Annotated in this window: 46 protein-coding genes and 2 pseudogenes (1 of these 48 running past the window's edge); 24 read left to right on the top strand and 24 right to left on the bottom strand. The window is 67.7% G+C overall.

Features of this window, described 5'->3' with window-relative positions; genetic code table 11:
• Nucleotides 1-10,625, bottom strand: the start of a protein-coding gene (locus Amac_RS31270) for a non-ribosomal peptide synthase/polyketide synthase (protein ID WP_155358017.1). Its footprint begins 12,073 nt before the window's first position; only the first 10,625 of its 22,698 coding nucleotides appear in the window; the start codon lies at nt 10,623-10,625; its stop codon lies off the left edge, out of view.
• Between the two features lie 162 nt (nt 10,626-10,787).
• On the opposite strand from Amac_RS31270, the gene Amac_RS31265 reads away from it, so the two are divergent.
• From Amac_RS31265 to Amac_RS31250, 4 genes are all read left to right on the top strand, one after another.
• On the top strand, nt 10,788-11,828 hold the full coding sequence (locus tag Amac_RS31265) for a FecCD family ABC transporter permease (RefSeq protein WP_155358016.1): 1,041 nt from the start codon (nt 10,788-10,790) through the stop codon (nt 11,826-11,828).
• Nucleotides 11,829-12,097: 269 nt separating this feature from the next.
• Complete coding sequence (locus tag Amac_RS31260) at nt 12,098-13,093, top strand: FecCD family ABC transporter permease (RefSeq protein ID WP_218041403.1); 996 nt, start codon at nt 12,098-12,100, stop codon at nt 13,091-13,093.
• Nucleotides 13,094-13,098: 5 nt separating this feature from the next.
• Nucleotides 13,099-13,932, top strand: coding sequence for an ABC transporter ATP-binding protein (locus tag Amac_RS31255; RefSeq protein WP_155358014.1), 834 nt, complete (start codon nt 13,099-13,101; stop codon nt 13,930-13,932).
• Between the two features lie 133 nt (nt 13,933-14,065).
• Nucleotides 14,066-14,665 (top strand): RICIN domain-containing protein, encoded by a 600-nt coding sequence (locus tag Amac_RS31250; RefSeq protein ID WP_155358013.1) that lies wholly within the window; start codon nt 14,066-14,068, stop codon nt 14,663-14,665.
• Between the two features lies 1 nt (nt 14,666).
• Here Amac_RS31250 and Amac_RS31245 read toward each other — a convergent pair whose 3' ends face one another.
• The gene (locus Amac_RS31245) at nt 14,667-15,131 is read right to left on the bottom strand and encodes a nuclear transport factor 2 family protein (protein ID WP_155358012.1); all 465 of its coding nucleotides are present in this window, start codon (nt 15,129-15,131) and stop codon (nt 14,667-14,669) included.
• Nucleotides 15,132-15,274: 143 nt separating this feature from the next.
• On the opposite strand from Amac_RS31245, the gene Amac_RS31240 reads away from it, so the two are divergent.
• Nucleotides 15,275-15,697: a VOC family protein gene (locus Amac_RS31240; RefSeq protein ID WP_155358011.1), complete on the top strand. Its 423-nt coding sequence runs from the start codon at nt 15,275-15,277 to the stop codon at nt 15,695-15,697.
• On the opposite strand, the gene Amac_RS31235 is transcribed toward Amac_RS31240, so the two are convergent.
• Nucleotides 15,660-16,601, bottom strand: coding sequence for a methionyl-tRNA formyltransferase (locus tag Amac_RS31235; RefSeq protein ID WP_155358010.1), 942 nt, complete (start codon nt 16,599-16,601; stop codon nt 15,660-15,662). The two genes, Amac_RS31240 and Amac_RS31235, sit on opposite strands and share 38 nt — an antisense overlap.
• An 86-nt stretch (nt 16,602-16,687) precedes the next feature.
• Here Amac_RS31235 and Amac_RS31230 point away from each other — a divergent pair, with 86 nt between their 5' ends.
• The 7 genes from Amac_RS31230 (at nt 16,688) to Amac_RS31200 (ending at nt 25,751) form a co-directional block, all read left to right on the top strand.
• A complete protein-coding gene (locus tag Amac_RS31230) occupies nt 16,688-18,001 on the top strand; it encodes a lysine N(6)-hydroxylase/L-ornithine N(5)-oxygenase family protein (RefSeq protein ID WP_155358009.1) in 1,314 nt (437 codons plus the stop codon).
• A 247-nt stretch (nt 18,002-18,248) separates the two neighbouring features.
• On the top strand, nt 18,249-19,031 hold the full coding sequence (locus Amac_RS31225) for an IclR family transcriptional regulator (RefSeq protein ID WP_155358008.1): 783 nt from the start codon (nt 18,249-18,251) through the stop codon (nt 19,029-19,031).
• A 17-nt stretch (nt 19,032-19,048) separates the two neighbouring features.
• Complete coding sequence (locus Amac_RS31220) at nt 19,049-20,437, top strand: aldehyde dehydrogenase family protein (protein ID WP_155358007.1); 1,389 nt, start codon at nt 19,049-19,051, stop codon at nt 20,435-20,437.
• Nucleotides 20,434-21,903, top strand: coding sequence for a sugar ABC transporter ATP-binding protein (locus tag Amac_RS31215; protein WP_155358006.1), 1,470 nt, complete (start codon nt 20,434-20,436; stop codon nt 21,901-21,903). Before Amac_RS31220 ends, Amac_RS31215 begins: the two co-directional genes overlap by 4 nt.
• Nucleotides 21,900-22,868: an ABC transporter permease gene (locus tag Amac_RS31210; protein WP_155358005.1), complete on the top strand. Its 969-nt coding sequence runs from the start codon at nt 21,900-21,902 to the stop codon at nt 22,866-22,868. The genes Amac_RS31215 and Amac_RS31210 overlap by 4 nt, the downstream gene beginning before the upstream one ends.
• 19 nt (nt 22,869-22,887) lie before the next feature.
• Nucleotides 22,888-23,874: a substrate-binding domain-containing protein gene (locus tag Amac_RS31205; protein WP_155358004.1), complete on the top strand. Its 987-nt coding sequence runs from the start codon at nt 22,888-22,890 to the stop codon at nt 23,872-23,874.
• Between the two features lie 62 nt (nt 23,875-23,936).
• The gene (locus tag Amac_RS31200; protein WP_155358003.1) at nt 23,937-25,751 is read left to right on the top strand and encodes a discoidin domain-containing protein; all 1,815 of its coding nucleotides are present in this window, start codon (nt 23,937-23,939) and stop codon (nt 25,749-25,751) included.
• A gap of 156 nt (nt 25,752-25,907) precedes the next feature.
• On the opposite strand, the gene Amac_RS31195 is transcribed toward Amac_RS31200, so the two are convergent.
• Both Amac_RS31195 and Amac_RS31190 read right to left on the bottom strand, forming a co-directional pair.
• Complete coding sequence (locus tag Amac_RS31195) at nt 25,908-26,219, bottom strand: SCO4225 family membrane protein (protein ID WP_373869909.1); 312 nt, start codon at nt 26,217-26,219, stop codon at nt 25,908-25,910.
• A gap of 876 nt (nt 26,220-27,095) precedes the next feature.
• The gene (locus Amac_RS31190; protein ID WP_155358001.1) at nt 27,096-28,334 is read right to left on the bottom strand and encodes a DUF4241 domain-containing protein; all 1,239 of its coding nucleotides are present in this window, start codon (nt 28,332-28,334) and stop codon (nt 27,096-27,098) included.
• A 172-nt stretch (nt 28,335-28,506) separates the two neighbouring features.
• Between Amac_RS31190 and Amac_RS31185 the strand changes: the two genes are divergently transcribed.
• Nucleotides 28,507-28,869 (top strand): hypothetical protein, encoded by a 363-nt coding sequence (locus tag Amac_RS31185; RefSeq protein ID WP_155358000.1) that lies wholly within the window; start codon nt 28,507-28,509, stop codon nt 28,867-28,869.
• A 213-nt stretch (nt 28,870-29,082) separates the two neighbouring features.
• Nucleotides 29,083-29,730, top strand: a complete 648-nt coding sequence (locus Amac_RS31180) for a hypothetical protein (protein WP_155357999.1) — start codon at nt 29,083-29,085, stop codon at nt 29,728-29,730.
• A gap of 71 nt (nt 29,731-29,801) precedes the next feature.
• Here Amac_RS31180 and Amac_RS31175 read toward each other — a convergent pair.
• The 4 genes and pseudogenes from Amac_RS31175 to Amac_RS31160 all read right to left on the bottom strand — a co-directional run.
• A pseudogene (locus Amac_RS31175) lies at nt 29,802-29,986 on the bottom strand (transposase); the annotation flags it as partial.
• A gap of 184 nt (nt 29,987-30,170) precedes the next feature.
• Nucleotides 30,171-30,860 (bottom strand): hypothetical protein, encoded by a 690-nt coding sequence (locus Amac_RS31170; RefSeq protein WP_155357998.1) that lies wholly within the window; start codon nt 30,858-30,860, stop codon nt 30,171-30,173.
• 293 nt (nt 30,861-31,153) lie between these two features.
• A complete protein-coding gene (locus Amac_RS58105; RefSeq protein WP_155357997.1) occupies nt 31,154-31,315 on the bottom strand; it encodes a hypothetical protein in 162 nt (53 codons plus the stop codon).
• Nucleotides 31,316-31,622: 307 nt separating this feature from the next.
• Nucleotides 31,623-32,039: a hypothetical protein gene (locus Amac_RS31160; protein ID WP_155357996.1), complete on the bottom strand. Its 417-nt coding sequence runs from the start codon at nt 32,037-32,039 to the stop codon at nt 31,623-31,625.
• Between the two features lie 224 nt (nt 32,040-32,263).
• Between Amac_RS31160 and Amac_RS31155 the strand changes: the two genes are divergently transcribed.
• The gene (locus Amac_RS31155) at nt 32,264-32,665 is read left to right on the top strand and encodes a transposase (RefSeq protein WP_155357995.1); all 402 of its coding nucleotides are present in this window, start codon (nt 32,264-32,266) and stop codon (nt 32,663-32,665) included.
• 92 nt (nt 32,666-32,757) lie between these two features.
• Here Amac_RS31155 and Amac_RS31150 read toward each other — a convergent pair whose 3' ends face one another.
• Nucleotides 32,758-33,231: a hypothetical protein gene (locus Amac_RS31150; protein WP_155357994.1), complete on the bottom strand. Its 474-nt coding sequence runs from the start codon at nt 33,229-33,231 to the stop codon at nt 32,758-32,760.
• A gap of 47 nt (nt 33,232-33,278) precedes the next feature.
• Between Amac_RS31150 and Amac_RS31145 the strand changes: the two are divergent.
• A pseudogene (locus Amac_RS31145) lies at nt 33,279-34,106 on the top strand (IS701 family transposase); the annotation flags it as partial.
• A gap of 302 nt (nt 34,107-34,408) precedes the next feature.
• Here Amac_RS31145 and Amac_RS31140 read toward each other — a convergent pair.
• Both Amac_RS31140 and Amac_RS31135 read right to left on the bottom strand, forming a co-directional pair.
• The gene (locus Amac_RS31140; RefSeq protein ID WP_246268827.1) at nt 34,409-35,599 is read right to left on the bottom strand and encodes a cytochrome P450 family protein; all 1,191 of its coding nucleotides are present in this window, start codon (nt 35,597-35,599) and stop codon (nt 34,409-34,411) included.
• A gap of 321 nt (nt 35,600-35,920) precedes the next feature.
• Nucleotides 35,921-36,739, bottom strand: a complete 819-nt coding sequence (locus Amac_RS31135; RefSeq protein ID WP_246268825.1) for an SAM-dependent methyltransferase — start codon at nt 36,737-36,739, stop codon at nt 35,921-35,923.
• A gap of 471 nt (nt 36,740-37,210) precedes the next feature.
• Between Amac_RS31135 and Amac_RS31130 the strand changes: the two genes are divergently transcribed.
• The 3 genes from Amac_RS31130 to Amac_RS31120 all read left to right on the top strand — a co-directional run bounded on the left by Amac_RS31130 (nt 37,211) and on the right by Amac_RS31120 (nt 41,640).
• Nucleotides 37,211-39,334 carry an alpha-L-fucosidase gene (locus Amac_RS31130; protein WP_155357991.1) on the top strand — a complete coding sequence of 708 codons (2,124 nt, stop codon included), beginning with the start codon at nt 37,211-37,213 and terminating at the stop codon, nt 39,332-39,334.
• Nucleotides 39,335-39,644: 310 nt separating this feature from the next.
• Nucleotides 39,645-40,847 (top strand): hypothetical protein, encoded by a 1,203-nt coding sequence (locus Amac_RS31125; protein ID WP_155357990.1) that lies wholly within the window; start codon nt 39,645-39,647, stop codon nt 40,845-40,847.
• Nucleotides 40,848-40,950: 103 nt separating this feature from the next.
• The gene (locus Amac_RS31120) at nt 40,951-41,640 is read left to right on the top strand and encodes a hypothetical protein (protein ID WP_170322760.1); all 690 of its coding nucleotides are present in this window, start codon (nt 40,951-40,953) and stop codon (nt 41,638-41,640) included.
• On the opposite strand, the gene Amac_RS31115 is transcribed toward Amac_RS31120, so the two are convergent.
• From Amac_RS31115 to Amac_RS31085, 7 genes are all read right to left on the bottom strand, one after another.
• Nucleotides 41,618-42,220, bottom strand: a complete 603-nt coding sequence (locus tag Amac_RS31115) for a GTP-binding protein (protein ID WP_155357988.1) — start codon at nt 42,218-42,220, stop codon at nt 41,618-41,620. The genes Amac_RS31120 and Amac_RS31115 overlap by 23 nt on opposite strands.
• A complete protein-coding gene (locus Amac_RS31110) occupies nt 42,201-42,551 on the bottom strand; it encodes a DUF742 domain-containing protein (protein ID WP_218041402.1) in 351 nt (116 codons plus the stop codon). The genes Amac_RS31115 and Amac_RS31110 overlap by 20 nt, the downstream gene beginning before the upstream one ends.
• Nucleotides 42,548-42,973 carry a roadblock/LC7 domain-containing protein gene (locus Amac_RS31105; RefSeq protein ID WP_155357987.1) on the bottom strand — a complete coding sequence of 142 codons (426 nt, stop codon included), beginning with the start codon at nt 42,971-42,973 and terminating at the stop codon, nt 42,548-42,550. The genes Amac_RS31110 and Amac_RS31105 overlap by 4 nt, the downstream gene beginning before the upstream one ends.
• The gene (locus Amac_RS31100; protein WP_155357986.1) at nt 42,954-45,155 is read right to left on the bottom strand and encodes a sensor histidine kinase; all 2,202 of its coding nucleotides are present in this window, start codon (nt 45,153-45,155) and stop codon (nt 42,954-42,956) included. Before Amac_RS31100 ends, Amac_RS31105 begins: the two co-directional genes overlap by 20 nt.
• 370 nt (nt 45,156-45,525) lie before the next feature.
• Nucleotides 45,526-47,019 (bottom strand): hypothetical protein, encoded by a 1,494-nt coding sequence (locus tag Amac_RS31095; RefSeq protein ID WP_155357985.1) that lies wholly within the window; start codon nt 47,017-47,019, stop codon nt 45,526-45,528.
• A 40-nt stretch (nt 47,020-47,059) separates the two neighbouring features.
• Nucleotides 47,060-47,644, bottom strand: a complete 585-nt coding sequence (locus Amac_RS31090) for a GNAT family N-acetyltransferase (protein WP_155357984.1) — start codon at nt 47,642-47,644, stop codon at nt 47,060-47,062.
• A 320-nt stretch (nt 47,645-47,964) separates the two neighbouring features.
• Nucleotides 47,965-48,819 carry an SDR family NAD(P)-dependent oxidoreductase gene (locus tag Amac_RS31085; protein WP_155357983.1) on the bottom strand — a complete coding sequence of 285 codons (855 nt, stop codon included), beginning with the start codon at nt 48,817-48,819 and terminating at the stop codon, nt 47,965-47,967.
• A gap of 233 nt (nt 48,820-49,052) precedes the next feature.
• Between Amac_RS31085 and Amac_RS31080 the strand changes: the two genes are divergently transcribed.
• Complete coding sequence (locus tag Amac_RS31080; protein WP_155357982.1) at nt 49,053-49,517, top strand: MarR family winged helix-turn-helix transcriptional regulator; 465 nt, start codon at nt 49,053-49,055, stop codon at nt 49,515-49,517.
• A gap of 84 nt (nt 49,518-49,601) precedes the next feature.
• Here Amac_RS31080 and Amac_RS31075 read toward each other — a convergent pair whose 3' ends face one another.
• Together Amac_RS31075 and Amac_RS31070 are read right to left on the bottom strand one after the other, a co-directional pair.
• Nucleotides 49,602-50,597, bottom strand: a complete 996-nt coding sequence (locus Amac_RS31075) for a helix-turn-helix domain-containing protein (RefSeq protein ID WP_218041401.1) — start codon at nt 50,595-50,597, stop codon at nt 49,602-49,604.
• Between the two features lie 29 nt (nt 50,598-50,626).
• Nucleotides 50,627-51,589, bottom strand: coding sequence for an alpha/beta hydrolase (locus tag Amac_RS31070; protein ID WP_155357981.1), 963 nt, complete (start codon nt 51,587-51,589; stop codon nt 50,627-50,629).
• A gap of 216 nt (nt 51,590-51,805) precedes the next feature.
• On the opposite strand from Amac_RS31070, the gene Amac_RS53925 reads away from it, so the two are divergent.
• Entirely contained in the window at nt 51,806-51,943 is a 138-nt protein-coding gene (locus Amac_RS53925; RefSeq protein WP_170322759.1) for a hypothetical protein, read from the top strand.
• Nucleotides 51,936-52,646: a peptidoglycan-binding protein gene (locus Amac_RS31065; protein ID WP_170322758.1), complete on the top strand. Its 711-nt coding sequence runs from the start codon at nt 51,936-51,938 to the stop codon at nt 52,644-52,646. The genes Amac_RS53925 and Amac_RS31065 overlap by 8 nt, the downstream gene beginning before the upstream one ends.
• A 133-nt stretch (nt 52,647-52,779) precedes the next feature.
• On the opposite strand, the gene Amac_RS31060 is transcribed toward Amac_RS31065, so the two are convergent.
• Nucleotides 52,780-53,355: a hypothetical protein gene (locus Amac_RS31060; protein ID WP_155357979.1), complete on the bottom strand. Its 576-nt coding sequence runs from the start codon at nt 53,353-53,355 to the stop codon at nt 52,780-52,782.
• A 1,008-nt stretch (nt 53,356-54,363) separates the two neighbouring features.
• On the bottom strand, nt 54,364-55,389 hold the full coding sequence (locus Amac_RS31055) for a sulfite oxidase (RefSeq protein ID WP_170322757.1): 1,026 nt from the start codon (nt 55,387-55,389) through the stop codon (nt 54,364-54,366).
• Between the two features lie 277 nt (nt 55,390-55,666).
• Here Amac_RS31055 and Amac_RS31050 point away from each other — a divergent pair, with 277 nt between their 5' ends.
• Both Amac_RS31050 and Amac_RS31045 read left to right on the top strand, forming a co-directional pair.
• Nucleotides 55,667-56,518, top strand: a complete 852-nt coding sequence (locus Amac_RS31050) for a hypothetical protein (protein WP_246268824.1) — start codon at nt 55,667-55,669, stop codon at nt 56,516-56,518.
• Nucleotides 56,515-57,069 (top strand): HAD domain-containing protein, encoded by a 555-nt coding sequence (locus Amac_RS31045; protein WP_170322756.1) that lies wholly within the window; start codon nt 56,515-56,517, stop codon nt 57,067-57,069. Before Amac_RS31050 ends, Amac_RS31045 begins: the two co-directional genes overlap by 4 nt.
• A gap of 284 nt (nt 57,070-57,353) precedes the next feature.
• On the opposite strand, the gene Amac_RS53920 is transcribed toward Amac_RS31045, so the two are convergent.
• A partial coding sequence (locus Amac_RS53920; RefSeq protein ID WP_218041400.1) for a hypothetical protein occupies nt 57,354-57,671 on the bottom strand: 318 nt, incomplete at its 5' end.

The following is a 57,671-nucleotide window of genomic DNA, read 5'->3' as shown; positions in this document are numbered from 1 at the left end:
ATTTCCCGCAGCTCCTGGGGCTCAATCCCCGAAATGGTGACACCACGCTCGGTACCAATCCGCCCATCCGGGACGCCGGTCAGGCGCAGCGCGTTTTTGTCGGTGGCGGCGTGCACGATGTCCGCGTGTTCAACCAGCTCAGGCCGCCAGGCCCGCAGAAGCGCCGCCAGCTGATCCTGCCACTGTGGTGGCCGCTGGCCGTCTTCTTCGGTCGCCGGCGCCGATTCGTGGAGTTCGAGGAGGGTCTGCCAGTCGAGGGTGGGTTCGTCCCCCAGGCGGAGGTCGGGCGTGTCGTCGTAGAGGACGACGTCGTAGCGGTAGCGGGTGAGCTCGTTGTGGTGACGGCCGCCCTTGGTGCGCAGGTCCACGGCGTGGCAGAGGGTGGTGAAGTAGTCGGGGTCGACCAGGAGTTCCTTCTCCAGGGCGAGACCGCGGTCGGCGGCCCGGCTGACCTGGTCCGGGGAGGTGTCCGGCGTCGCGCGGGTGAGCTGGATGGCCGTGTGGAAGGTGCGGGCCGAGCGCAGGTCGCGGACGTCGCCGATGAACAGGGCGCCGCCCCGGGCGAGCAGGGGCATCACGCCGGAGATGACCTCGGTCAGGTGGTCGATGCTGGGGAAATACTGGATGACCGAGTTGATGATGATCGTGTCGAAATAGCCGACCGGCAGGCCGTCGGTGGCGTTGGCGGGCTGGCAGCGCAGCGTGACCTTGGCGGCCAGGCCGGGGTCGCGGCGCAGGTCTTCGCCGATCTTGCGGATCACCGGCGCGGCCAGGTCGGTCGCCCAGTACGTCTCCGCGTCCGGTGCCAGCTGGGACAGGAGAAGGCCGGAGCCGACGCCGATCTCCAGGATGCGGCGGGGGCGCAACGCCCTGATGCGGGCGACGGTCTGGGCCCGCCATTCCCGCATGTGCTCGAGCGGGATCGGGGTTCCGTCGTAGCTGCTGTCCCAGCCCGCGAAGTCCTCGGTGAAGACGGCGGTGCCGATCTGCTCGTACTCGTCGGAGTAGATCTCCTGCCATTCGCCGATCTGGGCGAGTTCGGCGGATTCCCGCTCGTCACCGGTGAGCTCGGCGGGCACCAGGTAGGCGACCAGCCGCTGGCCGCCCGCCGGGTCGTCGCGGGCGATGACGGCGGCCTGGGCGACCCCCGGCCTGCGGGTGAGCACGGTCTCGATCTCGCCGGGCTCGACCCGGTGGCCGCGGATCTTGACCTGGTCGTCGGTGCGGCCCAGGAAGTCGAGGTTGCCGTCCGGGCGGCGGCGGACCAGGTCGCCGGTGCGGTAGAGGCGTTCGCCGGGCTCGCCGTACGGGTCGGCGACGAAACGTTCGGCGGTCAGGGCCGGGCGGCCGAGGTAGCCGCGGGCCAGGCCGATGCCCGCGATGTACAGCTCGCCGGGGACGCCGTCGGGGACCGGGCGCAGCCAGCCGTCCAGGATGTGCGCGCGGGTGCCGCGGATCGGCCGGCCGACGGTGGAGGTGGCGCTGTCCTGGGTGCCGCCGCCGAGTGTGTTGATCGTGTATTCGGTGGGGCCGTACAGGTTGTAGCCGTAGGTGCCTTCGGTGTCGCGGAGCCTGGTCCACACGGTTTCCGGCACGGCCTCGCCGCCGAGCAGCACGAGCGGGGGCCGGTGGCCCTCCAGCAGCCCTTCCTCGATGAGCAGGTGGGCGTAGGTCGGGGTGACGTTGACGACGTCCACCCGGTGCGCCTCGCAGTAGGCGACCAGGGCTTGCGCGTCGCGGCGGAGCTCCTCGTCGCACACGTGCACCTCATGGCCCTCGACCAGCCAGAGCAGCTCTTCCCACGACATGTCGAACGCGAACGACACGGTGTGCGCGATCCGCAGCCGCCGCCCGCCCGCCGACGCGACCGCCGGATCGAAGATCTCCCTCTGATGGTTGAGCTGCATGTTCGTCAGCCCGCGGTACGGCGTGACGACGCCCTTCGGCCGCCCCGTGGAACCGGAGGTGTAGATCACGTACGCCGGGTGTTCCAGGCTGAACGCCGGACGGTCGGCCTCGGTGATCGGCCCGGCGGGCAGCGCGGCCAGCTCGGCTTCGATCTCGTCGAGCAGGACCCTGGGCATGTCTCCGGCCAGCCGTGCCGACACCGCGCCGGTCGACAGCAGGAACTGAGGTCGCGCGTCGGCCAGCATCGCGGCCAGCCGGTCGTCGGGATAGTCCAGCTCCAGCGGCAGGTAGGCGGCTCCGGTGCGGAGCACGGCGAACAGCGCCGCAACCATGTCGATGGATCGCGCCAGCCCGAGCGCGACGATCCGCTCCGGGCCGGCGCCACGGGCCAGCATCAGCCGGGCCAGGCGGTTGATCCTCGCGTCCAGTTCGGCGTAGGTGACCGTGCGGTCGCCGAAGACGAGCGCGAGAGCGCCGGGGGTGCGGGTGGCCTGGACGGCGAGCAGGTCGGCGATGGTCTCCTCGGGGACGGGCACGCGGCTGGGCGCCCATTCGAGCTCCAGCGCGGTCCGCTCGGCGGGGAGCAGGGGGTCGAGGCTGCCGACGGGGGCGTCCAGATCGCCGGCCAGCCGCTCCAGGAGGAGGGCGAACCGGTCGAGCAGCGCTTGTGCCCGGGCGTGGTCGATCAGGTCGGGGCGGTGGGTGAGGGTCACCCTGATCCGGTGGCCGGGGGTCACGATCAGGTTGATCGGGTAGTGGGTGGCGTCCACGTTGGCGACGGCGGTCGCGCCGTACCGGTCGTGGAGGTCGGTGAGGCGGTCCTCGGTGTCGCCGTCGCGCAGCACGAAGAGGGAGTCGAACAGCCGCCGATGGCCGGTCTCGGCCTGCAGCACGCCCAGCCCGAGGTATTCGTACGGCATGAGGGCGAGGCGTTCGCCCTGGATCCGGCGCAGCAGCGCGAGCACCGATTCGGCCGGATCGAAGGCGACGCGGGCCGGGACGGTGTTGAGGAACATGCCGATGACGTTCTCGACCTCGGGCACCTCGCTCGGGCGGCCCGCGACCGTGGTGCCGAACACCACGTCGGTGCGGCCGGTCGCGCTCGCGAGCACCAACCCCCAGGCGGCGTTGAGCAGCGTGTTGAGGGTCAGGCCGTTGCCCCGGGTCGCCGCGCGCAGCCGGTCGGCGAGCTCGGCGGGCAGTTCGGTGTCGAGGCTCTCCGGGATGACGGGTTCCTTGCCCGCGTCGGCGAGCAATGTGGGTTCAGCGAGGCCGTCGAGGGCGGCTCGCCAGGCCTGGGTGGCGACGGTCGTGTCCTGGGCCGCCAACCAGGTGAGGTAGTCGCGGTAGCTGCCCGGCGGGGGGAGAGCGCGGTCGTCGCCGGTGGCGTAGAGGGCGAGGAGTTGGCCGAAGAAGAGCCAGGCCGACCAGCCGTCCCACAGCAGCAGGTGCCGGCCGACGACCAGCCTGTCGCCGCGGCCGTCACCCAGCCGGATCAGGAGGAGCCGGAACAGCAGCGGCCGGGACAGGTCGAACCGGCGGGTGCGCTCTTCGGCGATCACCTCGGCCATCCGGGCGTCCCGCTCCTCCGGGGGCAGGCCGGACAGGTCGACGACGTCCAGGGGGATCTCCGGGTCGGCGACGATGAACTGCACCGGCTGGCGCAGGCCTTCGCTGGTGAATCCGGCGCGCAGGCTGGGGTTGCGGTCGAGCAGCAGCCGGACGGCGCGGCGCAGGCGGCCGGCGTCGAGCGGGGTGGCGAAGTCGAAGGACTCGTGGACGGTGTAGACGTCCAGGGCGCTGTCGTCGTAGGTGGCGTGGAAGAACAAGCCCTCCTGGAGGGGCGCCAGCGGCCAGATGTCGTCCACGGCGCCGAGCCGGTGCACGCGCTCGGTTTCCTCAGCCGTGAGGGCGAAAGTGTCGGCGGTGGGCGCGACCTCCGTCACGATGAGGGCGGTGGCCGCGAGGGCGGCCGGGGTGCGGTGTTCGAAGACGTCGCGGGGGCTCAGATCGAGTCCGGCGCGGCGGGCACGGCTGGAAACGCCGATCGAGGTGATGCTGTCGCCGCCGAGCAGGAAGAAGTCGTCATCGGCGCCGACCTCGGGCAGTTTCAGCACGGCGGCGAAGATCTCGGTGAGCAGGTGTTCGCGTGCGCCGCTCGGAGCCCGGCTCCCGGCCTTGACGGCTCGGGGCGCGGGCAGGGCGTCCCGGTCGAGCTTTCCGCTGGGGCTCAGCGGCAGGTCGTCGAGCCACACATACGCGGTGGGGACCATGGCGGGGGGCAGCGCGGCTTCCAGGGCCTCCCGCAGGGCGGCCTCATCCGGTTGTTCGCCGGTGGCCGGAAGCAGGTATTCACCAGCGGCCGGAACCAAGTAGGCGACGAGGGACGAACCGTGCACGGTCACTGCGGCGCGAGCGACCTCGGGCAACCGGACCAGGGCGGCTTCGATCTCGCCGAGTTCGATCCGGTTCCCGCGCAGCTTGATCTGCCGGTCGGTGCGTCCCAGGTAGTCGATGGTGCCGTCATCCCGGCGGTTGACCAGGTCGCCGGTCCGGTACATGCGGCTGCCCGGTTCGCCGTAGGGGTCGGCGACGAAACGTTCCGCCGTCAGGCCCGGGCGAGCGTGGTAGCCACGAGCGAGCTGTACGCCGCTGAGGTAGAGCTCGCCCGGAACTCCGGCGGGGACAGGACGCAAGCACAGATCCAGGACCCGAAGCCCGGTGTTCCAGACCGGGCGCCCGATCGGGACCACCGCACGCCCGATCGGGACCACCGCGCCTTGCGGGTCCGTCGATGCCTCGCATGGGTGATAGGTCACGTCCACGGCTGCTTCGGTCGGGCCATACAGGTTGTGCAGGGGGGTGCCCGTGAGCGTCAGCCAGCGCGTGGCGGCGGAGTCGAGCAGCGCCTCACCGCTGCTGAACACGCGGCGGAGGCTCGTGGCCCAGCTGGGATCGGCGGTGATCTCTTCGGCCGCCAGGAACGCCTCCAGCATCGACGGCACGAAGTGCATCGTGGTGACGTTCTGCTCGCGGATGAGCCCGGCGAGGTATGCGGGATCCTGATGCCCGCCCGGCTTGGCGAACACCACGGCCGCGCCTTCGCACAACGCCCAGAAGAACTCCCAGACGCTCACGTCGAACCCGGCCGGAGTCTTCTGAAGAACGCGATCGTCGGCGGCGAGCTGATACTCGTTCTGCATCCACGCCAGCCGATTGACGATCGCCCGATGCGTGACGACAACGCCCTTCGGCCGCCCAGTCGATCCCGAGGTGTAGATCAGATAGGCGGGATGGTCCGGCTTAGCCACCTCGGCCTCGAATACGCGAGTTTTCGAATCTGCGGCTTCCGCTTCGGCGGTCCCGCCGTCAGTCTCGGCGCTGATCTGGCCGCGGCAGTCGGGGACTTCTGGGGTGACGGATTCGAGGAGGTCGGGGGTGTCGATGACCAGGCGGGTGAGGCCGGTGGTCGCGGGGAGGCGGGGGATCGCGGCCGAAGTCGTCAAGATGGTGTGGGCGCCGGAGTCGGTGAGCATGTAGGCGACCCGGTCGGCGGGGTAGTCGAGGTCGAGGGGAAGGTAGGCCGCGCCGGATTTCAGGACCGCGAGGAGGGCGATCATCAGGTCCACAGATCTGGGGACGGCTACCGCGACGACTTGTTCGGGGCGGGTCCCGGTGCGTCGCAAGTGGTCGGCGAGGGTCTCGGCGCGGGTGTCGAGGTCGGCGTAGGTGAGGTGCTCGCCTTCGTAGATCACGGCGGTGGCGTGGGGGGTTCTGGCCGCCTGGGATTCGAACGCGGCTGCCAGCGTGGTTTCGGGAATGTCCACGCGCGTTCCGGCCGGATGTGCGGTGGCCAGTTCGTCGGTGGAGAGCAGGTCGAGGGTGGCCACCGTTTGGGCCGGATCTGTGGCGAGTGCGCGGAGGATGCGTACCAGGCGGTCGGCGATGCCGTGGACCGTGGCGGGAGCGAGTCGCTGGGCGTGGTACTTGAGGACCAGGTCGAGGCGGCGGCCCGGCTTCACGATGAGAGCCAGCGGATAGTGCACGGTGTCGTGGAAGGCGTGGCCGGTGATCCGGACGGTTCCCGACGGGTCGGTGAGGTCGGCTTCGGCCGGATAGTTCTCGAAGACCACGAGGCTGTCGAACAGGTCGCCGCCGCCGGTGTGCCCGGCGAGCCGGTGGAGTTCGGCGAGGCCGAGGTGCTGGTGGTCGAGCAGGGCGGCCTGCTCCTCCTGGAGGTGTTCGAGCAGTTCGCCCAAGGTCGAGGCGGGACGCCAGCGGAAACGCGTGGGCAGCGTGTTGATGAACAGGCCGACCATGGATTCGACGCCTTCGACTTCGGCGTCGCGCCCGGAGACCGTGGTGCCGAACACCACGTCCTCCCGTCCCGCCGACCGGCCGACCAGCAACCCCCAGGCCGCCTGGACCACGGTGCCGAGCGTGACCCCGTGTTCCCTCGCCTGGCCCGTAAGGCGGGCGGTGACGTCCTCGCCCAGCTCCACATGTACCTGACCGGGCACCGGGGCTCCAGCGACGATCGGACTCGTGACCAGACGCGTCGGCTCATCGATCCCGGCGAGGGCACCCTTCCAGACCTCCCGGGCGGCATCCTTGTCCCGCTCCCCCAGCCGCCGCAGATAGGCCTTGTAGGGCGTGACCTCGGGCAACTCCGCGGAGGTCCCGTAGAGCGCCATCAGTTCCCGGTGCAGGACCGGCAACGACCAGCCGTCCGCGACGATGTGGTGGAAGGTCAGCACGAGTCGGCTCCGGCCGGGGCCGACCCGCACCAGCGCGAATCGGACGAGTGGCGGGCGACCGAGATCGAAAGGCGCCGCCCGCTCCTCCGCCACCACCGCCTCCACCGGAGCTTCCGAGACTTCACGCCAGGGAAGTTCCAGTCCAGCGGCGATGATCTGCACCGGCAGCCCATCGGGGCGCAGCCGGAAACACGCACGCAGCGGAGCATGCCGTTCCAGCAGTCTCTGGGCGGCGCGCCGCAGCGTCGGCCCGTCCACCGCGCCAGCCAGCTCGATGACCTGTTGCACGACGTAGGCGTCCGCGTCCGCCCCGTCGACCAGCGAGTGGAAGAAGAAGCCCTCCTGGAGGGGACTCAGCGGCAGAAGCTCCTCCACCGTCACCGGATGATCGCCCTGTATGCGCGCGAGTTCCTCGTCCGGCAGCTCCACCAGTGGCTCGACGGCCTCTTCGACATCGATCCGGTCCACCGCGACCGAGGCCAGCGCGGCCACCGTTCGGTGCCGGAACACGTCCCGGGAGGTCAGCCGAAGCCCGGCCTCGCGAGCCCCGACCAGCAGCCGGATGGCGGTGATGCTGTCCCCGCCAAGGGCGAAGAAGTCGTCGTCGATCGTGGCCGCGTCCACGCCGAGCACCTGCGCGTACAACCGGCAGAGCAGTTCCTCACGCGGATCACGCGCGGCACGACCGGAACTCAGCGCCCCATAGTCGGGAACCGGAAGCGACGACGCGTCGATCTTGCCGCTCGACGTGACCGGAATGCGATCGATCGGAACGAACGCCGCAGGAACCATATAGTCCGGCAGCCATTCCGCAGCGTGTGCCCGCAGTGCCCGCATCAAGGCGGAGACATCACGGAACGGCGCGGGAGCGTTGGCCAGCCGCACGGCACCATTCAGCCGATAGGGAGCAAACCCGGCCGCCGAATCCTGAGCGGGCGCCTTCGGACCCTGAGCGGCTTCCTCCGAACTCTGAGCGGGTTCCTCCGAATCCTGAAGGGGCACCTTCAAATCCTGAGAGGGCTTCTTGGTGAAGACCGCGTCGAGGCTGCCGTCGTCGGCGTGGCCGGTCCAGGTGAGGATCAGCCGATAGCCGAGCCGGTCGGCGAGGGTGTGCAGGGCTTCGGGGTCCGCGCCGGGTATGGCCGTCGCCGATCGGCTGTCGTCCTGGATGGAGGCGAGAGCCGCCAGGTCGTCGGTCAGCCGGACGTTGGGGATGCCGGTGATCCGCAGGGAGTAGGAAGGGTCGGTCGTGAGGCGGGGTTCGAGGGCGGAGAGGCCGCCCAGGGTGGTCCAGGTGATTTCGGAGGCGTAGCCAGAGATGGCGTAGCCGGATGGTCCGGCCTGCGCGCTGGGGGTGAGCCCGGAGGGGGCGGCGTGGAGGACCACGTCGTAGCGGTAGCGGGTGAGTTCGTTGTGGTGGCTGCCGCGTTTGATCTGGATGTCGGCGGTGAAGCCGGGGAGGGTGGCGAAGTAGTCGGGGTCGAGGAGGAGTTCGCCTTCCCAGGCCACCGAACGGTCGATGGCAGAGCGGAGGGCCTGCTTGTCGGCGGGGGATCCGGCGCGGCGGGATTCGACGGCGGCGCGGAGGCAGCGGAGCAGGCGGAGGTTGCGGATGTCGCCGATGAACAGGGCTCCGCCGGGGGTCAGCAGGGTGGCCGCCTGGCGGATGACGTCGGTCAGGTAGTCGGCGCTGGGGAAATACTGCGCGACCGAGTTGATCACGATCGTGTCGAAGGAACCCGTGGGGAGCCCGGTCACGTCGTGTGCGGGCTGGGCCCGGAGTTCGACCCTGTCGGCCAGGTCAGAGGGCAGTTGGGCGCGCAGGGTGTTGACGGCTTCGGCGGAGAGGTCGGTGCCCCAGTAGGAGTCGCACGCCGGGGCGATGCGGGACAGCAGGAGGCCGCTGCCGACGCCGATCTCCAGGACGCGGCGGGGGCGGAGCTCGGTGATGCGGGCGACGGTGGCGTCACGCCATTCGCGCATCTCCTCGACGGGGATGGGCAGCCCGTCGTACATGCTGTTCCAGCCGGCGAAGTTCTCCTGGAAGCTCTCGGTTCCGGCCGCCTGGTAGAGGAGTTCGTGCAGGTCCTTCCAGGCGCCGACTTGGTCGCTCGCGTCGCCGGCGTGCAGGGCGGGCACGACGTACGCGGCGAGGCGGCGGTCGCCGGGGCGGTCCTCGCGGACCACGACGGCGGCCTGGTCGACGGCCGGGTGGGCGCGCAGGACGGATTCGATCTCGCCGGGCTCGATGCGGAAACCGCGGATCTTCACCTGGGAGTCGGCCCGGCCGAGGAACTCCAGCCGCCCGTCCTGCCGCCAGCGGACCAGGTCCCCGGTCCGGTAGAGGCGCTCCCCCGGCTCGCCGAAGGGGTCGGCGACAAAACGTTCCGCGGTGAGGCCGGGCCGCCCGAGATAGCCACGAGCCAGGCCCGCGCCGCCCAGGTAGAGCTCTCCGGTGACTCCGGCGGGAACCGGCTTGAGCCGCGCGTCCAGCACGTACGCCCGGGTGCCCGGGTCGGGGATGCCGATGGGCACGATCGATCCGGGAGCGATGTCGGGATCGCAGAGGCCGAGGGTGGAGTTGGTGGTGGCCTCGGTCGGGCCATAGGCGTTGAACATCATGCGGCCGCGGGCGTACCGGGCGACGAGTTCGGGCGAGACGCGTTCGGTTCCGGCGAGCAGGGTGGCCGCCGGCGGCAGGCGTACGCCGTCGGGCATGGCGTCGAGCAGGGCCGGGGGGAGGATCATGAATGTGATGCCGTTGGCGTTCGCGTAGTCGGCGAGCGGGGCGCCCGGGACACGGCGTTCGGAGGGGACGACCACGAGGCGTCCGCCGGAGAGCAGGCCCAGGCAGAGGTCCCAGAAGGCGACGTCGAAACCGGGCGAGGCGAACTGCAGCACCCTGCTGTGCGGGCCGATGCCGAACCTTTCGCTCTGGGTGGCGACGAGTTTGGCGACCCCGGCGTGGGAGAGCACGACGCCCTTGGGGCGGCCGGTGGAGCCGGAGGTGTAGATGACGTAGGCGGCGTTGCCGGCACGCAACGGGCCGCGGTCGGCCTCGGCGGGATCGTGGGACGGGCGGTCCGCCAGCTCGCGCAGCGACTCCGGCGCGTCGAGCACCAGGACGGGCAGCCCGTCCGCGCAGGGAAGCTCGCCCACCATGTCCGCGGTCGTGACCAGGCAGGTCGGCGTGGCGTCGCCGAGCATGTAGGCGATCCGGTCCGCCGGGTAGTCGGTGTCCAGCGGCAGGTACGCGGCCCCGGACTTCAGCACGGCCACCTCGGCCACGATCAGCTCGGCCGACCGGGGCACGGCGAGCGCGACGACCCGCTCCGGTCCCGCCCCGCGCGCGATCAGCGCATGCGCGAGCCGGTTGGCCCGCTCGTCCAGCTCCGCGTAGGTGAGCCTGGTCTCCTCAAAGACCAGCGCGATCTCGTCCGGCCGCTGCCGCACCTGGGTGGCGAACATGTCCGGCCAGGTGAGCGGCGGCACCGAATGTCCGGTGGCGTTCCAGTCGAGCAGGATCCGGCGCCGCTCTTCGAGGCTCAGCAGCTCCAGCTCCCCGATCGGCGACTCCGGTCGATCCTGCCCGTCGGCCAGCAGCCGGGCGTAGTGCCCGAGCATGTGATCGACGGCGGATGCCTCCAGCAGGCCAGGCCGGCCCTTCACCTGGACCTGGCCGGATTCGACCTCCAGCGGGAGATCCAGCACCCCGAGCCCTCGAACCCCGCCCTCGCCCGCCTTCATGACAAGTCCGGCGTCTCCCAGGTCGGCGGTGGCGACCTGGGCGAGCAAGTCGGCGAAGGTCGTTTCCGGGGTGACGCGCAGGTGCAGGGGCGTGCCGCCCTGGTCGATCGTGAGGTCGGTGCCTCCGCCGTATCGATGCAGCAGGGCCGCGTACGCTGCGAGCGCTTCGTCCCGATTCGAGGGGCGGATGAGCTGCCGACGCCAGGACTCCATCGATTCGTCAATACCGGACACCGAAGACCGAGCCTCCCAGACTGTAGTGAACAGGCCCCAATCGGGCCAGGATCCATGCCGCGTACTAAGGTAAGCATTACCTAAGTGGATGGGAAGTCCGCAAGCATAGAAATTAGGCGTGCCTAACCTAAACTCACGAACATGGAGACGGCTCGGTTGACTCGGTACAAAGGGCTCGGCCCGGCCCTGTTAGTCGTGGGCCTGGGCGCGTCGCTGGTCGTGCTGTGCGTGCTCTCACTCGCGCTCGGGGCCCTCAACGTCCCCATTGACCAGGTGGTTCAGGCCTTGTTCGGCACGCCGGCCGATCGGACCGTCGAGAACGTCATCTGGTCGGTACGGGTGCCGCGGACGCTGCTCGGCCTCACCGCCGGGGTGGCGCTCGGCCTGTCGGGCGCGCTCATGCAGGCCCTCACCAGAAACCCGCTGGCCGACCCAGGCCTGCTGGGCGTGACCGCGGGCGCGTCGTTCGCGATCGTGGGCTCGGTCGCCTTGCTGGGGATCGGCTCGCTGCTCGGTTTCATCTGGTTCGCCCTCGCCGGGGCGTTGATCGCCAGCGTCGTCGTTTACTTGCTCGCCGGGTTGGGCCGCTCGGGACTGACTCCGGTGAAGCTCGCGCTCGCGGGGATCGCGGTCACCTCGCTGCTGTTCTCGATCACGCACGCGATCGTGCTGGTCGACCCGGAGGCGCTCAACCGCTACCGGTTCTGGTCGGCTGGTTCGCTGGCCGGGCAGACCGGCGATGTGGTCGCGCAGATCCTCCCGTTCGTCATCGCGGGCACCGTTCTCGCGCTGGCCTGCGCGCCCGCGCTCAACAGCCTGGCGCTGGGAGACGACGTGGCCGCCTCGCTGGGGCGGAAGGTCGGCTTGATCCGGGTTCAGGGCGTGATCGCCATCATGCTGCTCACCGGGGCCGCGGTCGCGGTCATCGGGCCGGTGGTGTTCATCGGTCTAGTGGTGCCGCACGTCGCCCGGGTCCTGGCGCAGCAGGCCGGGCTCGGCCCCGACCATCGCTGGCTGCTCCCCTTGTCGGCGGCGCTCGCCCCCTGCCTGCTCCTGACCGCTGACATCCTCGGCCGGATGCTGGCCAGACCCGCCGAAGTCCAAGCCGGGATCCTGATCGCCTTCATCGGCGGCCCGTTCTTCATCGCCCTGGTCCGCCGACGCCGCCTCGCGGAGATCTAACCATGATCCACCCCCCATCCACCGATCCCCCCGGACGCCAGCCTTCCGGATCCGCAGGCTCCGGGCCCCAGCCATCAGGCTCCCAGTCCGAACACCAAACCTCGGGACCCCAGGCCGCCGGACCCCACCCTTCCGGGTCCAAGCCGCGAGGATCCCAACCCACCGGAGCCAAGCGCTCCGGACCCCTAACTCCAGGGTCTCGGCTACCTGGAGCCCAGCGCTTCGGGGGTCGCGGCCATTTCCGGCTGGTGGTGCCGCCGGTCTCCGGCATGGTGCGCCCCCGCCTGGTCGCGGTCTGCCTGACGCTCACCGCCGGAACCTTCGCGGCGTTCTGCTGGCTTCTGTCGGTCGGCGACTACCCGATCACGCTCCCCGAAGTCGTCCAGGCGCTCGCCGGTTACGGCGACCCGGGCAACATCGTCGTCGTCCGCGAACTCCGGCTCCCCCGCGCCGCCGCCGGGCTGCTGGTCGGGCTCGCGTTCGGCATCTCCGGCGCGCTGTTCCAGACCATGGCCCGCAACCCGATGGCCAGCCCGGACGTCATCGGCCTCATCCAGGGTTCCGGCACGGCGGTGGTCGCCAGCATCATGCTCGGCTGGACCGGCGGCCTCGCCACCCAGACCATCGGCCTGGCCGGAGCGCTCGCCACGGCCCTGATCGTGTACCTCCTGGCCTGGAAACGCGGCACCACCGGCTACCGGATCATCCTGGTCGGGATAGGCGTGTCCTGGATGTGCACCAGCGCCACCGACTACCTGATCGCCCGCGGCGGCCAGTTCCAGGCGCAGGCGGCGGTCGGCTGGCTGGTCGGCAACCTCAACGGGCGCGACTGGGACCAGGTGCTCCCGCTCGCGCTGGCCTGCGTGGTCCTGATACCGGCCGCGCTGCTGCTCGGCCGCCTGTTGCGTACGCTCCAGCTCGGTGACGACGTCGCCGCCGGGCTCGGCACGCCCGTTCAGCTGACCCGGTTCGCGATCATGCTGACCGGTGTCGGCCTGATCGCCTTCGGCACGGCGGCGGGCGGCCCGATCGCGTTCGTCGCGCTGTCCGCCCCGCAGATCGCGCAACGCCTGGCCGGCACCGCCTGGCCGCCCACCCTGGCCTCCGGCCTGACCGGCGCCCTGGTCGTGCTGGTCTCAGACGTGGTGGCCGCCCGGTTGATCCCCGAGGCGGAACTGCCGGTCGGAATCGTCACCGGCGTGCTAGGCGCGCCGGTTCTGCTCTGGTTGCTCATCCGCGCCAACCGCGCGGGATCAGGAGGCTGAACGGCATGTACGACCCTGACCTGCGGGCCTCCGCCCTCCACCTGGCCTACGACGACCGCCCGGTCATCCAGGATCTCGACGTCGCCGTCCCCCCGGGCCGAATCACCGCCATCGTCGGCGCGAACGCCTGCGGCAAGTCCACCCTCCTGCGCGCCCTCGCCCGCCTCCTCTCCCCCCGCCAAGGCACGGTACGGCTGGACGGCCGAGCCCTCCACTCCATCCCCACCAGGGAACTCGCCCAGCGCCTCGGCATCCTCCCCCAGGCTCCGGTCGCCCCCGAGGGCATCACGGTCATCGACCTCGTCACCCGTGGCCGGTCGCCCCACCAGACCTGGTGGCGGCAGTGGTCGAAAGCCGACCAGCAGGCCGTCCAGGACGCGCTGGACGCCACCGGCATCGCCGACCTGGCCGACCGCGCGGTCGACGAGCTCTCCGGCGGCCAGCGCCAGCGCGCCTGGATCGCGATGGCCGTCGCCCAGGGCACTCCCGTCCTCCTCCTCGACGAACCCACCACATTCCTGGACATGGCCCACCAAGTAGACGTCCTGGACCTGATCACCGACCTGAACCGCCGCGAGAACCGCACCATCGTCATGGTCCTGCACGACCTCAACCAGGCCTGCCGCTACGCCGACCACGTGATCGCCATGAAGTCCGGCCGAATCATCGCCGAAGGCACCCCCACCGACGTCATCACCCCGGAAACGGTCGAAGAGGTCTTCGACTTACGCTGCCAGATCACCACAGACCCGGTCAGCGGCACCCCTCTGATCATCCCGATCGGCCGCCACCACACCGGCGAGAACGACCCGATCCCCCACCGATGGGCGACGCGATAACAGGGTTGCTCGCCGTTATCCGGCTGTGAGCAGAAATCCGCACCGGTAATTTGGCATGGATGCGCGGTGACGCCCCGGCTTCACTACGGGCACGGCAGGAAGGACCCGCCGAAGATCACACCGGGGGCACCCCATGCGCATCGGCATGTCCGCCACGCTGGCGGCGCTCGGCCTCGCCGCCATTCTCTCCGCCATCAGTAGCACGCCCGCCACGGCGACCGCGGCATCCGGCAACCAGGATCGCATCGCGTCCGTGCTGCTTCCGCCGATGTCGCCGTACAGATACATAATCAAGGGGGATCGGTTCACGGTCACCACCAAGGTCAGTCCGGACGCGATCCGATTGAAGCTCTGGAAGATGCCGTCGGCGAACAATGCGTTCAATCTGCACGGCCTCTGGTTCTTCGCTCCGGTGCCGCAGCGTCCAGGGGCGTACTACCTGGAGAACCGTGACGGGGGCTGTTTGGACATCATTGACGGCATCTCCGCCGTCATCGGCACCGATCTGGCCCTTCGCCCGTGCGATGGCACCCGGAGCCAGCAATGGTCCACCCCGTATCGGGATGGTCGCTGGGCGCTGAGGAACCAGTGGAGCGGCCTGTATGGAGCGGTCAAGCTTCCGATCGCCGAGAACAAGGTGCTGACCCAGCAGCGGACCGGTTCCTTCGAGGAGCTCTACTTCCAGATGCCCTTCTTCTCATCCTGGCCGTCCACGGCGGACGCCTACCGATAGGTCACAGACCCAAGTCGGTCAGACCGGGGTGGTCATCGGGGCGGCGGCCAATGGCCCAGCGATACTTGCGATCGGCTTCGTCGATCGGGAGGTCGTTGATGCAGGCGTAGCGGTGCGCCATCAGGCCCTCGTCGTCGAACTCCCAGTTCTCGTTGCCGTACGAGCGATACCACTGGCCGGAGTCGTCATGGCTTTCGTACGCGAAACGGACCGCGATGCGGTTGCCGGTGAAGGCCCACAGCTCCTTGATGAGCCGGTAGTCCAGCTCCCTGTTCCATTTGCGAGTCAAGAACGCGATGATCTCCTCGCGGCCGTTGAGGAACTCGGCGCGGTTGCGCCACCGGCTGTCGACGGTATAGCCGAGCGCCACCTTCCCGGGGTCTCGGGTGTTCCAGGCGTCCTCAGCCAGGCGCACCTTCTCGATCGCGCTCTCCCGGGTGAAGGGCGGCCGTACCGACGAGGTCATGACTTCCTCCAGCGACAAAGGCGCGGCGACCGCCGCTGACGCCGTTGTTCCGCAACATCGGTCTACGCACCCCCAAGATCAGGCCAAGGTGTGAGAACCACTCGAACGCCCCACCGGGCTCCGTCGCGTTCTAGGATCTGGCCGTGATCGCTGAGCTGGAATGTGTCGTCCTGGACTGCCCCGATCCGATGGAACTCGCCACGTTCTATCAGTCGCTGCTCGGCGGGGCCGTCAACCAGCCGGATCGGCGGTGGTCGCTCGACGACGACTGGGCAACGCTGCACGCGCCGTCCGGTCTCGTGATCGCCTTCCAACGGGCGGTGGACTACCAGCCTCCGCAGTGGCCGGACCCGCTCCGGCCTCAGCAGTTCCATCTGGACTTCGGCGTCCCGGACCTGGATCGAGCGCACGAGCAGGTCCTGTCCTGGGGCGCGACCGTACTGGATGAAGGTCCTGCTGGACGAAGCTGGCGTATTTACGCGGACCCGGCAAGTCATCCTTTCTGCCTGGTCCGCAAGAAAAAGCCGCCTACGGATGGCCGGTCAGATAGCCCCCCATGGTCTTGAAGTAATCGGTGGCGGCGTGTTCGCTCCCGTCGTCCGTTCTGACGCGCTTGACCAGAAGACCTGGGCTCCGGCCGTTGCGGGCGTCGGCCCCCGCGACGATGACCACGCCGTCACCCTCGCGGATGAAGATGCGGCCGGGCGTCCCCCCGAACCGAGCCTGGGAGACGGCGGCGGAGATGATGCGCAGACGCTCGCCCCGGCAGAACGTGTACGCGTTCGGGTAAGGGTCGGATTGCGCCCGGATGAGGCGTTCCAGATCCTCGGCGGGCCAAGTCCAGTCGATCCGGCTGTCCTCGATCGCCCGCTTGTGAAAGAAACTGGCGGCACTCCGATCCTGCGGAGTCCATTCCGCATTGCCCGAATCGATCAGTTCAAGGGCGTCATGAACGATCGGCGCGATCAGATCGACAGTACGGAAGAACAGATCGGTCGCGGTGTCCCCCGGCCCGACCGGCACCGCCCGCTGCACCAGAATGTCCCCCGCGTCGAGCTCGGCGTTCATCCGATGCGCCGTCACCCCGACCTCCTTCTCCCCATTGATGAGCGCCCAGATCAGCGGCGAGAACCCCGCGTACGCGGGCAGCAGCGAGTCATGCACGTTCAGGGTCCCATGCACCGGCAGATCGAAGATCTCAGGCGGTAACCAGGTACGCCAGTTGTTGGCGACGATGAGATCCGGCGCGAGCTCACGGATCACATCGCCCAGGTCGGTGGGCCGGTTCCGGAGCAGCGCCGGCACGCCGCTCTCCGCCGCCAGATCGGCCACCGAATCATCCCAGATCTTCTCGTACGCGTGCTCGCTCCGCGGATGCGTCACCGCCAGGACCACCTCATGCCGGGAGTCCAGCAGAGCCTGCAGCGTGCGGTGTCCCCAGGTCTGATAGCCGAACATGACTACCCGCATGGTGTGGTTTCCTCTCCATCGCGACCTTGTTGCAAGGTAAGGCTAACCTTATCTACCATACGAGCGATGAAGGAGGCGATGTCGCGGTGACCACGCTGCGCACCGGGCCGGAAGCTGTTTACGACGTGCTGGGGATCGGCTTCGGGCCGTCCAACCTGGCGTTGTCCATCGCGATCGAGGAGCACAACAACACATCCGGAGACGTGATCACCGCCGGTTTCCTGGAGCGGCAGCCGCAGTTCGGCTGGCATCGGGGCATGCTGCTCGACGACGCCACCATGCAGGTGTCGTTTCCGAAGGACCTGGTCACCATGCGGAACCCGGCCAGCGACTTCAGCTTCCTGTGCTACCTGCGGGAACGTGGCCGTTTGGTGGACTTCCTCAACCAGAAGACGCTGTTCCCGTTACGCGCCGAGTTCCATGACTACTTCGAGTGGGCGGCGGCCCGGATGCGGCACCTGGTGGAGTATTCGGCGGAAGTCCTGCAGATCGAGCCGGTCAGGGCCGAAGGCGGCGAGATCCGCTGGTTCGACGTCACCAGCCGCGATCCCGACGACCCGGGCCGCACGGTGGTGCGCCGCGCCAGGAACATCTGCGTGGCAGTCGGCTTGGAGCCCCACCTGCCGCCGGGAACCGTACTCTCCGATCGGGTCTGCCACACCAGCGAGCTGATCCCCCGGGTCGCCGAGATGGCCGGCGCGCCGGTCCGCCGGGCGCTCGTCCTGGGCGCCGGCCAGAGCGCGGCCGAGGCGGTCGACTACCTGCACCGCGTCTTCGCCGACGCCGAGGTCTGCGCGGTCTTCGCCAAGTACGGCTACACGCCCGCCGACGACACCCCCTTCGCCAACCGCATCTTCGACCCGGAAGCGGTGGACGTCTACTACACCTCCCCGCCCGAGGTGAAGCAGTCCCTGCTGGAGTACCACCGGAGCACCAACTACTCGGTGGTCGACTCCGAACTGATCGAATCCCTGTACGCGACCATGTACCGCGAGCAGGTCCACGGCCGGAAACGCCTGCGCATGATGAACGTCTCCCGGATCAGGGACGTACGCGAACAGGACGGGCGGCTCGCTGTCACCGTGGAGTACCTGCCGACCGGCGAGCACGAGGTCCTCGACGCCGACCTGCTGGTGCACGCCACCGGCTACCGCTCGCAGGACATCGGCGCCCTGCTCGGCGAGACCGCCAAGCTCTGCCTGCGCGACGACGAGGACGCGATCCGGGTGGACCGCGACCACCGCGTCAAGGTCGCCCCCCAGGTCACCGCCGGAATCTACCTGCAGGGCGGCACCGAACACTCGCACGGCCTCACCTCGACGCTGCTCTCCACCACCGCCATCCGCGCCGGCGAAATCCGCGACTCCTTGCTCGCCCAGCGCAGCCTCACCGCGAACTAGCGCAGCACCGCGTTCCACATCCGCAAAACAGACAAACTAGGATGCAAAATCTAGCGCAAATTACGCAAGCTACTTCTCAGTAGCACACACTTCGCGCCACATATTGCGCAATACGCCACTAAACGACGCTCCAGGACAGTAACAGGGCGCTCACTGCCGCGCGCCCTGAAGTCTTGACACCATCAACCGCTGATGGAACTCTCGCAATTGTGTTGCAGGAATATGAAAATAGATTCGAGTAACTCGAATGCGAAGCGGCAGAAAGTCGTCGAGTGTTGACAAGGCTTTCGAGATAGTTGCCGCCGTGTCCGAGGCGGGCCGGAGCGGAATCACGCTCGGCGCCCTGGCCGCCCGGGCCGGCGTGGCAGTGAGCACAGCTCACCGATATGTCACTTCATTGCTGGAATTGCGCGTTCTGGACCGTGACGCGGCGGGTTGTTACCGCCTCGGCGTCACCTTGATCATGCTGGCCGGTCAGTACCTCGACGAGGACGGCCTGCGCGCGGTCGCGCAGCCGTACCTGGCGGAACTGGTCGAGCTCAGCGGCGAGACCGTGCACCTGGGCATCCCGGTGGGCCACCAGATCGTCTACATCGACAAGGTGGAAAGCGCCAAGTCGGTACGCCTGGTGTCCCGGATCGGCAACCGCGCCCCCCTGCACTGCACCGCGATGGGCAAGGCCGTGCTCGCCCTGCTCGACACCCCGACGATCGAAGAAGTCCTGTCCGGGCACCTCGATCTCCGCACCCCGCGCACCCTGACCGGCGACGACCTGCTCGCCGAACTGGAACTGATCCGCCGCCAGGGCTTCGCGATCGACGACGAGGAGAACGAGGAAGGCGTGCGCTGCGTCGGCCTCCCGATCCGCAACTCCGCGGGTCAGCCGGTCGGCGCGTTCAGCGTGTCGGCCCCCGCCGGCCGGTTCAGCATCGACGACTGCCACCGCCTGGCCCCCCGCGCCCTCACCATGGCCGCCGACATCAGCCACCGCCTCGGCTACGGCCCTGCCAAGAACGGCCTCCGGCCATGACCAATAGGAGTCCCCACATGCCTATCGCCGTCCTCAACCCCGGCACCGGAGAGCACCTCGGCGAGGTGCCGGATCTGGACGCGCGGGAGGTGGCCGCCGTGGTCGAGGCGGCGCAGGAGGGCCAGCGCGCGATGGCGGCCCTGCCCGCGCACCGCCGCGCCGAACTGCTGCTCACGATCGCCGATCTGATCGAGGCCGAGAAGGACGACCTGGCCGAGCTGCTCGCGGCCGAGAACGGCAAGCCGATCCCGCAGACGAGGGGTGAGGTGGAGGCTGCGATCCGGATCTTCCGGGGATACGCGGGCGAGGCCACCCGGTTGTTCGGCCGCCAGATCCCGCTGGATGCCGTACCCGGCCTGGAGAAGCACCTCGCCGTGACCACCCGCGAGCCGCTCGGCGTGGTCGCCGCGCTGGTGCCGTTCAACTACCCGGTCGAGCTGTACGCGCACAAGGCCGCCGCCGCCCTGGCCGCCGGAAACGCGGTCATCGTGCAGCCTCCGGCCAAATGCCCGCTGGCGCTGATCAGGGTTGCCGATCTGATCGCCACGGTCGGCCTGCCGGAGCACGCGCACCAGCTGGTCACCGGCGGCGTCGCGGTCTCCCAGTCGCTGGCCACCCTGCCGGGCATCGCCGCGATCAGCCTCACCGGCAGCACCGCCGCCGGACGCGCGATCGCCACCCTGGCCGCCGGCACGCTGAAGAAGGTCTTCCTCGAACTCGGCGGCAACGACGCGCTCATCGTCTGCGACGACGCCGACCCCGAGGAGGCCGCCAAGGCGGTCGTGCTCGGCCGCCTCGCCCGCGGCAACGGCCAGATCTGCTGCGCGGTCAAGCGCGTGTACGCCCAAGACGGCGTCCACGACGCATTCCTGGCATCGCTGCTGGCCCAGACGGCCAAACTCGTCGTCGGCGACCAGCTCCAGGAATCCACCGACGTCGGCCCCTTGATCACCGAGGACGCCGCCGAACGGGTATCCGCGGCCGTCGACCGCCTGATCGTCGACGGCGCCAACCTCGCCGCGGGCGGCTCCCGGCGCGGCGCGTTCGTCGACCCGGTCGTCCTCACCGACGTCCCCGCGGAAAGCCCCGCCTTCGCCGAGGAGATCTTCGGCCCGGTCGCCCCCGTGGCCCGCTTCACCGACCCCATGGACGCCGTCCGCCTGGCCAACCAATCCCCGTACGGCCTGCACGCCGCCGTCTTCACCCGCGACATCTCCCGCGCGTTCACCCTGGCCAGGCACCTGGACGTCGGCGGCGTGGTGATCAACGGCTCCACCGCCCTGCGCGCCGAGAACCTCCCGTTCGGCGGCACCAAGGACACCGGCGGCTACCGCGAGGGCCTGCACGAGACCGTCCTCGACTTCACCCGCCAGAAGTCGATCATCGTCATGGAGGCGTTCGGATGAGCCTCGAACTCAGGGGCGTACGGCAAAGCTACGGCGACGTGGAAGTCCTGCACGGCGTGGACCTCACCGGACGGCCGGGCGAGGTGCTCGCCGTGGTCGGCGCGAACGGCGCGGGAAAGTCCACATTGATCCGCATCCTGGCGGGCGCCCAGCGGATGACCTCGGGCGAGCTGCGCATCGACGGAGAGCGGGTCGACCTGCGCTCCCCGCACGACGCGCACGCCCGCGGCATCCGCACCGTCTACCAGGAGCTGTCCATCGTCGGCGGCCTGTCGGTGACCGAGAACCTGCTGATGGGCGCGTTCCCCCGGCGGCGCGGCGGCCTGATCGACTGGCCGGAGGCGCACCGGAGGGCGCGGGAACTGCTGGACAGCGCCGGTTTCGGCGCGATCGACCCGCGCGTGCTCGCGGGCCGCCTCTCGGTGGCCAGGCAGCAGATGGTGGAGATCGCCAAGGCCCTGGCCGGTGAGGTCAAGGTGCTGGTGCTCGACGAACCGTCGGCGGTGCTGGCGGGCAGCGACCTGGAGTCCCTGTTCGCGCTGATCCGGCGCCTGCGGGAACGCGGCGTGCTGGTCGTCTACGTCTCGCACCGGCTGGCCGAGGTCATGGAGCTCGCCGACTCGATCGTGGTCATCAAGGACGGCCTCATCATCGCCACCACGGAACCGGCGAAGACCAGCGAAGCCGAACTGATCGGCCTGATGGCCGGCCGCCGCCTGGAACAGATCTACCCCGCCCGCCGCGAACCCCCCGCCGAGACAAGACTCGAAATTTCCGGACTTTCCCGGAGGGGTGAGTTCGAGGACATCTCGTTCGAACTGCGCGCCGGAGAGATCGTCGGGCTGTTCGGCCTGGTCGGTTCCGGCCGCAGCGAGATGGCCAGGTGCGTGTTCGGCGCGGAACCCGCGACCAAGGGAAACGGGGCCTACCGCTCCCCCGCCGAGGCGATCGCCGCTGGGCTCGCCCTGGTCACCGAGGATCGCAAACGTTCCGGCCTGATCCTCGGCATGACCGTGCTGGACAACATCGCGCTCGCCACGATGCGCGAGAACCGGCGCGGGCCTCTGATCGACGCCGCCGGACGCAGACGCCGGGTCACCGAGATGATCGACCGGCTGAGCATCCAGCCCGGCCGGTGCGCCACCATGCCGGTGGGCGCGCTCAGCGGCGGCAACCAGCAGAAGGCCGTACTGGCGAAATGGCTGCTGGCCGGGCCGCGCGTGCTGATCCTGGACGAACCCACCCGGGGCGTCGACATGGCCACCCGGGTGGACATCTACCGCATGGTCGACGACCTGGCCCGGCAGGGTCTCGCCGTGCTGCTCATCTCCTCCGACCTCACCGAGGTGCTCGGCGCGACCGACCGGGTGCTGGTGATGCGCGAGGGCCGGCTGGCCGGTGACCTGCGCTCGGAGACCACCACCGAGGACGAGATCCTCGCGCACGCGATCGGACAGGCCGCATGACCGGGCACATCGCCAGAATCCGCACGACCCGCCTGATCGTGGGCGGGCGGGATATCACCGTCACGGCGGCCTTCGTGTCACTGATCGTGCTGCTGGTGGCGGTGGCCGCGCTCACCTCCGACACCTTCCTCACCCAGACCAACCTCACCAACCTGCTCAAGCAGATGGTCACCACCGGATTGCTGGCGTTCGGCATGCTGGTGGTCATCCTCACCGGCGGCATCGACCTGTCGGTGGGCTCGATGGTGGCCTTCTCCGGCATCCTCACCGCGGGCCTGGTGACCGGCTTGCCCATCCCGGTGGCCATGATCATCGGGGTGCTCTCCGGCGTCGGCTTCGGGCTGATCAACGGCGTCCTGGTGTCCCGGTTCGGGCTGGCCGCGTTCGTGGTCACGCTGGCCTCGCTCACCACCATCCGCGGCCTCGCCTTCGTCTACTCCGAGGTGCCGATCGCGCCGGAGGACCCGGCGTTCTTCACCCTCGGCTCGGCGATGGCCGGTCCCATCCCGGTCAGCACGCTCATCATGCTGGCCGTCTTCGCTGCCGGCGGGGTCTTCCTGACCCGGACCCCGGCGGGGCGTTCCATCGTGGCGATCGGTGGCAACGCCGAGACGGTCCGGCTCGCGGGCATCAACGTGCCACGGCACGTGACGCTCGCGTACACGATCAGCGGCGCCTGCGCCGGCCTGGCCGGGGTCATCCTGGCCAGCCGCGTCGGCATCGCCCAGCCGAGCGTGGGGGTGGCGTTCGAACTGGACGCCATCGCCGCGTGCGTGATCGGCGGCGCCAGCCTGGCCGGCGGGCGCGGTTCCACCCGCGCCACCTTCGGCGGCGTCCTCGTGCTGGTCCTGATCAACAACCTGCTCAACCTGTACGGCGTCCAGAGCTTCTGGCAGCAAGTGCTCAAGGGGTTGATCATCATCGCCGTCATCCTCGTCCAGCGCACCAACCGGGTGCGCGGCTGACCCCTGGGAGAAAGTCACCATGATCACGAGAAAGCTCAGCGGCCTGCTGCTGGCGGGCGCGCTCGCCCTGATCGTCACCGGCTGCTCGTCCGGAACCGACCCGGCCGCTCCGGCCGCTTCGGCGTCCGGCGACGGCAAATACACCATCGGCGTCGCCAACTTCATGCTCGGCGGGCCGTACTTCAGCGGGATGGACAAGGCCATCGCCGCGCAGGCCAAGAAGAAGGGCAACGTCGAGATCATCAGCACGGACGCGAACGGGGACGCGGCCAAGCTCGCCTCCAACGTGGAGGACCTGCTGAGCAAGAACGTGGACGCGGTCATCATCTCCGGCGGCCCGCTGGAGTCCGCGCCCGCGGTGCTCAACTCCATCAAGGCGGCCGGCAAGCCGGTCGTGCTGGTGGACCGCAAGTTCCAGACCGGTGAGTACACCAGCTGGATCGGCCCCGACAACGAGGCCATCGGGCGGCAGAACGGCGAGTTCCTGGCCGAGAAGCTGCCCGACGGCGGCAAGGTCGGCATCATCAAGGGCGGCCCGGCCGACAACACGATCGGCTCGGCCCGGACCAACGGCGTCAAGTCGGTGCTGTCCGCCAAGTCCAACATCACGCTGGTCGAGGCCCCGGACTTCGGCAACTGGGGTTCGGACGGCGGGCTCACCGTGATGGAGAGCCTGCTCGCCACCAACGGCGACCTGAAGGCGGTGTTCTGCGAGAACGACGCGATGTGCCTGGGCGCGCAGCGGGCGATCGCGGACGCCGGCAAGACCGACCAGATCATCATCGCCGGCGTGGACGGCCAGGCCGAGGCGCTGAAGGCGATCATGGACGGCACCAACTACCTGGTCACCGGCCTCAACGACGCCGACATCATCGGCGCCATGGGCCTGGACCGCGCGGTCGAGATCCTCGGCGGCGCCCAGGTCGAGAAGGACACGGTCGTTCCGTCCCCCCGAGTCACCAAGGAGAACGCAAAACAGTTCATGAACCCGGACGGCAGCTTCTAAGCCCCCCGCGGCCCGGTGGCGGACGGCGACGCCACCTGGCCCTCCCTTCCTGAGAAGGACCAATGAAGAAAACCCTCATGCGCCGGGCGACCATCGCCGCGGCCGCCTCCGCCCTCCTCCTCACCGGAACGGTCGCGACCAGCCCCTCCGCCGTCGCCGACGATCCGACCCGCCCCGGCTGGACCCTCCTCTACAACGAGACGTTCACCTCCGCGCTGAATCCGGGGAACGCGCCCTGGACACGGGACACCTACGCCCAGCCATTTGACACGATCATGGACGATCCCGGGCAGTGGTACCGCAACGACTACGGGCCCGCGTGGACGACGGCGCTCAACTCCTTCAACACCTACCGGAAGGAGTTCCCCGTCGGGCAGAACGGCTGGCTGACCGCCTCCTTGTCGGCCCGCGACTGGAACAAGGACGGCGTGATCGAGAATCCGCCGACGCTCACCACGCAGCCGCTCGGCGCCGAGAGCGTGGCGGTGATGAACGTGCCCGACCACACCGGCGGCGTGATCCTGCGGCCGACGAACCGGCTGCCCGACCGGTATCGCGTGGAGTACAAGCTCAAGACGCTGGACTTCGGGGGGAAGCGGAACGGGTCGATCACGTACAACAACCGGACCAACGGGTACAGCAATACGGGGTGCAAGACCCAGCATCCGTGGGGTGAGGGGTCGCGGTCGCCGGGGTGGAGCGGGAACGCGGCGGTTCCGTACTGCGAGTGGCAGGACGTCCGGTCCGGGCCGTACGGGTATAACGGGTTCCACTTCATGGCGATCGTGGACTTCGCCAACCCCGCGCCGCGGAACAACCACTTCTGGCACTACCGGCGCAAGGTGCTGATGGACTCCTTCTCCCAGCATCCGGATCGGGTGGGTTCTGGAACGGGTGGGCGGGTTTGCAACGCCGCGAACAACACGTACTACAACTACCGGGACGGCAACTTCAACACGGTCAACATGTGGATCAGCGGGCTGCCGAACTGGAACCCGGGTCCCGGTGGCCTGGCGGGGAACTCGCAGTGGTTCATGACCCCGTGCTCCAACGGCGTGGCCGAGCAGCAGCTGTCCTCGGCGGCCGAACTCCAGCCCGAGCTCATGCCGAACCAGTTCTACACCTTCGCCATCGAGCGTGACGCGACCGGCTACGTCCTGGAGGTGACCGGCAACTTCGCCCGGTCCGGCCAGCGCACGATCCGGATGCACCGGCCGTTCATCGTCAACAACGCGCCCATCTGGCACTACAACACCGCTCCGGGCGAGTACGACGGCCGCTACAACGCCAACCTGGTCCAGAACGAGCCCAACGGCAGCGCCACCTGGCCCAACCAGTGGCCCGCCGGTTCGTCCTACCCCGACTACTTCGTGATCGGCGACCTCTACACCAACGTGTACGAGGGCAGCGCCAGCCTCACCGACCTCCGCCTGTACGTCCCGCAAACGGCCACCCCGAACCTCGCCCTCAACAAGCCCGCCACCGCCGACAGCCAGTGCGCCGCCAACGAGGGCCCCGCCAAGGCCGTCAACGGAACCTACAACGCCGGCCTGGCCGACAAGTGGTGCTCCCTGGGCGCCTCCAAGTGGCTCCGCGTCGACCTCCAGTCCGCCACGACGGTCGGCAAGGTGGTCATCCGCCACGCGGGCGCGGGCGGCGAGAAAACCTCCTGGAACACCAAAGACTTCGACGTCCAGCTCAGCACCAACGGCACCACGTGGACGAATGTGGCAACAGTCCGAAATAACACCGCAAGTACAACCACACACACGTTCACGCCCACATCCGCCCGATATATACGCCTAAACGTGATCACCCCCACAAACGACAGCGACACCGCCGCCCGCATCTTCGAACTAGAGGCCTACGCCAGCTAACCCGAACAGAGGGCCGGTCCCGAGCCGGCCCTCTGTTCCACCTGCGTCGTCATCCCGACTGACCGCCGATCCGCGCGGGCGGGACAGCGCCCCCCAGTCCTGTCCCGCTCGCCTTCCCCGGGATGATCAGCTGACGGCGAGCACGTCCTTTGGGGATCATCCAGATTTAGCCATCGCCGTGGCCCTCTTGCGTCCGCGAATGACCAGCCACAGAAGCCATGCCTGAAAGAGCCCACCAGCTGTGAACAGCAGCACGTTGAACACGATGTCGTCCGAGTCGATCACGGAGCCGAGAAGCAGCGAGGTCGGCAACGTGGGGATGATCAGCACGAGCCCGTCCAAGGGGTCACCACCCGGTTGGTTCAGAAGAACCACCAGGTAGATGGCCGAGGCAAGAACGATCAGCGCATAGGCGCCACCAATGGTCAGGGCCACGACTCCCCGGGTCAACCCTCGTTGTGATCTCATGTCCACAAGCCTGCTCGTTCACCAGAGCCCGGTGATGAGTAGGGATACTCAAGCCATTCTGCCCAGACTGCTCATCCTGGTTGATACGCGAAGCAATAGCGTCCCGAGTAAGGGATTGCTCCGTCGAAGCGCCCACGCAGTGCGCGTCCACCTGCCCATAGAGCACCGGCCAACCGCTCACACACTGCCGTCCAGATGCCCACCAAGCTCCGGCCAGACACCCAGCAAAACCCCGGCCATACGCCCATACACATAGCCTGAACTTGCGCCCGACCACGTCATCCCGCCCTCGTCTCTGCGCAAGCGTGACTATGTGGAGAGGGCTCTCCACGGCGGCTGTCCGGAGGCTGTCCGACGCGACGCGGGAAGGCGGCGGACAGGATTCTTCGGTTTCTACATCACGGACTTGCTCACCGGATGTCCGGCAGATCTCGGACATTGAGCGCCCCGCGGAGACGCGTCGCCTGCTCAGCGTGATCGGTGCTCGGACTGCGAGCTTGGCGGTCGTCCAGTCGATCGCCAACGACCTCGGCCTGCCAAGGATGACGCTACCCGCTACCTGCTGGAACCTGTCTTCGTCATCAAGCGCATCCCCCGCGTGGTCCTCCAACCTGACTACAGCACCTGACTACGGATCAGAAGGTTGGGGTTCGAGTCCTCCCGGCCGCGCATAGAAAAGCCCAGGTCGCGATGTTAGTGACCTGGGCTTTTGTTTGTAGTGGATCAACCCGAGATCCGGCTGCGTTCGGCGATGATCTAGTAACAACGATCGATCCAGCCAAATACATGCGCAAGCCTTCGCCCGCTTCCTCCCGAATGTCGAGGGTCCAAGCAAGCCAGCCCGATCTTGTTGCGAGACGACGTTGCCGCCGGGTGCTAGCCCATTGCTTCGGGCGTTACAGCGGCGTCGTCGGCCAGGAGGAGCATGTCCGCGACGAAGCAGACGACCTCGCCCTCAGCGTCCCGGCCGATCCAGACCGGATAGGAGCCGTCGCCCCAGCCGCTGAGGAAAGCGACGCAGTTGACGCCCGACCCAGCGTCGAATCCGGCAGCAGCGTGCTGGGAGACCCGATCACAGATCTCGTCGTAGTTTTCCTCGGCCACGACAGTGAGCGCTTCTATCGCTGAGGCGTCGAGCAGGCACCCCATGCCGGTATCCACGCTGAAGCCGTAAAACTCCCCCTCGCCGAGCAGTCTCGGATCCTGGCCTGGCCGCAGAGCTGGCTCCCAGCTGGAAGGGAGCCAGTGTTGGATGATCAGCTTGACGCCCGCCACTCGTACGTGCTCGGGGTCATCCACGCAGCGGACCACAGCGAGGCTGACGTCGTACTCCCCTGGGCGAGCCTCGACGGTGAAAGGTTGCAGGCCGCTGTCGAGCCATCCCGGGTCGGCCGCAGTCAACCGGCCGGTGGGCATCACCAAGGTTCCGCCGGATCTGACCTCGATGACGACCTCGCCCATGTCAGGGACGGTTAATCGAGCCTCCGGCTGGAACATCGACTCAAGCCGCGAGGGCCGCAGCGGTGTCGGCGGCCGCCAGGGCGGCTTGGCCACGGGCAGTTCCGGTGCCTGGGGATCAACAGTGACGCGCAGGCCGACTGAAGGGGAAATGTCAGGGTCGAACTTATCGGCGAACGTCCACTCGCCGAACGCAGGTACCGGAGACCACAACTGGTCGGCATCCACCTTTGGCCATGTGTGTGTGGAGCCGCCGTATTCGCCCTTCGGGGCGAGGACTTCCAATGAACTGCCGTCAGGGTTGAAGCGTCGCCGCACGGTCCACGCGCGGGCATCAAACTCGGCCTGCTCGGCGGAGTCGTAGCGCCATTCGCTAGTCTCGCGCAGGAAGACGCGGCCTTCCGCCAGGCGCCGATAATCGAACCTCTCGGTCCGGCGTCCCTGAGCGTCGAAGAGCCACAGTCCGCAATAACCCTGTCGCCAGGCGATTTCCAGAAGCAGTCGCGGTCGGTCGGTGCTCAGGAGGACGGCGTACTGCTCGCCATGCCGGTCTCGTTCGGCGGCGGTCTCCTCGGAGAGCAGTCCTACCGTTGATCTACTGACAGGATTCCATCCCTCGCAGTAGGTGACGTTCAACTCGTCCACAAGCACCGCCATCGACCTTCAATCTGATATCGCATCGGGATGGGGCCGACCATAGCGTCCAGGGCGGACATTCCTCACCTGTGTGACAGTGCACGGTAGTCCGGAGACGGTCTGCTGGCTCATCTGAAGCCGGGGTACCTAGAACACCTCCCGCCCCACCCCCAGCCCAAGGCCCGGCGAGGACATGGCCGCCTTCGCCCGCTGGTGCGACAAAATCAGCTGGCAGAACTGCCCGCGCAATCCGCATCACGCGATCGCGCTTTACGACCTTTTCGTCAAGGATTTCGTCGACTGCATCAACGGCAGCGCGGGCTCGTGTTTCTGGGCCTTCGCCGGAGTGGTGACCGCGGGTTACGGCAAGGCTGCGAGGGTGGCCGCCGTGGGACTCAAGGCCAAGAAGGTGAAGAAGGCGGGCGCCCTCCGCGGGGGTGTCGACTCCCCTGACGCGCGGGGCGGCAGATTGGCCATGACCATGGCGACTTCTACACCCCCAAGGGCAGCTCGAAGGCGCAACTCCTCGAGGCTAAGGACAACCTCCAGCGCATGATCGCCGCCATCCCCCTCACCGAGGACGAACGCGCCGCTGTCGACGACGGTCAGGCGCGCTCGATCACCTCCTGAGCCGACTCTCTGACGTTCCCACCCCGGCAGGCCCCACACCCCACCAGCTCGGCGTTCCGGCCACAGCCACGCTCCTGCCCATCGTCGACGTCCGTCAAGGCCCGCCCCGGAGTGCCGACCGATGAGATAACGTCCTCGCGTGAGTCTCTACCTGGTCGATCCTTCCGAGGGGCTCACGCGTCGAGCTCGCTACTTTGTGAGCGCGCACGCCTTGCAAGTCGCCCCTTTCGACGTTGATCAGTACCGGGCGCGTTGGCTCGGACTCGGTATCCCGGCTACGGAGATCGACCGAGTGGCCGCCTACTCAAGGCGCTGGGGCGGGCTTGCGCTTCCCCCTGCTCCGCACTATGACGGCGGCCCGAGGATCTTGAACCCTGATACCCCTGAAGGGGCGCCGGAGGAAGGATGGTGGTTCGAAGCAGGAGCACAGCGGACCGCCGTTTCCTACAGCTTCATGATCGGTCCTCACGGTGAGTTCGGCGTCCACGGCGACAGATGGGTGCCCCTGCACTCGACTGTCGAAGGCTGGGTGGAGTCTGTGGCGTTGGCGCATCACGCGTCCACCTGGGCGAAGACGATCACCAAGGTCACGGGTCGTGACGTTGATAGTCTCCAATTGGACCTCTACGAGGCGGTCACCGAGGTCGCTGGTCTGGCGGACAACTGGTGGCGCGGCGCCGACTCACTCGTGGCCATCTACACAGGAGAGGCAGAGTGCATGGCCGCGCCACAGTGCCAGACGGCCTACATCTACTCCGGCTTAGACTCGTGGGGTCTGCGCGGCTGATGAAGGACCCATGCCGCCCGTCTTCGAAACCGGGTCGGATACGGCTTGACCTCCAAGCTCAGATTCCACATAAAGGGCGGGAAGTCGACGGGCAACTGCCGCCAGGAACAACGGTGCGCACCACGTACAAGATGGCATCGACGATGTCACGGCGGTGGTGTTTCTCTGGACGCCCGCCTGGTCGGGGCGGGGGTAACAGCGGCTCGATCAGCCCCCACTGGGCCAAATACGTGCGCAGGTTCCCATGGGCGCTCAGCGGCTACGGGCATTGCCCCAGGTCAGGGGCATGGTTGCTCCACTTCGAGGCTTCCTCTACGGATCAGAAGGTTAGGGGTTCGAGTCCTCTCGGCCGCGCTGCAGGTCAAAGGCCCTCTGGGATCTAGGAGCCTTTTCGTGGCCGTACAGCAGGCTCGTGCCTCCGGGGACGCCATCCGCCCGGCTCAGGCACCGCCAAGGCCCTCCCGCAGGCGGTGAACCCAGTCCGCCGGGAAGACTTGCTCAAGCCGCTCCTTGCTGGTCTCCAGCAGCCCTTCTTTCGCCAAGGGAAGTAGGGCGCCGTCCTGGACGGCCTTGTGGTCCTCGGATGCCGGGCAGATCAGGACGGCGAGGATCCGGCACGTCCGTTGCAGTTCCTCGATACCGGTCGTGTGGACCATGCTCCTGATGGGCTCCCACGCCGTCCGTACAGCAAGACCTACCAGTGCTTCAAGGAGAGGGCTGCGACGTTCGGTCTCGCGGGACTGCATGATGACCGTTGTGACGTACTCCGGTATTCGGTCAAGGGCTTTCGAGAATTTTCCGACGGCATCAGCCAAGGCTATTAGGAGATCGCACCAGAAGTGTTTGGTGAGCCGTCTTCTGGCCTCTCGTGGCTTGCCACCGCCGAACCTCTTGTCGAGCTCCTGGATTACAGGGCCAGCGAGGATATTTCCCACTTCCTGGATTCGTTCGATGGCGTCGGGGTTTTCGGATAGCCAGTCGACGAGGTCGACTGTGGCACTATCAGTGGCGGCTGCCTTTCTCCGCCTGGATGGCTCTCGTCGCCCTCTGGGAGGTTGGGTTGCAGCCCAGTCGGAGTCACTGCGGTCTCTCGCCTCTTGACGAGCAGCGGGAGAGGGATCACGGGCCAACAAGAGACCATACGTCCAGCCGTGCTGCGTCCCGCCGCACGCGGAACATCCGCAGTCATGTCCCTTGGCGCGCTCACAATTCACAGGGTGCGTCATTCGCCCTCCGCTATGTTCGGCACGACATTGGACGGGCAGCTCGCCAGATGCCTCATTCCTTTGAATCACAAAGAGCGAAAAGCGAAATGGTCATAACAGTCAGTCTGGTATATCTCTTCGGTTATGAGAGGAGACCGGCAACGCACAAAGGCCCTTTGAGGCGATCCCAAAGGGCCTTTGCGGTAGCGCAAGATTAGCTATGTGTCGCTTGATCGGTCGATGCTCTGGCCGAGCCGGTCAAGCGCCTTACGGGTTCTGGGCTTGGAATCTGGGTCGCCGAGCGCATCGACGAGGTAGCCGCGTACGTCGTCACGTACCTTGTCCGCGTCCCAGACCGCCTCGCCCAGCAGTCGTTGCATCGCGTGCGGCGAGATGTCTCCGGCCTGGTCGAAGCGGACACTGACTAATACCGCACACGACGCCAGCGCGAAGTAGGGATTTGGTTACCCGGCTGAGACCCTCCCATCGTGAAGTGCAGGCCACCTCGTACAACAACTCTGGTACAGCAACACCGCCTCACCCGACCACACACCACCGGCCCGTAACTGCCTCTCCAGCAGGGCGAGGAGCCCTCTACGTCGTGACTGGCTCCCGTTTGCAAGCAGGAAGTCAGGGGCGCGTACGAGATGGACGCGCGTGCTGGGTGTGAGCCTCCGCCGCCGGCTACTAGGTGCAGCGCCAGTCCCAGTCACTCCCATGGGAATCGAAGACCTCAACGACGACCCGACTTTCGCCATCGACAGGATCTTCGAAAAACAGGGAGATCCTCGCGTTGTCCTCGGCTCCTGCGATCAGGGCCTTGCTGTAGTGACGGCGGATCTCCTCCGGCTGCAACGTGGTCAGCAGCGTGATCCTCACCCGGTAATCACAGTAGTCTCCGCTCCCTCCCGACAGATTCCGGCCGAGTGTCATGTCGCGGTCGTAGTAGGCCAGACGCGTATTCGGCGGACGCGGATAGTCGGTCACCCGCTCGTACAGAGCCTCGAGACGGGCATTGTCGCGCCACATAGGGATCATGACCAAGACGAACAGCCCGGCCAGCGGCACCAGAAGGGCCGCCAGACATCCCCACCCAAGTCTCATGACGTCCCTCCGATCAGGGGCGATAGCGGACGGGAGGATCAGGAACGCACCCGTGCGCTCAATCGGTTCCGCTGGACACTGCACGATCTGGCCCCAGATCTGGCACCTGCTCCGCGTGCCCTGGCGCACAGCGCTACCGCGTCCGGCTGGCAGCCCAGCTCGCCGCTCTGCCCGAGACCACCTCGCGCCGGATCGCCTTGGCCCAACTGGCTCACATTGACCTGTTGTCGACGCAGGCCGACGCGATCGAAGCCGAACTCAAGCCGCTGGTCGAACCTCTTGCGGCCGGGCTCCTCGCCGTAATGGGAGTCAGCGTACTGACCGCCGCCAAGCTCTTGGGAGAGATCGGTGACATTCACCGTTTCCGAACCACGGGCGCTTTCGCCCGGCATTACGGCACCGCGCCGATACCAGTCTGGAGTGGCGATAGCGAGGTCCACCGGCTCAACCGCGCCGGAAATCGGCAGTTCAACGCGGCCATCCACCGCATCGCCCTCCCCAGAGCCGACGCCACCCCGGCGCCCGCCAACTGCTTGAACGCCGTCAACGAACCAGCCACGACACCGCCAAAGGCGGCATGCGCGTCCTCAAACGTCACCTGTCAGACGTCGTCTATCGTGTCATGATCGCGGACGTTGAAGCCCGGCTCGTAACTCCGCCCCAAACCGATCAAGCAGCAGCTTGACAGGGGAGCGCGGATCGCAGAGAGCGCCTTGGATCAAGGCATAGGGAGATTGCCCGTGCGAAGGAGGACGAGCCCCTCGTCGTCCCACTCGAATCGGTCTCTGGCCGGCGGCAGTTCAACTCCAGCAAGTCCGGCTGGGGCGGAGAACTGCCGTCGAAGTTGCTCTACGAGCTGTTCGGACTGCCAGAGCGTTTCTGGCAAATCGTCCGGCGCATCGACGCTGAGGCCGAGGACGGCCGCCCCGTCCTGAATAACTGTGATGATGGCCTGGTAGTGGTCACGAGCCCTGAGGTAGAGCGTGAAGGCGCCATCCCGGTCTTCGAAGCGCAGCTCGTCAAGGTGTCTGTCGTCCGCCTCACTCGCGATGCCCAGAACATAGACCCGATTGAAAGCGTGGAACCGATCATCGCCAGGATCATCCACGTTGACGTAGCTGTCGATGAATCGTCCGAAGACTTCGGGGCTATGCTCCGGAATCCACACGTAGATGTCGAGACATGGCGACATGGGGTTAGCGTAGATCTTCGCGCTGCGGTGGATCGACGAGGCGGTTCGCGACCAAACCGCAGCTCGCGCAGCGGATCACGGCCCGCGCCCCGGCGGCGGGCGTGCAGATCGCGTGGGTGGCCGGCGATGAGGTGTACGGCCGCGACCCGAAACTGCGCGCCTTCCTGGAAGACCAGCAGATCGGATACGTGCTGGCGGTCGGCGTCGACTTCCCCGTCGCCACGGCAGCAGGTCGGCACCGCGCCGACCACCTAGTCACGCTTGTCCCGGCCGCGGCATGGGAGCGGCGCTCGTGCGGTGCGGGCTCCAAGGGCCCGCGCCTGTATGACTGGGCCATGCTCGCCACCGACGGCCCACGGCATGCCCTGCTGATCCGCCGCTCGATCGCCACCCCATCAGAGCTGGCGTTCTTCTCCTGCCATGTGCCCGAGGGCCGCGTGGTGACCCTGCCGATCCTGATCCGGGTCGCGGGGATCAGATGGGTGGTGGAGGAGGATTTCCAGCAGTCCAAGGGGCAGGTCGGACTGGATCACACCCAGGTCCGCCGCTATCGGTCATGGCGGCGGCACGTCATCTTGGCCATGGCCGCGCTTGCCGTCCTGGCCGTGGTCGCCGCAGTGGAACGCCGCCGCCACCCCTCTCCCGTCCCGCCGCGCACCGGCCAGGATGCCCCACCCGGCGACTACGGGCTCATCGCACTGACCGTGCCCGAGATCCGCCGCCTGCTCACCGTGTTCAACCAGGTCACCGCTGTCGTGACGCCACACACGGCGGCCCTGCGACGCGAGTTCGAGCTGCGCTGGAGTATTCGGCGGCGCCGCCACCAGGCCCGCGCCCGCTGGTACCACTACCGCAAACGCCTTGCCCTCACATAACCCCAGCTCACCGCATCGGGAGGCGCTCATGGATGCGGAGGATCAGATCTCAAACTACTGCTCTCGTACTAGCAAGCCCCGGATATGGGGCGAGCCATCGTGTGACGGTCAGGGAGTTCCCAACCAAAGGCGCTCGCGGAGGACACCACACGATGGCTTGCGGCGGGCGGATACGCACGCACGGGTGGTCATGCCGAATGCGTGCGCAAACTCATGTGATCCACGGGTCTCTGCGGGAATCATCACATATCCGAGCCCAGTCGCCGATCAAGTCGGCGGCATGATCGGCGACTTTCGTGACATCACGCTGGATGGGGAACGATCTCCAGGCCCACGGGGCCGTTGAGCATGAACGATGGCATGCGGGCGGGCTGCTCCCCGGGGTGGGCGAGGGCTAGGTCCGGGAGGCGCTCGAACAGCGTGGTCAGGGCGACTTCCGCCTCCAGACGCGCGAGGTGCGCGCCGAGGCAGAAGTGGGGTCCGTGGCCGAACGCGAGGTGCTCCTTGCTGGTCCGTGTGGGGTCGAAGTGGTCCGGGCGGTCCGGGTGGAGTTCCGGATCGCGCCCGGCGGCGGCGAAGCCGATGATGATCGGGTCGCCCTTACCGATGACGACGCCCTCGCCGAGATCGATGTCCTCGATGGCGTAACGCAGCGGAAGGTGCATGACCGGGCCCTCGGCACGCAGCGTCTCCTCGATGACGTCCTCCCAGCTGATGGTTCCCTCGCGGATCCGGGTGAGGTTCTCGGGGTGGGTGAGCAGGGCCTGGACGGCGCTGGTGATGAGGTTGACGGCGGTTTCGTAGCCCGCGCCGATCGTGACGAAGAGGGTGGCGAGCAGCTCGGGTTCCAGCATCGGCTCCTCGTCGGGCTCGGACGGCAGGAGCAGGTCGCTGGTCAGGTCGGCGGCTGGATGCTCTCTCTTGTACCGCAGGAACTCGGTGAACCGGTTGTGGAGTTCGGCCTGGGCGGCCAGGGCCCGCTCCGGGTCGGCCGTCCAATCCAGAGTGGCCTCGATCGCGCTGGCGAGCTTCTCTCGCAGGTGGTCCGGAACGCCGAACAGGTCGGTGATGACGGTCATGGTCAGCGGCAGTGCCAGGGCCTGCCGCACGTCGGCTGTCGCCCCAGGCGGCAGGGCGGCGAGCGCCTCGACCAGGCGGTCCGCGGTCGCCTGGATGTGCGGGCGCGTCTGCTCGACCCGCCGCGGCGAGAACGACGGGGCGATGCGGCGCCGGGACCTACGGTGTTCCTCGCCGTAGGCGTTGAGGAAGCTCTGGTTCAGGACTCCCGCGGCCAGCGGCCAGCCCTCGGGCACGTCGGCCAGACCGGGCCAGTGCCGGTGGGGATCACGCGAGACGCGCGGGTCACCGGTCAACGCCTGGATGACGCTGTGCCGGGTGACCGACCAGGCGTAGACGGGCCCCGGAAGCTCGACGAGCACCGCCGGCCCCTGAGCGCGTAACGTGGCGGCCTCCGCGTGCATCGCACGGGCCATGGGATCGAGAACCGGACACCTGGGAACGGACGAGGACGGCATATGGTGCTCTTCTCGCTGGAAAGTGCACGGAGGCTTCCGCCGACTCCGCGGTCCTCCGGTTCGGGCGGGAGCCAGATGGTAACGCCGCCGCACCATGGTATGGACTACTTGACCTAACCAGGCCAAAGCGGTAAGGCGTGAAGAGGCAGCACTGCCTGCGGTCCCGTGCTAGGTCGTACCGCGACGTTACGAGCAAACAACGAGCAGACAAACGCATTCTTGGCCGTTCGACAGCCCGCGGGGAGCGCGCTCTTTGTCCACTGGTTGCCTCATGCCGCGTTAATCTAGAGTCGGCTTTCGGCCTACGCCGCCGAGTATCCAGACCTCCTCCGGAGTGATGTCGGTTTTGGGGTCGGGCCGCCATTCGGAAACGAACACCAGGCCGGGGTCGATGAGGTGTACGCCGTCAAAGAAGCGTTCGATTTGATGGCGCGTGCGGTGTGTGGCCGGGTATTTGGTGTTCTTGTAGACCTCTGCGGCGCCACCAGCGTTGTCCGGCCTGGCGTCGGCGGTGGCGTGATTAATGACAAGGTAGCTACCCGGGGCCATAGCGTCGCGGAGGTGGGCGACGATCGCGTACGGGTCAGCTTCGTCGTCGATGAAGTGAAGGACGGCCACCAGCAGGACGGCCATTGGCTGGTCGAAGTCAATCTGCGCCCGGGTGTCGCGGTGGTTGAGGATGGCATCCGGGTCGCGCAGGTCCGCCGTGATCACGCTCGTGGTCTTGGATTCGATGGTCTTCAAGGCGCGCGAGTGGGCCAGCACCTTCGGATCATTATCGACGTAGACCACGCGTGCGTCTGGCGCCTCGGCTTGGGCGATCTCGTGGACGTTGCCTTGGGTGGGCAGGCCACTGCCGATGTCGAGGAATTGGCGGATGCCCGCGTCGCGGGCTAGGAATCGTACGGCACGTTGGATGAACCCACGGTTCTCCCGTGCCATGAGAATCACCTCGGGAGCCGCTGCGATCACCTTGTTCGCGGCTCGGCGATCGGCTGCGGAATTGTCCTTGCCGCCCAAGTAGTAGTCGTACATGCCTGCAGCAGTGGGGACGGAGGGGTCGATGCCGCCCGGCTGGACTGAGCTGTCCGTGTTCACCTGTTTCCGAAACCTTCCTCAAGAGCGTCCACATGGTTCGTCTGGATCCGACGTGAACTGGCAGCCCCCCGCAAGACGTCGCGTCCCGACGTGCGTCACCCGCGGAGCACACGCGCCGCCTGAGCCCTCTCGGGCTTCATGGCTGAGCATGGGGACCCACCGGTACTGGCACGTCGTCTTGATTGAGCATCGTAAACCAGCTCGTCGGGACCGCTAGGGCGCGTCTTCAAAGGTCGTAGCTAAGACATCCAATGTATTCCCCCGACATAATCATGATCAACGCCAGCCTATGACCTAATTGGCCGAGGATAGGCACCTACCTGCATCCCTAACAACCCTGATTTCACACTTGACAGGTCGGATGTTTCGGGAGATCAATGTGGCACCGCACATTCCGTCCGGTTCGCTGCCGCCTGTAGCGGCGTGCACGCAGCGGCGAGCTGATCGCATCCAGGCACCAGAGAGGAATCCATGCGATCAAGATCCCTGCGAGCAGCCCTGTCCCTGCTCGTCGCACTGACGGCGACGGTCATCGTGTCGCCCGCACCGGCTGCCGCCGCACCGGGCGACAACTACGTCGCCGATGACGCGCTGAGCTCACCGCGCACCCGCTGGTTCGATGAGGCGCGCTTCGGCATGTTCATCCATTTCGGCGCGTATTCCGCTTTCAAGGGCCAATACGGCACGTGCCGCGACGCCGAGTGGATCAAACGGCAGTGCAACATCCCGTGGAGCGAGTACGAGGCCAAGGCCGCCACCTTCAACCCCGCCTCGTTCGACGCCAACGCCATCGTGCAGCTGGCCAAGCAGGCCGGTCAGAAGTACATCATCATCACCGCCAAGCACCACGACGGATTCGCCATGTGGCCCACCAGCGTCAACCGGTGGAACCTCCGCGACCACTCCGGCTTCTCCCGCGACATCCTGCGCGAGCTCAAGACCGCCGCGACCGCCAACGGCATCAAGCTCGGCTTCTACTACTCGATCTGGGACTGGCATGACCCGGACTTCGTCGCGAATTTCCCGGGCTACGTCACCAGGATGAAGGCGCAACTCCAGGAGCTGGTGACCGGGTACGACCCCGCGGTGCTCTGGTTCGACGGCGAATGGAGCGAAACCAACCCCACCAACCCGTGGTCGGCGCAGAACGGCGAGGATCTGGAGCGGTTCGTCCGTGGCATCTCGCCGCAGGTCGTCATCAACAACCGAGTGGTCAAGCGCCGCTCTGTCGACGGCGACTTCGGCACCCCCGAGCAGGCGCTCGCCGGTTCCCCGCCGTCGATCCAGTTGCAGGAATCCTGCATGACGATCAACAACACGTGGGGGTACGCCGCCTGGGACACCGCCTTCAAGTCGGCGACCACGATGGTACGCGACCTGGCGACCCTGACCAGCAACGGCGCCAACTTCCTGCTCAACATCGGCCCCACCGACACCGGGGCGGTCACCGCCGGGCAGGCCGATCCCCTGCGCGGCATCGGAACCTGGATGACCACCAACGGGGCCGCCATCACCGGCGCCGGCCACACGGGCCTGGTCAGCCAGCCGGCCTGGGGCCGCGTCACGCGTAAAGGCAACAAGCTCTATCTGATCGTCAACGCCTGGGCCAGCACCCTGCACCTCAGCCACCGCTTGCCGTTCACGGTCACCGGCGCGCGAGTGCTCGGCAGCACCTCACCGGTGACCGTACGACCCGCCGGTGACGGCTACGACTTCCTGCCCAGCGGCGCTGCCACCAACGCCATCGCCACCGTCATCGAGGCCGACATCGTCACCCCCGCCCCCACGGCGGCCGGCACCGGTTCCGGACTCAAGGCGGAATTCTGGAACAACCCCACGTTCACCGGCACGCCGGCGGTCACCCGGACGGATGCGACCGTCAACTACGCCTGGCGTTTCAGCGGCTCCCCGGCTTCGTCGATCGGCACCGACAATTTCTCCGGCCGCTGGACCGGGTCGATCGAGCCGCGGTACTCCGAGCGCTACACCTTCACCACCGCGTCCGATGACACCGTGCGGCTGTGGATCGACGGGCAACTGGTCATCGACAACGCCACCCCGCACACGGCGGCCGTCGATCAGGGCAGCGTGACCCTCGTCGCCGGCCGGCGCTACGACATCCGCCTGGAACAGACCGACCGGACCAGCGAGGCCTTCATGAAACTCGCCTGGGCCAGCCCCAGCACACCCGCCCAGATCGTGCCGCAGTCGCAGCTGTACCCCACAGCCGGCACGACCCGGCGCCTCAACGACAACGTGGCCACCTACGGCACCGGCTGGTCGACCAGCAGCGCGCGCGGACTCGGTGACTACAACGACGACGTGCGCTACACGACCACCAACGGCGCGTCGTTCACCTACACCTTCACCGGCACCGGCATCGACTACCTGTCGGAACGTTACTCCGACCAAGGTCTCGTGGACATCTACCTGGACAACGTCCTCCGGGCCACCGTCGACACCTCCAGCGGCGCCCGCCTGACCCAGCAGGTCATCTACAGCATCCGTGGGCTGCCGCAGGGAACGCACACCCTGCGCGGCGTCAAACGATCAGGCACCTACATGCTCGTCGACCGTTTCGACGTCACCCTCTAGGAGGGCGGTGACGCCGGGTTGGCGGTGGCACGGGAGAACCTCCGGCGTGGTCGAGGTGTCTGACGCCTTCACCCTCCGGAGGTTCTCCCTCGCGGGCGATCCAGGCCACGCGAGGGAGGCGGCCACCGCCACGCTCCACCCGTACCCGAGGCACAGGGTCCGGGCGCAACAAATCATCTCGCCGTACCGTCTGAAGGGGTGTGGAAGACGACGACTACGCGAGGTTCGCGCCGATTCGCTGCCGTGGTTCGGTGCGCGCCGCCGCCGACCTCACCCGGGAAGCTCTGGTACGGCCCCGGGGAAGCGCCCGATGAGCGAACAAGAGGAAAACGCTCCCGACGCCCCGAGGCTCGGCCGCCGGATGCTGCTGATAGGTGTCGTCGCAGTCGGCGCCGTGGCCGTGTCGTTGCTGGCTTTCCCGGACCGTGCCCGCGTCGACTCGTCCGCCGCCGCCCCGGCCACGGATCTGCCTCCCCCGTTGACGGACGTCTGGCCGGAGGCGGTCCGGGAACTCCCCTTGAGGTTGCCGAACGGCAAGCTGTACACGCCGATCCTCTTCCTGGACCGGGACAGGATGCTGATCAAATCCCAGTCAGGTGTCGAGAAGGCCGACCTGCTGTCCTCCTACGATCTGCGGACCGGCGAGGTGAAGGAGCTGGCCCGCCTCGTCGCCCGGCCCGAGATGGTGCGGCCCGCCTCCGATTTCGCCGTCGGATCCGGGACCATCGTCTGGCGGACGGTGCGCCGTGAGAGGGGCGATCATGTGACCGACATCTGGACGGCCCCGGTCACCGGCGGAGCGGCGACCGTCCGCGCGACCACCCGGCCCGACAGATTGCGAGGGGATCTTTTACTCCACGCATCGTCGTCGGCCACGGCGTACGCGGACCCGTTCCACGGACTGTCTGTGGCAGGCGGGAACGTCTACTGGTCCAGCGCGACCGCTGGCCTCTGGCGGCTCCCGCTGACCGGTGGCGCGCCTCCGGCCCGGGTCCCCGGCACCGCCGGATATCACCTGCTCGCCTATCCCTGGATGGCGTGGCCCGACCAGTTCGGCAGGCCACTGCGGATCTCTTCGCCCAGCCCAACCCCCGCCGTCCTGCCCGCCTACGGCGAACTGCTCAACGTCGAGACCGGCCAGACCAGAACCGCCGTCATCCCCCCTTCCTGGACCTGCGGTCTCACGCGCTGCCTCGGCCCCCTGCCCGGGAGCCGTGACCAGGACGCGGCCACCCAGTCGCGGGACGGCTCGGCTCAGCGGCGGCTCCCGTCCCTGGGGACCATGGGCGCGACCATCGCCCAGGACCGTTTCTCCGTTCTGCGGGTGTACGGGGAGCCCCACAAGGTCGTGGCCGTCGCGCTGGTGGATCTGAAAACCGGCGAAGCCGGTCTCGTGGGCATGCGCGGCGTGGAGAACGGCCTCGCCCGCCAGACGTTCTCCCACGACTCCGATCTCTACCACTTCAAGCAGAACGGCAAAATGATCATCGTTGACCTTCGGGCCATCTATTAGCAGGTGGTTGAGGCGGTCGTAGTTGAAACTGAGTTTGAACCCTCTAACCGGTTGAGTACGAGAACGGATAACCCGCGAAGCCCTCGTCTCGCACTCTCAAGGTATGGAGAAGGATGTATTGAAAGCGGTGGACCCCGATATCTTGGGTCTGCGGCACACCATGATGGCCGCCGCCCCAGGCGCGGTGGCCGGGGCCATCGTCGGGCCCGCGACCTCGGAAATCTTCGGCCTGGGGCTGGGTGGTCTGGCCACTGTCGGCGCTCTCTTCGGCGGCGCCGCCGGTATCCTGGTCGGCGTAATCGCGCGAGATCTGCTCAGACAGAGCACGCATCACGCGGAGCACCGGGCGTCCTGGACCACCACCTTGGCGGCAGCCTTCCTGATCGGCGGCGCCTTGTTGTCGGGGGTCTTCCTGGAATTGGCGCGCCGCGAAGCCATCGGGATGAATGGGCTCCTCGTCTTGGCCCTACTGCCACCGGTCGCCATCCTCGTCGTCAGCTTGGCCGCGCTCGCCGTAGGCATCCTCCGCCGGCGGGCCACCGCCCGCTGGACCGCGGTCGTCCTGTCGGTCTGCGCGTGCGCCGCCGCCTTCTCGCGACTGCTGGCCGAACTGGTCCCTCAGGTACGAGCCCCTGACTGGGCGGCCATGGCCCAGATTCCCGTGTGGCGGATGTCCGTCATCCAGCCGGCGCTCGCCATAATGATCTTCATCGTGGTCGCGGGACTCCTGCTATCCCCAGCAGCACGCCGCGACTTCGAAGACGGTTCGGTCACGCGGGGCGGGAGGCTTTGAAGACGCCCTCCACCGCGTACATGACCAGCGTGGTCAGCACGTCTTTGACCGACTCGCGGTCGCGTACGTCACAGAGCACGATGGGGGTGGCGTCGCCCAGGCCGAGTGCTCGCCGTACCGTGGCGGGTTCGTGGCGGCGGGCGCCGTCGAAGCAGTTGACGGCGACCAGGAACGGGATGCCGCGCTGTTCGAAGTAGTCGATGGCGGCGAAACAATCCTGCAGGCGGCGGGTGTCGGCGAGGACGACCGAGCCGAGGGCGCCGATGGACAGTTCGTCCCACATGAACCAGAAGCGGTCTTGGCCGGGTGTGCCGAACAAGTAGAGCCAGAGGCCTTCGCGGATGGTGATGCGGCCGAAGTCCAGGGCCACGGTTGTGGTGGTTTTGGATTCCACGCCTGAGGTGTCGTCCACGCCGATGCCGCGTTCGCTCAGCAGTTCCTCGGTGTGCAGCGGGCGGATCTCGCTGATCGTGCCGACCATGGTGGTCTTGCCGACGCCGAAGCCGCCGGCGATGAGGATCTTGATGGCCAGCGCCGAGGCGACCTCGGTAGATCCGGACTCAGAGGCGGCGTAGCCCATTCAGCACTTCCCTGTAGATGCGTTCGTCGATCGTCTGTGCCACCGGACGCGGCCGGTCGATGGTCACCAGGCCTTCGCGGCGCAGATCGCCGAGAATCACGCGGGTGATGTTGAGCGGCAGCTTGAGGTGCGCCGCGACGTCCGCCACCGGGCAGGGCTTGCGGCACAACGACAGGACGGTGAGATGCTCCAGCATCAGGTCCGCCCGCTCGGTGGCCACGCTGACGGTCGTGACGATGGCCACCAGGTCGAAGGCCTCGCCCTGCGGGCGCGCGCGGCCGCCGGTCAGGCCGAAGAGCCTGATCAGCGGCCCGGGGTCGTGGCCTGTCACGGCTTCTGGCCATTCCAGGCGGGTGCCGGAGCCGTCCCCCTCGGCTGCGTGGACAGGTGCTCGCCGACTCGCTTGACCAGCAGCGCCATCTCGTAGGTGACCATGCCGAGTTCGGCTTCGCCCGCCGCCAGCACGGCCAGCCTGGCGCCCTGGCCCGCCCCGGTGACGAGCAGGAAGCCGCCCTCCATCTCGATGATGGTCTGCCGTACGCCGCCGAGACCGAAGTGCCGTCCGGCGCCCTGCGCGAGGCTGTGGCTTCCCGCGGAGATGGCGGAAAGGTGCTCGACGTCCTCCCGGGTCAGTTCCCGCGAGCCGCCCATGGCCAGACCGTCGGCGGACAGGACGATGGCGTGCCGGATGTCGGGGACACGCTGAGTGAGGTCGTCGAGCAGCCACTTCAGTTCAGCTCCAGGGTTGTGCATCGGGATGGCCGTCCTTTCTATTCCACGTGTCGTGTCCCTGTTCGACCTGGGTACGGCCCTGCTGCCAGCCGCGTTGCATCGACGACATGAGTTTCCGGAGCTCTTCCGGAGATCTCACGGAGACGTCCTGCTGTTCCTGGGACGGCGCGCCGCGAAGCTGCGGGGCCAGGTTGGCCAGGGGGACCCGCATCGGCAACCCGTCCAGATCGTCGTCGTCCGGCACGGGCGGGGTCCTGCGCGCCGGGACTTCCTGCCGCTCGGCCGCGAACCAGTCCGGCGTCCCCTGGGACCAGGTGTCGGGCATCGCGCTCAGTGCTCGCGTGGGGCCGGCCAGTTTGGCGTACATCGGATGAGCCTGCGCCTCCGCGGCGGCGAGCAGGCTGGACGGCAGCAGCACGATCGCGGTGGTGCCGCCGTACGGCGAGGGCCGGAGCGCGATCTTGATGCCGTGCCGGGCGGCGAGCCTGGACACCACGAAGAGGCCGAGCCGGTCGCTGTCGGCCAGATCGAACTCCGGCGGTTCGGCGAGCCGCGCGTTGACCCGCTCAAGCGTGGCCGGGCTGAGCCCCAGGCCCCGGTCCTCGACTTCCAGCCCGAAGCCGTTCGCGGCCACCGCGCTCCGGATGTGGATCGTGGTCTCGGGGGGCGAGAAGACCGCGGCGTTCTCCACCAGCTCGGCCACCAGGTGGATCACGTCGGTGACCGCCGCGCCCACCAGCGCCGGGGCGTTCGGCATGGGCGCCACGATGACGCGGGTGTAATCCTTGACCTCGATCACCGCGCTGCGTACGACGTCGTAGAGCGGCACCGGGTCGCGCCACCTCCGGGCCGGGGCGGAGCCGGACAGGATGATCAGGTTCTCGGCGTGCCGCCGCATCCGGGTGGTGAGGTGGTCGAGTTTGAAGAGATCCTCCAGGATCTCCGGCTCCTCGACGCGGCGCTCCATGATGTCGAGCAGGCTGAGCTGGCTGTGCAGCAGCGCCTGGTTGCGCCTGGCGAGGTTGAGGAACACCTGGCCGACGCCCTTGCGGAGGGTCGCCTGGCCGACGGCGGCCTCGACGGCGGTGCGCCGTACGGCCGAGAACGCCCGGACGACCCGGTCGAATTCGGCGGTGTCGGCGGGGGCCGGGTCCGGGGCCTCGGTGGCGGGGTCCACGTCGTCGCCCCTGCGCAGCCGCTCGACCAGCCGGGGCAGGCGCTCCTCGGCGAGTTCCACGGCCGAGGCCTGAAGCCGCTTGAGCTCGTTGATCAGCAACCGGCCGAACCGGTAGGACAGCACGACCGACAGGATGACCGCGATCAGGCCGAGCACCAGGACCAGGCCGATCCGCCAGTACGCCGCGGTCTTGGCCGCCTGCTGTTCCGCCGCGGCCCGGCCCAGCTCCTGCGAGGTGTCCTGGTTGATCGTGTTGAGGATCGTCTCCGTGTCGCTCTTCCACTCGGCGGGATCCACCGGCGGCGCGCCGTTGGTGTCCCACACGAAGAGCCTGTCCTCCACGTCCACGAGCCGCTGGTACGGGCCGCCGTTCAGGAGATCCTGGTAGCGCTCCCTCAAGTCGGGGCCCATGTCCCGGTCGGCGTTGGCGAAGACGAGCCTGCGGCTGGTCATCGCGGCCACGAACGCGGCCCGGTCGGTGGGGGTCATCTTCTGGTGCACCATCGTGCTGGTCAGCACGGCGTGCTCCCTGCCCAGGTATTCGGCGGTGGCGCTGTAGGCGGACATGCCACGCACCGCGCGGTACGACGACACGTCGCTCAGCGCGTCACGATCGCTGAACTGCCGGTTGGCGACGCCGATCAGGTCGTCGTACGCGTCGATGACCTTGAGCGGAGGGGTGAGCCTGCCGTTGTCGGCGGACGAGCGCAGGTCGTTCAGCCCGTCCAGGGACTCCACCAGAGCGCGCACGGCGGCGGGGGTCCCGCTCTCGGGGACCGAGTCCACCGACCCGATCGCCTCGCGCAGGCGCGCCACCTTGCTGTCGGTGACCCGGCGCTGCTCCGCCAAGGGCTGGTCGGCTCCGGTGCCGCGGACCGCCTCGGCGGAGAGCTGGCGCTCCCGCTGAAGCTCGACGATCAACTGCAGCACCGGTGAGCCGATGGCCTCCCAGCGGTCCTGGCTCTGGGAGATGTCGACGATCTCCTGGACGCTGGAGTAGGCGATGAACCCCCACAAAGCGATCATGGAGATCAGGGGAATCAACAGGATTCTGAGAAGCTTGGACCGAATCGGCGGCGGCGAGCTCAACCTTCACGTCCCATTCCGCGCATAAAGTGCGCTACCGACTATGATCTTGGCTCGCCCCCAAGAACACATACCACCGCGTAATACGCCGGTGGTTGCACCACTATGCCCACGGGACGTACGGACTTCAAGCGGCAATTCAGAAGAATTCGGCCGAGAAATCACGCGAACCTGAGGGCGCGGCGGCGCACGCTCACAACGCACCTGGTCAGGACGTGATGAGGCCGCCGGGGCATGGCATGCACTTCCTGAATTGTCTGCGCCCCCTACGACGGCAGCGGCCTGCTGCGTCGTCTGGCCTGGCTGTCCTTCAATGTCCTGTTTGGCGGAACACAAGCTTCGACATTGACGCACGCGGCAGTGAGGGGTTGGCGGCCGCCGACTCCGCCACCTGCCAGACTTCGTCGGCGAGCAGGTCGGTGATGGTCTGGGACGGCAGTGACGGATGGCCTGCGGCTATGCGCCTGGCCTGGTGGTCACGAAGGCAGGCCATTAACGCCGAGGCCGTGACATCGGGGTGCCGGGCAATCTCGCGGAACGCCTTCTGAACCGGTGGTTGGTGCCGGGTCAGGGCCTCCAGCAATGCCGGTGAAGCGTCCGGGTTCGTGGCCACCTTGGCGAGGACCCGCACGCCGTGCCGGTCGACCATGGCGCGCAGTTGGGCTTCCGACAGGCCCGGGTGCGGGGCGATGGACTTGAGCACCTTCGCGTCTGGGTCGGCGGCGAGCGTGTCGCGGATCTCGGCAGGCAGATCGCGTCGTTGAGCCACGAGCATCCGTACGGCCGAATCCCGTGATTGGGCCAGTTCCCCGACCTCGGCGGGAGAGGCGGCTGCGATCCGCGGCAACAGGGTCTGGGCGACCTTGGCGGCACCGGCCAAAGAGGTGAGCACCTCCAAGGGCACGTGCGGATTGGCTGCTAGGTTGCGCCGCACGTCGTGGCTCGGGTCGGTGGCCAGCGCGCGTACCAGGTGGTCAGGAATGGCGGGATTCTCGGCGAGGGCGGCGCGGACGACGGGTTCCGGGCTATCGGCGAGTCGTTCATATGTTTCTGCAGGCTGGTCGGGGCGGATGGCTAGAGGCCAGCGCAGCTGCATCGAAGGATGGTCGGCGAAGCCGATGACGGCTCCGGCGGGCGCGGCCGGGTTCCACAGCACGGCCTGGCGAGTCCGGTCAACGGTGGACTCGTGGGAGCCGTCGCAGGAGGGCTCCCACAGATCGGGGGACGGCGTCTCTTCGCCGTCACAGACCAGACACCATCGCGCTGCCGGCAGCCCTTCGCCGGTGATCAGCGCGGCCAGCACGGCCGGTGGCGTCGCCTCGTTGACCGCCACCGCACGGCGGACTTCAGCGTGCGGATGCCCCGCGAGCCGGGCGGCCATGTCCGCCGTCGTCCACAGCGCGAGTTCCGCGACGACCCGTACGTTCGAGTCGGCGGCGAGCGTCTCCGTCACATCGGGCGGAAGGCCGAGGCAGGCCGCCAGCTTCTCCCGGCGCTCGGCGTCCGGATCCGCAGCGAACAGGCGTGCCCACTCAGGGCGGCCGACGCCCTCGGCGAGCAGGGCAAGCGCGGCGAGCGGCTGGGCCACGGGATCGACGTCGTCGGCCGTCAGCAAGCCCCGGCCCACAAGCGTGACAGCAGTCCCCTCAACGCGCGAGGCCAGCGTGAGCGCCTGCGCACGGCTGAGGCCCTCGCGATCAGCCAGATCCGCGGCGATGTACTCGTCCGCGACCGCGATCAGCCGATCGACCAGCTCAACGGGCAGGGCTGGGTTGGCGGCGAGCCCGCACAGGACAGGGTTCACCGGAACATCCTGCCTGGAGCGTGATCAGATGGCTCCTGGTTTAACGATGACGAGGCTGGACTTGATGGGCGAGCCACCACTGCCTGGTGATCGCGTACTCGACCTCGCCCAGGTCACTGCCTGGAAGTGGATCTTCCCATTCCATGAAGAATGTACGGATATGCTCCATGCCGATCGTGGCCATGGTCGCGCGAGAAGCGGTGTTGACCGCCATTGTCTCGGCGAAGACGCGGTTCAGGCCAAGATCTTCGAAACCGTGCCGGAGCAGCTCGCGGGCTCCCTCGCTGGCCAGGCCCTGGCGCCAGTGGCGCGGTAGGAGCCGGTAGCCGAGCTCGGCTTGGCCTTCGACTGGGCCCTGATCGGGGCGCTGCGGCGGTTCCAGGATCCACCAGCCGACGAAAGTTCCCTCGACGAAACCAGCCCAGAAACCCAGCCCTGGAACGTAGTCGGCGACCGCGAGGCGTTGGCGGTGGAGGAGTTCGACCGTCTCGCGGGTACGGGGACGGCCGTCGCCCAAATAGCGCATGACCTCGGGGTCGGCGTCCAGTTCGACCTCGTGTTCCAGGTGTTCGTCCGCGAGCGGGACCAGCAGGATGCGGCTGCTCCGCAACGTCGTCTGAGCCATGGGGAGATTGTCGCCGACGTCTTCCTCGATGCACTCGACAGATGATCCACGGGCTTACGCCTGTGAGCCTTGGTGGGCTCACCTGAGCAGCGGCCGCGAATCCAACGAAGCTGCTCTTGAGCTGGGCAGATGAATTTCGCCAGCGCTGGTCAGCGAGTTGCGCGATCTCGGTGTAGTCCGCCAAGGTTGCCAGATAACCGAGAATCGAAGCGCACCGGGCGGGCCGTCCCTAGCTGGCACAGGTCCTCGGAAGCATTCTTGCCAGATAACAGAAGTTGTCACGCAAGGCTTCGAGGGCTCCCGGGCGGAAGGCGTCGGGTTCAGCCGTTGAGGAGTCGTTCGGTTTCGCGCCACAGCCGGGTCTGGAGTTCGGGGTCGTCGCCGGGTGGGGTGGGCAGGATCTGGCGGTGTTTGCGGACGGTGTAGTAGCCGCCGGTGCGGCCGGTGAAGGCGGGGTCGGTCGCGAGGGTGACGATCAGGCCGGCGCCGCGGGCGGGGTCGCCGATCGACAGCCGGGTGAGGATCTTTTCCAGGGTGGCGGCGAAGCGGAGCTCGCGGCCTAGGCCGGTGGTGTTGAAGCCGGGATCCAGGCAGTTGGCGGTGACGGTGGTGCCGGCCAGGCGCCGGGCCAGTTCGAGGGTGAACATGATGTCGAGCAGCTTGGTCTTGCCGTAGTGCTGCGATGATCCGCGTGCGGTGAACGGGACCGTCTCGGTCAGGTCCTGCGGGAGCCGGAGGGTGCCGTGGCGGCGGGAGGCTTGGGAGGCGACGTTGACGATCCTGGCGGCCGGGGCCCGGCGCAGGGCCGGCAGGAGTTCGCGGGTGAGGAGCCAGGGGGCGAGGTAGTTGACGGTGATCATCTCGGGGTGGCCCTCAGGCGTGGTGCGGGGTGTGAAGGCGTGGATGCCGGCGTTGTTGATGAGCACATCGATGTGGTCGTACCGGTCGGCGATCTCGCGGCCGATGCGCCGCACGTCGGTCAGGCGGGTGAAGTCCGCCAGGAACACTTCGATCTCCGCTTGAGGGGCGTGGGCGCGGAGTTGATCTCGGGTCTGTTCGGCCTTGTCCGGGTCGCGGGCGGTGATCGCGAGGTGAGCGCCCCGCCGGGCGAGGTCGAGGGCGGCCAGGCGGCCCAGGCCGCTGGTGGCGCCGGTGATGACGATGACGGGCTGCATGACGGTCCTGTCCAAGGTCGTGGTGACGGGTCATTCGGTGCGGAGCCGGCGTTCGGATGCGGCCCACGCCCAGGTCTGTGGTGATGTCACCGTTGGCGACGGCCAGGATCGTCGTCGCCGGCGACACCCCCAGCGTGACCGCCGGCAGCGACACCCCGCCGCCCTTGCGGGCTCGAAAGGCCTTCCAAAGTAGTTTGCATATGCCCATCATCGTAGGTGACTATAGTTTAGATATGCAAACTACTTCTGAGGGCGGTGAGAGCAGCCGGCACGAGCTCGAACTGGCGCTGGGCGAGCAGATCAACGCCCTGCTGAGCGCGACCCGCGCGCTGAGCGAGCGCAGCGCCGCGCACTTTCACGCCGACCTGCAACCGGCCGCGTTCCACATCGCGCGCTGGCTGTACGCCTTCGGGCCCGCGCGGCCCAGCGCCATCGCCGAAGCCGTCAGCATGGACCGCAGCTCCACCAGCACCCTGATCGGCAAGATGCGATCGCTCGGCCTGCTGGATAGCTCACCCGCCCCCGGCGACCGGCGCAGCATCATCGTCGGGCTCAGCGAGCGCGGCCGCCGGCGGGTCGCGGCGACTCTGGAGGACCGGGGCAAGGAGTTCTACGCCCGCACCCAGGACTGGTCCGAAGACGACCTCACCTGCCTCATCGAACTGCTCGGACGTCTCACGTCCGACCAGCCCACGTAACATCCGCTTCCCAGGCACGGCCATCCTCATCTCCGGCGGCCACTCGGAGATCAAGCGCCATCATGGTGACGCGGCGGCTCGGTGTCACGCAGGGGGATGCCGGTGCAGGCGTCTCAGGGCGAACGCGAGTTGGAGGCGGAGGCGGCCCTGCGGGTCGCGGACGTTCCAGCCGAGTAGGTGCTCCGCTCGGGTGAGGCGATCCTGGAGAGTCGAGTGGTGCAGGGTCAGGGCGGTGGCGGCCGTGCGCAGGCTTGGTTCCGACGCGGCGGCGTACAGGGTGGCCAGCATCCAGGGTGCCGCGGTGCCCGCGTGGTCGAGAGCCCGGACGTCGGGCGCCGGCTCGCTGTCGGTGCCCACCGCGGCGGCCAGGACCATGAGGCCGCCCAGCTCGTCGGCCCGTACCACCCTTGGGCCCGGATCCTGCTCGTCTCCTTCGGCCGCGAACCGCAGCGCGGTCTTGGCCGCCATCCAGGAGGCGGGAAGATCGGCCACCCGCCCGATTGTCCCGACTCCCGCTCGCCGGCCGTCGACGCGCCCGCGGGTGCCGGCGTGTTCGATCACGGGTGGGACGCCCGCGATGGCCACGGCCCAGACGCCGGTCTCGGGGAGGCGGAGCCGGCGGGCCGCGTGCAGGCGGTCGGCCTCGGTGGCGGCCGGGTCGAGGAGGAGTTCGACCAAGGCGGGATCGCCGCCCGATGGGGCCCGGCCGCGGGTGCGCTCCAGGGCGTCGCGGGCGACGCCGGTGGCCCGTTCGAGGACCATCAGGTCGACCGCCCCGGCGGGTCCGGGGCGCTCCAGCCACAGTACGGCGTGCTCGTACCCCAGCGGCGCGTGCAGCCAGGCGGGATCGGGCGGCACCGCGGCGTCGTCCCGTCGCCCGTCGCCCAGAACGCGCACGTTCACCCGGTGATCGGGATCGATGAGGCGGGCCGGGCAGCCCGCCAGCACCGCCGCCCCCCGGACGATCGCCTCCAGCCCGGCCCTGGTCGCCACCAGGCGGTCGAAGTAGGCGATGACCTGGACCGCGGCGCTGGCGTCCGGGTCGAGCGCGGCCAGCCTGCCGGCAAGCTCTCTCACCATGCCATCCTGCCTCAGCCCGCCAGGTGCGGCTAGGCGCCGAGGATCCGCCGCAGCCACCTCAGCCGCGCCGCCTTCGCCTCCTGCGAGATCGCGGCCTGCGGCGCCATCATGTCGAACCCGTGGAACCCGCCGGGCCACACGTGCAGTTCGGCCACGCCGCCCGACTGCCAGATGCCGGTGGCGTACGCGACGTCCTCGTCCCGGAAGGTCTCGGCCGAGCCGACGTCGACGAAGGTGGGCGGCAGGCCGGACAGGTCGGTGGCCCGCGCGGGCGCGGCGTACGGGGAGACGTCGGGGCCGCCGCGCCGATCACCGAGCAGCGCGGTCCAGCCGGTGTCGTTCGAGGTTCTGTCCCAGACGCCCAGGCCCGCCATCTGGTGGCTGGACACGGTGTCGTTCCTGTCGTCGAGCATCGGGCAGATCAGCAGCTGGCCGATCAGGGCGGGGCCGCCCCGGTCGCGTGCCAGCAGCGCGACGGCCGCCGCGAGCCCGCCGCCCGCGCTCGCGCCCGCGACGACGATCCGCCCGGGGTCGACACCGATCTCGTCGGCGTGCTTGGCCGTCCAGACCAGGCCCGCGTAGCAGTCCTCGACCGGCGCGGGGTGCGGGTGCTCGGGCGCGAGCCGGTACTCCACCGAGACGACCGCCAGCTTCAGCTCCACGACCATGTCGAGCATCTCGGTGGGGATCAGCCGGTTGGTGCCCATGATCATGCCGCCGCCGTGGATGTTGTAGAGCGCGGGCACCGGCCCCGTCTCCCCCGCCGGGCGCAGGACGAGCAGCGAGATGTCGGGCTCGCCCGCCGGACCGGGGACGGTCAGCTCCGTGACGTCGATCGCGCCGCCGCGGGTGAAGTCCTCCTCCGGCATGAACGACGCATCGCGCAGCGCGGGCAGCGTCTCCATCGTCAGCGACGGCGGTATGAAATCCGCCATCACGGTCAGCGCCGCCGCCAGCTCCGGGTCGAACGGCGGCGGGGTGGGTACGGTCATGATCGGCTCCTGGATGTCGATGGTGTTACGCGCGGCTGACATCACCGCCTACCAGCATCGTGATCCGGCCCCGCGCCCCGATCGAGCGCCACGCGGCGGAAACCACCCGCCAAATGGCGGGAACATCTCACCAGGCATTCACGGGCCTCCCGTGGGTCCGGAAATGAGTACGGGTCTACTCATGCGCGGACAAAATCGTGAACGCCATCGTGAAGTATGACAAGTTCCCCCGAGGATGATCCGATCCTCCCCTCAGAACCCGGGGACGGCGCGCCCCAGCCGGACGATCCGGACCTGCCGCTGGAGGCCCCCGACTACGACGCGATCGACCGGGAGGTGGCCACCGATGCCTAAGGCCAGCGACCTGCTCAAGATAATGGCCGCTTTCGAAGGCTACCGAGAGGGGCGCAGCCAGTCCCTTTTCGGCCGCCGGTACGGCATCCGCCACCGTACCCCCATATTCAGCGGAGCCAAATGGTGTGACATGTTCCTCGCCGAGTGCGCGCTCCTGGCGGGCGGCACGGACATGCTCAAGATCGTGGGCGATTTCGCCTTCACGCCCTCCCATGCCAACTGGTTCAAGGAGAACGAACGCTGGCACAAGGGAGCCACCGGCATTCGCGCGGGAGACGTGGTGTTCTTCGACTTTCCCGACTCCGAGCCGGGGATCCAGCACGTCGGCGTGGTGGAGAAGGTACGCTCCGGCACGACGATCCAGACGATCGAAGGCAACACGTCAAACGTCGTGGCGCGCCGCTCGCGCAACCTGCGCCACGTCGTCGGGTACGGCAGGCCCGCCTACAACGGCACATCTTCGCCGTCCCGTGTCCCGTCCTTCCCGAATTCGGCGACTGCGGGAATCATCGGCGAACTGGATGTGCGCAGCGTGCAGGAACTGCTGATCCAGCACGGCTTCAGCGTCGGTCCCGACGGCGCCGACGGGGACTTCGGGCCGAACACCCGCCGGGCGCTGCGGAAATTCCAGCACGCGCATAACTTGCCGGAGACCGATCTCCCAGATGACAAGACCTGGCAGGAACTCTGGCTCGCCTGGTGAGCGATCCGCGTCCGCGACGGCCGACCTGCTCATGGTCGGCTTCGCTTTTTCGCCGGCAAAGGTCCCCCACTCGACCTGGGCCGTTCAGCGAAGTACGGCGGAGTTGCGTGTTGCCAGGACTTCAAGACCAGCATCAGGGCTGCGCTGCGCTTATTGCGGAACCACCTCCCTCTGGCCTCTCTGAAGCCAGCGCTCGTCCACCTCGTCTCCTGCGGGCCTTACTACTCGACCTGAGCTCCGCGTGATCTGGCGCCATATCTTTGATCTTTTGCTCTATCTCACCCGCGAATGCTGCTGCTAGCTTCCCGGACTCCGCACTGGAAGCCCCCCACTGGACGACAGCAAGCTGAAGCGCGGTCCGATAGATCTTCAGCACCGCTTCGATGTCCTTGACCTTGGCTTCGGCATCCAGGAGCTTCGCGCGCAGGGCTTCTTCCGATCTCCCAGAGGGAATCGCTGAGGAAGATTGCGCCCCGGTCTCGCTGTCTACCGCCATCTCATCGGGGAGCTTGGTTGTGCCCCGCGAACGACCAGTCAGCAGCATTAGGAAGGTCTCCATTAGATAGACCCGCCTCCGAAACGTGTCGCCTTCGCGGCTCGACACTAAGGCTGCCAGCGCCAGGATCACGAGAACGAGAACAGGAAGAGAGGCGATGAAGCCGAGAACTCCAGCTGCGCTTGGCAGGGCATAGCCCTTGAGGATCATCACGGATCCGAGTCCGGTGCCCCCGAGGCCTAAGACGAGGCCCACCCTCCGCCCCGTGGTGCCGATCGCCCTTGGCCAGAGCCTCTGCCACCTGGCAGCGGCAGCGTGCTGTGCAGGCCTCGCATTCCGTTGCCCGGATTTGGCAGCGGGCGTCCTTTCAAGCGCTGACCTGGTCCGCCTTCTCCGACTCCCCGACATTAGAGTCCCCGGCAGGAGTAAGCCGGATCATTGACTCCATTATTAACGATCATCGTTTCCCGCCTTCTACGCTGAAGGTCGAACTTGGGATCGCCAATCCGCTGATCGAAATCCTCACAAGGAAGATCTATCACAGCGGCAGCAGGAGGCCAATCCGTCCCCGCCGTGACAATCCTTTGAGAAGAAAGCTACGACCTCTGCGATGGATCGGGGCGCCGGGAACTCCGAATTAGCCGCGATCCAATAGGCATGGCCGACACCCTTCCCGTCGAATCGACGTTTATTCCGCTTGAAGGCGGGAAGCAAAATGTCGATGTTCGTAACAATTAGACACATTTCGACATCACTTTAAGTTATTATGTATAACACTCCGCGATGGTCCGGTGAATCGATCTACGACCTGTGATGTTAATCACACTTTTGTATCGAGGATGTAGGCGCTTGATCCGCGTACCACCCGGATGCCTCGCCTGCGGGCGGCCGGCCCACGTCTCGTCTCAGCAGGACTTTAAGGTGCGCCATGATCCAGAGAAGGTCCTCATGACGAAGAGCCAACAAACTCAACGTCCTTGGACAGGTCGCGGCGTACCAACACTGCCATCACAAGCACGAACCTCGTGATCATTCAAACCAACGCGAGAGGCACCTCGGGAGACTCCCACTCTCCCTGATCGTGATCGGCACCCAACTGGTCGACCCCATCCCCCGCGCCCTCGCCGAACCTCTATCGGCCGTTCCGCAGCAAACCCGCAGGTCAACATCTGGCGTATGCGGCAGCTATCGTTCGCTTGTTCTCCGAGCCCTATTACGGCCTCAAGGCATGGATTCGACTCGGATGGGGTGGGACAGCACCGGGTGATAGAGGTAGCCGAGGTCATTCCATGGGACGGTGTCGGGCTGGGTTTGGCCCTGGTCGTCAGTGGCGCGTACCCGGATGATGTGATCGCCGGGCTCGGGATGCCAGCTGAACTGCCAGCGTACCCACGCCGCCGATATCTCCGGAGGAGCGAGTGACGCCTCCTGCCAGGAGCCCTCGTCGATGCGGTATTCGACCGACGTGACCCGGTTCTCTCCCGCGTACGCACGCCCCCGGATGACTTGCGGTACCGGCCGCAGCTGGGCTGGCCAGGGCAGTTCCACCAGGCTCGCCACCGGTAGGGCGGTGATCGGCATGCCTAGTGAGGGCGCCTGCGGAGGGTAGTCCGGGCCGATCAGCACGTAGTCTTCGGTGTTCCACGGAACGTGCAGGGGTTGTTCGGAGACTTCGATCCGGCCCACCCATTTGATGCTGGCCGCGCCGAGCCAGCCGGAGACCACGATCCGAGCCGGGTACCCGTGATCGGGCGGTAGCGTCTCGCCGTTCATGGCCAGCGCGAGCAGGGTGTCGTCGGCGAGTGCCTTGGCCAGCGGCATGGGCCGGCGGGCGTGGATCTCGTCGAGTGACTCGGGCATGACGTCGCACGCATCCGGCGTGATCCCCGCGGGTTCGAGCAGGTCGCGCAACCGGACGCCGGTCCATTCCGCGGTGCCGATCGCACCGCGACCCCACTGGGTGCCATTGAACTTGTGTCCGTGCTCCTCGCCGAACAGCGTGCGGCGGTTACCGGCGCACTCGATTGTGCGGATCATTGAGACCAGCGGCATTTCCCACAGATCGGCGTAGGTGTAGGTGATCGGTTCGCGTACTCCACTCCCTTCGATCCGGAGCGACCATGTCGCGGCGTTCAGATGGGGAGTTGGTGCGTGGCTGCGAAGGAAGAAGCGATCGATCGGGGTGATGTAGCCAGGCATGCGGTCCGGCCGGATCCCGTAGTCCAGACCGGTCCCGGTGTCCTCCATAAGCTCGGAGGGAGTTGGTTTGACGACTTTGCGTTCCCTGACCGCCTCACGTGAGGGATGATCAGGCTCACTCCCGTGCAGGGCCCCACTCAAGGCGTGTCGCCTCCTACGGCTCGCTTGAGCCTCTTCATGAGGCCCCCACTGGGACACTATTTTTGTCATCGTGCCATAGCAGGTTACGGATGTCCTGAACCGGTCCCTGCGCCGGTAGGAGGCCGCGACGATCCGGTGGAGAAACCGGATGCTTCGGACTGGCAGGTTCCGTAACCATGGTTCCGTGACGACCCCGTACCGGCCGTTCCGGTGGGATCTGGTACGCCGTGACCAGCTCGGCACGCTCCTGGATGGCCAAGAAGTCGCGCTGGGCTTTCTGGAGCCGTTGATCGAGTGCGCGGCCAAGGTCCTGGCCCGCAGCGGCGATGGCGACCTGTACTTCGTCGGCCGCTCCGCCGACAGCATCTTTGACGTGCTCTCCGGCGCGCTGTCCGGCACCTCACGCTCGGACCGGGTCTGCCTGCTGCCGTTCTCCTACCGGTTCGAGGCACCGCTGCTCGTCCACGAGGTCCGACAGTTGCGGATCAACCTGGAGGCGATGGGCATCAGCCCGTACGGCCTGGCCCGCCGTGCGCGCCCGATCGTCTTCGCCGACCTGGTCTACGGGGGCCACACCTTCACCCATTTGTACGGTTTCCTACGCGACTGGATCGCCGACGAACACGAGACATGGGATGTCATCCGGCTGAAGCTGCGCTTTCTGGGCATCACCGCACGCAAGAAGACCAGCCCCAGCACTTGGCGCTGGTGGCAGGACGCCGACTGGACCGATGAACTGCCCCGCAGCGCCATCACCAACGTGTCCATCCCCGGCACTCTGTGGGACTACCTCGGCAACTCCCAGGAGAAGATCGCCCCGTCCTTCCGACGTACCCTCTGGGCTGACGAAACCGTCACCGCACCTCGGCGCAGCGAGAAGGTCGCCCACGCGCTGGCCGAGGCCGTCGCCTATGTTGAGCAGGGCCGAAGCCATCCGACCCGGACGGCGATAGCGCGCCACCTGGCCACCGAACCCGCCTTCGCTCAGCCCTGGCTGCGGACACTCGCTCTCGAACTCCGCAAAGGATCACCATGACACCGATGGTGCTGCTCGACGTGGACGGCGTGCTCAACCCGTCACGCCGTTCGTCGCTCGCGTGGCGGCGCTATACCGGCATCGTGGACGGCGAGCCGTACAAGATCTTGCTCGACCCACGCCACGGCCCGCAACTGCTCACCATGGCCCGCGAGTGCGGCGCCGAGCTGGTGTGGGCCACCACGTGGGAGGAACAGGCCAACGACGAGATCAGCCCGCGCATCGGGCTGCCCCGCCTGCCGGTCATCCCCATCGGCGACTATCTGTCCTCGTCCGGCGGAGAGCATTTCAAGACCGGATCCGTCGCCGCCTACGTGCGGCGCAGGCCGTTCGTCTGGTTCGATGACATGCTCGATGCCGCTGACCAGGAATATCTCAGCAGCCACCCCGGAGTCGGCGACTTCCTCCTGATCCACGTCGACCCCAGATTCGGCCTCACCGACACCCACCTTGCCCAGGCTCGGGAGTGGCTATCGCGCCTGCCTTCGGCTGATCAGGCCCAGCGCGCCGATCGCGTAGCCGCGCATGATCGCGAGGATCGATGGAGCTGAAGCGGTCCGGATCTTGCACCGGTCGTTCTTCGCCGGGTTGAGGGTCCGCGGGTTGGTGTCCTGCTCCAGATGGGGCCATGGCGGCTGGCTCTTCGGATGGCGGCGGGTAGGTAGATCTTTTTGCGGGGCGTGTGACCTGCGGTTTTGTCGTGAATCAAGGCCAGGTTTTGAGTTCCTAACGGAAGTCAAGCCGATCAAGCTTTGAAGGATCAGGGTAGGCGGGGTCGACGCCGGGACTGGGTGTCACGGCGTTCGCGCTGTCGGTTGGGGGTGGTGAGGGCCGGTCAGGCCGTCGTGTGGCGGGTAGCCTTGCTGCTGGACGGGCCGGCTGCCGGAGCGTCGTGTGGCGACTCCTGACCGCGTCGGCTCGTCCCCTGTTTCGTGCCCTGTTTCGTGCCCTGTTTCGTGCCCTGTTTGGTGCCCTGTTTCAGCCGTGTGCTGGCGCGTTTGGGCCGGTTCTTGGCGCGGTCGGCGTCGCTGACCGCGTATCGCTCGGCGCAGATCGCCTTGGCCTCCTCCACGGTGAGGGGGCGGCCGTCGAGATCGCGGAGTTGGTAGGGGGTGCGGCTGCGCCAGCAGGCGGCCAGCCGGGTGACCAGGAC

Source organism: Acrocarpospora macrocephala, assembly GCF_009687865.1.
Lineage (GTDB): Bacteria > Actinomycetota > Actinomycetes > Streptosporangiales > Streptosporangiaceae > Acrocarpospora > Acrocarpospora macrocephala.
This window is presented reverse-complemented; position numbering and strand designations above follow the sequence as displayed.

Bases quoted from the DNA above. Each gene is read 5' to 3' on its own strand.
- Amac_RS31235 (WP_155358010.1), bottom strand. From the start codon at position 16,601: ATGCGGGTAGTCATGTTCGGCTATCAGACCTGGGGACACCGCACGCTG.
- Amac_RS31130 (WP_155357991.1), top strand. From the start codon at position 37,211: ATGCGATCAAGATCCCTGCGAGCAGCCCTGTCCCTGCTCGTCGCACTG.
- Amac_RS31200 (WP_155358003.1), top strand. From the start codon at position 23,937: ATGAAGAAAACCCTCATGCGCCGGGCGACCATCGCCGCGGCCGCCTCC.
- Amac_RS31215 (WP_155358006.1), top strand. From the start codon at position 20,434: ATGAGCCTCGAACTCAGGGGCGTACGGCAAAGCTACGGCGACGTGGAA.
- Amac_RS58105 (WP_155357997.1), bottom strand. From the start codon at position 31,315: ATGCAACGACTGCTGGGCGAGGCGGTCTGGGACGCGGACAAGGTACGT.
- Amac_RS31065 (WP_170322758.1), top strand. From the start codon at position 51,936: ATGCCTAAGGCCAGCGACCTGCTCAAGATAATGGCCGCTTTCGAAGGC.
- Amac_RS31195 (WP_373869909.1), bottom strand. From the start codon at position 26,219: ATGAGATCACAACGAGGGTTGACCCGGGGAGTCGTGGCCCTGACCATT.
- Amac_RS31090 (WP_155357984.1), bottom strand. From the start codon at position 47,644: ATGGCTCAGACGACGTTGCGGAGCAGCCGCATCCTGCTGGTCCCGCTC.
- Amac_RS31190 (WP_155358001.1), bottom strand. From the start codon at position 28,334: ATGGCGGTGCTTGTGGACGAGTTGAACGTCACCTACTGCGAGGGATGG.
- Amac_RS31150 (WP_155357994.1), bottom strand. From the start codon at position 33,231: ATGTCGCCATGTCTCGACATCTACGTGTGGATTCCGGAGCATAGCCCC.
- Amac_RS31045 (WP_170322756.1), top strand. From the start codon at position 56,515: ATGACACCGATGGTGCTGCTCGACGTGGACGGCGTGCTCAACCCGTCA.
- Amac_RS31205 (WP_155358004.1), top strand. From the start codon at position 22,888: ATGATCACGAGAAAGCTCAGCGGCCTGCTGCTGGCGGGCGCGCTCGCC.
- Amac_RS31250 (WP_155358013.1), top strand. From the start codon at position 14,066: ATGCGCATCGGCATGTCCGCCACGCTGGCGGCGCTCGGCCTCGCCGCC.
- Amac_RS31140 (WP_246268827.1), bottom strand. From the start codon at position 35,599: ATGGCCCGTGCGATGCACGCGGAGGCCGCCACGTTACGCGCTCAGGGG.
- Amac_RS53925 (WP_170322759.1), top strand. From the start codon at position 51,806: ATGACAAGTTCCCCCGAGGATGATCCGATCCTCCCCTCAGAACCCGGG.
- Amac_RS31125 (WP_155357990.1), top strand. From the start codon at position 39,645: ATGAGCGAACAAGAGGAAAACGCTCCCGACGCCCCGAGGCTCGGCCGC.
- Amac_RS31075 (WP_218041401.1), bottom strand. From the start codon at position 50,597: ATGGTGAGAGAGCTTGCCGGCAGGCTGGCCGCGCTCGACCCGGACGCC.
- Amac_RS31055 (WP_170322757.1), bottom strand. From the start codon at position 55,389: ATGGAGGACACCGGGACCGGTCTGGACTACGGGATCCGGCCGGACCGC.
- Amac_RS31185 (WP_155358000.1), top strand. From the start codon at position 28,507: ATGGCCGCCTTCGCCCGCTGGTGCGACAAAATCAGCTGGCAGAACTGC.
- Amac_RS31260 (WP_218041403.1), top strand. From the start codon at position 12,098: ATGGTGCGCCCCCGCCTGGTCGCGGTCTGCCTGACGCTCACCGCCGGA.
- Amac_RS31080 (WP_155357982.1), top strand. From the start codon at position 49,053: ATGCAAACTACTTCTGAGGGCGGTGAGAGCAGCCGGCACGAGCTCGAA.
- Amac_RS31220 (WP_155358007.1), top strand. From the start codon at position 19,049: ATGCCTATCGCCGTCCTCAACCCCGGCACCGGAGAGCACCTCGGCGAG.
- Amac_RS31245 (WP_155358012.1), bottom strand. From the start codon at position 15,131: ATGACCTCGTCGGTACGGCCGCCCTTCACCCGGGAGAGCGCGATCGAG.
- Amac_RS31210 (WP_155358005.1), top strand. From the start codon at position 21,900: ATGACCGGGCACATCGCCAGAATCCGCACGACCCGCCTGATCGTGGGC.
- Amac_RS31120 (WP_170322760.1), top strand. From the start codon at position 40,951: ATGGAGAAGGATGTATTGAAAGCGGTGGACCCCGATATCTTGGGTCTG.
- Amac_RS31115 (WP_155357988.1), bottom strand. From the start codon at position 42,220: ATGGGCTACGCCGCCTCTGAGTCCGGATCTACCGAGGTCGCCTCGGCG.
- Amac_RS31105 (WP_155357987.1), bottom strand. From the start codon at position 42,973: ATGCACAACCCTGGAGCTGAACTGAAGTGGCTGCTCGACGACCTCACT.
- Amac_RS31160 (WP_155357996.1), bottom strand. From the start codon at position 32,039: ATGAGACTTGGGTGGGGATGTCTGGCGGCCCTTCTGGTGCCGCTGGCC.
- Amac_RS31085 (WP_155357983.1), bottom strand. From the start codon at position 48,819: ATGCAGCCCGTCATCGTCATCACCGGCGCCACCAGCGGCCTGGGCCGC.
- Amac_RS31265 (WP_155358016.1), top strand. From the start codon at position 10,788: ATGGAGACGGCTCGGTTGACTCGGTACAAAGGGCTCGGCCCGGCCCTG.
- Amac_RS31100 (WP_155357986.1), bottom strand. From the start codon at position 45,155: ATGATCGCTTTGTGGGGGTTCATCGCCTACTCCAGCGTCCAGGAGATC.
- Amac_RS31225 (WP_155358008.1), top strand. From the start codon at position 18,249: ATGCGAAGCGGCAGAAAGTCGTCGAGTGTTGACAAGGCTTTCGAGATA.
- Amac_RS31070 (WP_155357981.1), bottom strand. From the start codon at position 51,589: ATGACCGTACCCACCCCGCCGCCGTTCGACCCGGAGCTGGCGGCGGCG.
- Amac_RS31255 (WP_155358014.1), top strand. From the start codon at position 13,099: ATGTACGACCCTGACCTGCGGGCCTCCGCCCTCCACCTGGCCTACGAC.